Source organism: Anaplasma ovis str. Haibei, assembly GCF_002214625.1.
Lineage (GTDB): Bacteria > Pseudomonadota > Alphaproteobacteria > Rickettsiales > Anaplasmataceae > Anaplasma > Anaplasma ovis.
On record NZ_CP015994.1, the window covers coordinates 1 to 57671 of the forward strand.

Here is a 57671-nt window from a genome sequence, read left to right on the forward strand (position 1 = left end):
ACGCGGCCTTCAGGTGTGTTGGCGCTTTCCAGTCGTGCCCTGTGCACGTATTGCGCTCTTTGTGAAATTCTGGGGATAGGCCGTAAAGTTCGGTGGACAACAGGCGCGTCACGTGTCGTGACACATGACGGCAGCCTGAAGCCATACCCCGAAGAAGCAGCGCGTATGCGCCGCGCTGCTTCCGGGGAAGTGTGGTGCCTACTGCTCTATAGCGGTAGTAGGTTGTGTTCGTGCGCATGGCACTGGGTTCCATCACTGCAATGTGTGTTCCATGCCACACTGTCAATCAGCGCATCGTCGGTGTAATCCCGATTAGGTATGGTGCCACCACGCACTCCCGCGTTGGTGATATGCGGGTCCGTATGAGGCAACGTAGGATCTGACAACATGCCGCTTTCTATCTCGGTATAGTCATCATTGCTGCGTGGAGTACGTTGCACTTTGTTGGTGCCACTACCGCCTGATGCACGCATATTGTCGTGCCTAGCTCTCAGGAAGTCATCCAATGCGTCATCGTGCGCACTGCGTGTACTTACTGTATCGGATTCACTTGATTTCGTGCCATGCACACCGTGATCAACCGCTTCAGTAGGTACTTCTCCCAAACCTGGTGCTTGCTCTTTTCTTGTGCCAAGCGCAACCTTTCCGACTAGCAGATTAGGATGCTTGGACAGCACACCGACCTCGTTTCCGTGCTTATCAAATAGATGCACAAGTTCGGAGTAGCCATCCCCAGTTGCACCTATGCCGTCGTAAGATATGTTTCCGTTGTCACGAATCTCCAGAAGCGTACCATCCGCGTACTTGTTCAAGTTGGCCAGGAGTACATTTGTTACTGGGATCCTCGACATGTGGTCAGTCACTGCATTCTCATGAACGAGAACAGAGCTGATGTACCTGTGCTCACCCAAATCCTGAGGCATGCCCTTAGGGTTCTCCAGCCCGCTCGAAGTTGAAGGGACCAAATGTTTTTGCCCATTGTGAGTTACCACCTTTAGGTGTGTAATAGCCTTTGGTAGCTGGAAATAACTCCCGTCATTAATGTCGGCAATGAAAAAGACGTGCTCGTGCACTTTTTGTCCGTTTACCACCCTATCGCTAGCAAGCAAATATAGCATTGAACCGCGTAGCTGCTGCAGATCATGCTCACTCGCATCAACTTTGAGCACCTTTGTAGCATCTATGGCACCCTGATCTGCTGGGGTATTTTCCACTATGCCAGCACGCTTATGTATTTCCTGCACCAACTCTGGGCTATCACCCCATTGACGTTGCATGAAAGAATAGTAGTCGCTGAACCCACTGTCGGTGCCTAAATCCCCTTTACCAGTTAGTGAAACGCGTTTTGTACCGTTGCCACCGTCTTGTAGCTCGACTTCTTGTTCGTGCAAGGAGGAAACAAAGTCACTGTGGCTGTAGTTAGGGTCAAACGCAAGGAAAATATCCCCCTGGAAGAAGCTAGGGGCGTTAGAAAGCTCACCAATCTTCACATTTTCTGGCTCATAAATAAGCTCCGCCCTAGCAAAGTGTGATTGGTCGTGCACCCTGATTATTTCACCTTGTTCAGTTTTAGGTATCTGCGGATCATCCGCGTTCCACCGCAGTTTGAACAATGTACCATCAGCGTATCTTGTGAAATCTATAAGGTCCAACTTTGCGTGCTTGGCAATCCAGTCTGCTTCGATTCTTTGATACGCGAAAATTGGGTCAATGTACGTATAACCCTTTGTATTGTATGGCATGCCGGGCGGGTTTGTGTTCCCATCTTTTGTGCATGGTACAAGCCTAGTGGTGCCATTTTCCGTCCTTACAAGCTTGAGGTGTGTTATACTGTCAGGAAACTGCAACACTCTGCTTGCGGCTACATCCCTGATGAAAAAAGCTGGATTATCAACTACGTTACCGTCCTCATCCCTTCTCTCCTCACGCATGTAAAACTGAAGGCGAGACAACCGTTGTATGACCATTTCGTTGTTCGAGTATACAGCAGCGTCGTACGTATCGTCGCTTGTTCTGTCAGTACCCCTATCATCAACGACCTCACCCTTCCTAGCTACTGTGCCAGGACCAATCTCTGGAGCGTTGGTAGCAGGCTCTATTGTGACCCCTTCAGACACTGTAATACTGTCATCTCCACTGTGCCCTATGACTTTAGGATCTGAGAATTTATTCAAACCAACTACGACGCTTGTCCCATTGTCTACTGTGCCGCGCACAAATTGAGAAATCTTGTTGCCACGTTCATCCAACGTTACCACCGCAACTGGAGCTTCAGAGTATGTGGTGTATACAGACTTGAGACCGTCAGATGTAACAAAGTTTCTGAATCCCGCTTGCCCGTTTTCGAACACTACAAAAGCCTCGCTATCACTCGGCAGTTCAGCTATCTTTTTGCCTCCTGGGAGAAACACGGACACACCGCTCACATCTCCTTTACCGGTAGCTTCAAGAGATAAAATGCCTTGCTGACGCCACAGTTCCTTCAGTGCAGACTGATCATCCCCCCTCATCCTTATAGGATCAATATACAAAAGGTGCTTCAGAGCCTTGCAAATCATCAGTGATTCCGCTGAATTCACATGACCTAACATCAGTGCATATGCATGTCTGGTAACATATTCTGCATACGCTGCTCCCAGCATTTTTACCTGCACGTTTAGCCCAATGCTCCGGTTTTCATACTCTGTGCCAGCAATTGTTGCGAAGTCCATGTGAGGTACGCTTTCAGGAATATTGTTCAGCCCTCCGCTTAACATAACGGATGCATGCTCTATAGCCTTGCGGAGAGCATGTTCCGAGTGTGCATTTTGTGTTTGTAGGTACTGGTCGTATGCTTTTTCCGCTTTAACGAGGGATTCGCGTATTTTGGCAGTCTCGTGATCATACTTGGTCATGATTTTGGAGATGCTGTTGACATTCTTGTAGTACTTGCCCAACAAATACTCCTCACCACTTGCGTTGCAGTATGTATATTGGCGTACCCCATCCACAATTACAGGTTTCAGAAAGTGATATTCATACGGTATGTCGAACACGTCCCCGGAATACGGGTTGAGCGCACATATCTTATCGTATATCCCAATGTGCCCTACTGGGGAAAGCACTCTTACCATTCCTCCAGCGCTGTTTTCGAGGTGCGCATCAAAGACCTTGACCTCCTTAACCTCGCCATCAATTATCTTATCTTCAAACCCAATTAGTGAGTGTGTGCGCACAAACAATGCGTTGTGTCGCTTGACAAATTGCTCTGTGGCGTTTTCATTCAACCACTTTTCGAACTCTGCTGGTACGTTCATCACGGGGTTGAATGGATCTAAAGTTACCAGTGTGGACGCACGCTGCCCGCTATACACGCTATGTGGATCGTAGGGTGCAGTCGAGGAGTTCTTGAAGCTTTCACGCAACAAGGAAGGGTTGTGTGTCTGTAGATAGTGGACAAGTGTCGCACCCAAATCGTACTTTAAAGCTATGTACTTAGGAGCTTGCGGGTCTTGCTGGCCTTTCTCGTTTAGCTTCGTGTGCTCATCGATAATGGCCATGATGCCATCCAGATTTTTGGTGCTGTTAAGTTGCGGGTCATCCTTAAACATCTGCAATACATGATCCGCCCTTCTCATGAGGTCTAAGTCTACCCTGTGGCCGTGTTCCACAATGTGCTGTATATACTCACCCACACCCTCATTCAAGATGTCCACTCCTTTGTGGAATCCGTAGCGGCTGGAAATAGCGTAGTCGAACAGAAGGTGGCTCAGCTCATGGGGCAGGTTTGCTACCCTATTTTTCCCTTCCTTATATACGTAAATCCTATTGTCAGAAGGCCACGCTATACCACCGATATTCTTTTTATGTATGCCTACAGCCTCTAGTGCAGCATCAAATTCCCGTTTATGCTCAAATACATATACATTAAGCTCTTGTGGAGTGTTATGAGGCTCCAACGCGAAGTTTGTATTGAACACCTCAAGTGTGGTCTTGAGTGTGCGGTCCACATACTGCTTTGTTGCATCTGCAAGTGGGTCCGTACTGTGCACGGTAAGCTTGATCTGCAACTGCTCCAGAAGCTCAGACTGTATATCAAACTTATTGTGAAAATTCCCCTCTACCTTAGCAAACTGCAGGCCCATCTCATTACCACCACCCGCACCACCCGCAGCAGCGACGGGGCAACTCGGCTTACATGTTCTGATGACCTGCGGAGGCTGGGGAGAGCCTCTCAAAGGGCATCGCTCTGACGTTCTCATAAAAACCCCTGCAAATAAAAAAGGAGGGGAGTAGAGCATAATTTCTTGGGAGAGTCAAGAGAAAATAGCTTCTTAACCTATGTGATATGGGGACTGTAGCGGATTTTTCTGCAGTAACGTATAGAAACTGCGGTGCTCGACATACTAACTGCGGCAGTAATCGCCGAAAGATGCCAACGCTTCATCTTTTGTCTAGGTTTTTTGGTAGTATCACAGCTGCGCTTCATTCATTTTTAATGCGGGTTCTCTATCAATCTCCGGCTTTTGGTTCTTACCCTTATTGAGGATAGCATGACAATCATCGGGCGACGAGACACAGATCGAGAAATTCGCATAACACCTGGAGGGTTAATATCTTCCAGAAATGGAGCAGAGTTGTACTCTGTAGCTGCAGTAGATGATGGACACCAGGTCTCGTTTCCTACATCACGGTATTACTACCTGGGTGAGCACAACATAATATACGAAAATCATGGTTATGCGCTGTCAATCCCGCCCCGGTACCAATTTTTAAAAGTGGTGCAAGACGCAGGAAAACAAGTGCTGCACTTTTGTGATAGAAACGGAAAATTGCTCACTGTTGAGGATTTTAACTCCCTCGACGCCAAAGATATGCGCGATCCGTCTAGTGTATTAAGCGCGCTAGAGCGTGCAAGTGTTCCAACTGTGAGCAATATCGAGAGGCTTACTGCGGATGACAGCGCGCTTGGTAATGTAGAATATGTTGCCCAAGATTTAAAGAGCCTAGTGAAGCTGAATGGGAACCAACCTTCATTCGCGCTTGGCTCACTTGGTGGCAACACATCTGCGGTGCATATGTTTCCCCTGAAACCATTTGAAGCATTGCCCACAATGATTCCGGAAGCCTCTGTGGGGATGCTAAACAGCGAGTACGCGCTGCTGGTACTGGATCGTGGTAGTGGCTCTGCGACTTTCTCGTACTTTTCGCCATCGCTACAACACCCAGCGCACGTACAGATAGAGCCCGCAAAACATCGGCAGGAAGCTATAAATGCGGTAAAATCGGCGCTGCTCGAGCATCCGCTGTATCTTATAATTGAAGGAAGGGCGTTTAGCGTATCAGAAAGCACGGAAGGTGCAATGGTGGTGCGGAATGCCCAGCAGGCAATGAGCCTTCTGCAGCAGGTAAAACTTATTCCAGATGACGAGCGAGAAGATGAGCTAGAATTTGATGTGCTTGGGGGAAAGCATGCTCTGAAGATAACTGTGGGTAATGCTCTGCCGTATCCAGAGGGTGTGCAACACAAGTTTGAGGTTTTGCCGGGGGTACTCAGCAATGTTGCAGTATCGGTTCCTGGGGCTGAAATACCGATAGCTGCACACACGCATGGCGGACACTCGCTACTATTCCGTGATTTCACGTTCGAGCACACCGTCACAGGGGAGACCGGCAGTAGCGTGCTGGGGTTTAAAAAGGATCTTACTCAGCATGCATTTGAGGCGCTAGTCAGAAACAACTTTGCGCTCCACATTCCTGCAACAGATAGTGGGGAGTTTCCCCACATAAATTTCAATGGGAAGCCTGTTGCAGATGGTATACACCCTCTACAGGCTCTGGCACGCAGCGCGGAGTATACAGCTGGTGGAGAAAATGTGCCCGAGAGTGTAGTGGGACCGAAAAATAGCGCACCCAAAGATGTACCACAGGTTCCACAACCTGACACAATGGAGCCCGCTGGCGATGATCCGAGTGCATACCTACAAGATGGGTGGGAATCGAGCGTAAAAGGTGCTATCGTTCCGGGGGAAATACTGTTTGATGTGCAAGCAGGAATGCGAAAACACCAGGCGGTGCTTAGGCTTCATAGTGGCGATGATCATGTGCTGCCCACGTGCAGCTACCGTTTCGGGCAGGATGAGCAGTTGATTGCTCGTGACATTTGGGGGCACAAAGTAGTTATTCCAGAGGAGTACCGCTACCTGAAGGTTGTGCTGCACAATATTGGCGGACAACCGCTATACAAACTGTCGTTCTGTGACGAATCAGGTAAAGTGCCGGATGCTTGGGACATAGCGCGTCACTATCGGGATAGCAACTCCCTACCAGATGATCTCCGAGCGTTGCTGGATCGGGGTATAGTGCCGGATATTATTGCAAACCCACAATTTGTTGCTAATGACCTGCAGCAAATGTCACTTAAAGACTTGTACGATGAGCAGGGTCACGGCCCCGCAATTGCGTTGGCAAAGCGTCAGGGCATTAGGTCAGTTTTGGGTAGTAAATTTGCAGATAGTGAACACGTAATCGTGGGCAAGCTTGCCTCAAGCCTTGCGTATTTCGATTTTGCTGCTCACCCATACTATACCAACCTGTTTTTTTATGATGACAACAAAGTGGAAATACCCCCAACAAATTCCAAGGCTGTGCCGGATGCTGCAGCAGCAGCCTCTAGGAATATGTTGCTGGTACTGGGGCATGAAGGCTTAGCTTATATGTCTAACCAGGACCCGCGTGTAGGCGGCGTGCAATTGGCACACTCTTCGGACGAATACGAACACTTTTTAACCCAGGCAGCTTTAGCACTGAATGGACAACCAACAGGGCTCTCTCGACCTATTGCTCTGCGATTTAAGGTAGACAGTGCAATAATAGATTCTCACAACACTTTGGGTGCGTTGTATCCGGTGTACGCCCTTGTAGGCGACAGAGAGTACCCGTTCATGCTGAATGGCGACCATGTGCATTTTTCTAGGAATATGCTAGAGCTTGTCTACATTCCGAAAGAAGCATCTCCTGCACTATTGTGTGTGGATGGCGCACTTGGGAAGGAAGTCATACAAAAAGTGCTGTATGAACCCATTTTACTGAAAGAGGGCGAGGCAGACCATGACCCACGTTTGCGAACTTTTATGGTGGTACATGGAGATAAAGTTATAGTGCGCAACGCTGTGGACGCGCTGCTTAAGGCGTTGCCACAGGGCGTAGAAGCCACCACACACCGTGAGGTCGACCCCGTCGGTGGCGCACATAGTCCGGCTGAGTCAGACGATTTGCAATCACAACACACGGCCGGAAATGATACAAATAAGCCCGTAGGGCCGTCAGGTAGTGGAGAGCCCAGTACTGACGGACCAATTGCCCCCTACGGCGAATCTTCCCATGGAACTGGCTCAACAGGTGGTATTGGACAGGTGCCGGAAATACTTTCTCTTCCCCTGACGCTGGGAGCAAGAATTGAAGACGGTGATGAACGTGTTGAGAAATTCCAGGTTGTGTTGCGGGTACGAGAAGGCGCAACTGGGGAGCAAAACCCTGCCTTGCCCACGTCAGGATATATATCTAAATATGGAAAGATAATTCACGTCAACAGGCCGTTAGGCTACACCCTTGTTCTGGCACCGGAGCACCAATTTTTGAAGGTAGTTGAGGTATTTGAAAATGGAGCAACACAATATAAATTGGCCCTATGTGACGCAACAGGGCTGCAGCTGACCCACCAGGATTTCATCAATCAGAGCGCCACAAGCTTAACAGACCGTGACCCGTCAGTAAGTCTCTCACATGTTTCGGGGAATTACGCAAACTTCTTACGGGACTCCCGCGCAATATACAACACCGGGAGAGTAATAGCTGCTGGCGCCAACGGTGACGAAGTGGCGGTGGATTTGGAGGATGTTTATAGAACCCAGGGATACTTGCCATACTTTAGGCTTGAAGCATCGGAGTCGGGACGTGCTATAGTGAGTTATAACACACGCGATGGCAACACCCAGGACCGCCCCATGTTTTTGAATGGAGAATACGCGCTGTTTGAGTTTGACCCAGCGTTGCGTGCCTGTACGCTATCGTTGAGCAATGAATACACGGCATTCAATGGTGCAGACGGTAATCCGGATGTCACTTTTCATGATACTAAACTCACATTTACGTCCGCTGACCAGCAGTATTCTAGTGGAATGGCAAGGGCCCGTATTAAGGCTTTGGAGCGCAAACCACTATATGCAACCGTTGATGGCGCGTCTCTGAAATTTACTACAGTGCCTATGGCTCAGGTAGTTGAAGATCCTGAAATAGCGAGGCAATTCATTCAACGCATTATAGACCCAGACTATCATGACAACCAGCGCTATTCCGTAAGGATTGTTGCCATGGATAAATACGAAATGGGATTGCAAGGTATGGGAGTTAAAGTTGGGTCACAGGTAATAGAGATTCCTATATCACGTGAAGACAGCGGCAGGATAGGCTTTTTTATTGATACCCCGCTCGAGATTGTACGTACGACTAATCGTGGCAAAAAATCCACACAGAGCGTACCAAATCTGCAGCACGATGTTCTAAGTGAATTTTTGGCACAACAGGTCTCGCTAACAATCGATCCTAGCGGGCGTGAGTATATTACAACGCCAAGTAGCATACTTGCTCCCGGCAGTAGGAAAAATGCCCAAGGTGGGGCGTTTTTGTCTTCGCTCATGGCACACAATGCGAGCGAGACTGTAGGTGACAGTGTCGGCGAGTTTGTGGAAAGGGCCAGAAAAGCGCGCCACGCTGGTGCCGGCGAGGAACCCGGTACGGACGACTTACTGCCGCCGATACAGCATACACCTGGCGCTCATGCATCTGATACTGATGGTGTGTATCCACATAGTGCGCCTATAGCGCCCGTAGTAGACACTCTGCGGTTACATTTTGATCTCGACCGTAATGCGCAACACGCCCCAACATCATTAGGAGTTGCTGCACACCATGATGGAGGCTCACGCGTTGCACCGAAGGTGTCGTATTATTTCACACAGCAAGGAGAGTTAATTGCCTACATGGGCCCGTCTCTCTTCAAGGTCCTTGATGCAAAGTACGCGAAAGTTGTTCAGCTGCAAGATGATGAGTACGTTCTTAGGTTATGTGATGCCGAAGGTCGAGATCTTGACGAGGCGTATAGCGATGTTGATAAACCTGCTGTAATACTAAACAATTTAGATTGGGAGTGGGACGAAATATACGAAAGCACTGAAGACAAGCCCGCTTTCACGCTGCATATGGGGAATGCCGGGCCTTCTGGACACGCGCCAGTGGTCCTAGTGCCTACACCCGATAACTACCTGAGTGAAGACTATAACAACATGCCCGTTGCACATCTGAACGCTGGTCTAATGGTATTTATTATCGGTCGAGACCAGGTTACGCTCCTGAATCACTCAGTGGTGGATAGCAAGCGGCCGAGTGTGCTAGTTTGGGATTTACAGGATGAAGCAAGCACAACGCACAACGCTCTGCTGCAGCGCGCATCGGATACACATCCCCTGTATTTAGTAATACGGGAAGCTGAGGTTGCCTGGACGCTGGACAAGGATGCTACAGATCTGGAATTTCTGTACAATCCGCGCATTGTCGAGTGGTTGCGGAACACATGGCTGGGAGATTCCACCCAGGTTACATTACGACTCACTATTGAAAACAGCGAGGAGGACTCAGACTTCTTGAGAGTACGCGCACTTGTTCTCGGTGATACACCGAAAGTACTTGAACAGCCAGAAGGCGAGGGGCTGTATTTTGATAAGACAACATATAGCATACGCGTGCGGGAGAGGGGTACTGCGCACGAAGTGCGCACGGATACGCCGGTAGACATCTGGCGTGTGCAGATGCTGGCTGCAGTGGTGCCCGAGGTGTTTTCTCTTGAGGCTCGGGGTAATGCTGGGGCTGACGTCGCGTATTATGTTGTAAGTAATGCAGACGAGCGCGAGGTTAGCTACGTTGCGCAAGATCTTTCCCCAGAAAATTGGCATGCGGGCCGACCTTCGCTGCTGCAGGCAATCCAAGAACATGACGCGCTGTTATCACAACCAGAACATCCACAAGCGGGTGAACGCGAACCCGATGCTGCACCTGTTGACGGGGAGAGTGATTCTGGAAGCGGCGCCACCGGAGCGCGCGGAATGCCTGTGTTTGATGCTGAGCAATGGGGCCACAGTGCCCAGCGCTTAATTTTTGTAGAGGGATCTGCTGCACAGGATCATAAAGGCAACTACACGTTGTGGATAAATGCTGAGTATGAAAATATGATGCGCTTTCACACAAATGTGAACGCTAGGTACCGCACTGGGGAGTACACGTATGAGGAGGCAATAGAGCTGTACAACTCCATTACCACAGAAATGTGCAGACACCAGGGCTATACTTTCCCCGTCATTGGCGGAAGTGTGGACCCGCATGGGCAGGTCACCGTAGGTGGATACAGCTTCGGCGGTATAGAAGCCCTGCACAAGATGTTTGAGCTCACATAGCAAGCAGCGAAGCTACGATCGACCCCGCGTGGAGGCAAGCGGGGTCGAACCGCTGACCTTCTGTGTGCAAAACAGATGCTCTACCAACTGAGCTATGCCCCCAAAATCAGCGTAGAGGCTAGCATAAGAGCACCTCCAATTCAAGAGAATTCTCCGGAGAACTTGCCCCAACTAGACAACCTCCTGTACGCGCTCTACTATTCCGCTAAAGTCGTTTATATCGCTAAAGTTCATATACACAGAAGCGAACCTGATGTATGAAACTTTATCTAGCGCAAACAGGCTCTCCATCACCATACCTCCTATGACCCCGCTGGGGACGACACTCCCCTTGATTGCCTCCAACTTGTAGAACATGTTGCTGACTACCATATCGATCTGGTCGCGGGTAACAGGACGCTTTTTCGTGGCCAAGATGATGGACGTTAGTAGCTTTTGTCTGTCAAAGGCTTCCACGCTACCATCCTTCTTTAAAACCTTTACTGGCTTGAGTAAAAGCTCTTCCACAGTGGTGAATCTGGAATTACAACTGTCGCAGTACCGGCGCCTTCTCACAGACATCTTGCAATCTGAAGGTCTGGAGTTTTTCACGCTGGTGTCGACGCTATTACAAAACGGACATCTCATAAAGACTCAACTTTTTCCTAAGAAACCCTTGCCAACTGTCGAAAACCCAAGTTAGCGATTGTTTTTCATACCACAGACCTTATAATTAGGCAATGCGGAAGGGGTAGAATTCTGTGACCAGCGGCGTGTTGTGCTCTCTAGGATTGGGCTTTTTGACCAAGCGGTGCGTGCATGTTGACAGTTTCGGGAATCGTTATTATTCAGCCACAGTTAGAGGCAAAGAGCGCAGGTGGGTTGTTTACGGGGGGAAGGTAGATCCCTCCACTGTAACGGCAAGGTGCCACTTGTGGTTGCACTATACAACTGACGATCTTCCGCCTGCAAAGGGTAATAGGCAGCATATCCCGAACCTAACCGGCACTGCATGCGCCTACCATCCGCACCGTGGGCCACACAACAAGGAGTCCCGGGGTGTGCACTCATAGCTTAAAATGCACCTGGCACCCGGGTTGTGGGTGGCCTGGTTTAGCTATGGCTGAGCGTACTTGGTGTTTTTCCGTGTAACAGAGTCTTGTGAATGAGTGGTTGGTATGTCACATTATAGCATTACAGAAGTTGTGGTGGGCGTTCTCGTTTCTGCTGCGGTAGTCGCGTTGGGAGCGCACGTTACCAACAGATTGTCGCACGAGATGCAGTTCTACAAAGGCTGTCACACAATTCATGCATACTTCACAGACGTTGATGGGCTCAGAGTAGGCAGTGAAGTGAGAGTATCCGGAGTGAATGTCGGGTCAGTTACTGCGCTGCACTTAGACCAGAACAACATGCCCGTCGTCAAGATGTGCGTACAGAAGGGGGTGAGTCTTCCGGTTGACAGCTCAGCTACGGTTACCTACGCGGATTTACTCGGCAAGAAATACGTGGACATTATGCCGGGATCTGATGAGGCAGTCATAGCTGAAGGTGGTCTCCTGCGGCACACAAGCACTGCTGCAACCCTGCGTATGATATTGGAGGGGGTGGTGAATTCGGTGCTGAACAAGTAAGGTGGTACTACGTTAACGATGCGTGCGCACAAAGAGCGACCAGATGTGTGTGCCATTTGGCCGGCCAGCCTGAAGCTTTACTTCTCGGATGGGTACGGTTACCAGTCCTTCAAAAGTGCAACTCATTTTAAGACCTTTTTAACAGTTGTATAGCACTGTCGTGCAGTGAGGGGCGTTTAGCCTCCTGTTGGTTGTCGGTGTTATTGGGTGTGTCATGAAGCCCGTAGTGTGTATAGCTGCTGTATTGTGTGCGTTTAGTTATCTAGTTCCAGCAAATTCCAATGGGATGAGCGGTCGCGGGGATTTTTACGTGAGCCTTGGGTATGGGCCCGCAATAGGAACAATAAGTGGGTTTAGGCTTAATGCTGCGAAAGAGACCGTAGCAATACTGCCTTACATTGGGAAGTTGGGTTCCGGCGAGCTTTCTTCTGCCAACTACGATTGGGCAGCAGAATCTACGGAGAGTCCGGTTATAAGGTTCGAAAACAGCAGCCTATTGGGTCTTAAGGGAAGCGCAGGTTGCGTGGTGCGTGGCACTAGGCTCGAGGTAGAACTCGGACATGAGCGATATGATTTTAAATCACAGAAGTACGCCTTGCTGAGCGGGGGGAGCGCAACTTTTGCTCTAGTGAAAAGAATATCTGCCAGTGCAACGCGTGACGTTGAGGGTTTTCGGGCTGCGCTGCAGAAAGAGTTGTCCAAGCCGGCTCTGGAATCCATAAAGAAGCGCTTGGAAGACATTAGAGACCATGACGAAGCGCGGGAAAGTAGAGCGCTTGCCACCAAAATTGTGGAGAAGTTTACCCCCCTCATATCCGGGGAGGGGGCTGGCACTGCAGGTGCCACAACTACTACCGGTACTGGTGGTACCGAGGTCTCTGCCCAGGGTGCGCGAGATAAAGCTATTGCAGATATTGTTACTCTTCCACTTCGTACAAGGGGGGTGATTGGCCGGGCGATTGCCACAAGTACGGAGGGTATGGAGATTGTAGAGATAAGTGGAGTTAGGGCAATTTCAGCAATCCTGAATGCATGCTACGATTTTCCACAAGTAGGACTACTAGTTGGCTGGAGAATGTCTCCCTATGCCTGTGCTGGGCTAGGTGCGAGCTTTATAGGATTGACTGACCGACAATTTCAACCGCAACTTACCTGCAAGGTCAAGGCTGGTATAAATTACAGTATTACACACAGCCTGGCAGCGTTTATTGGTGGCACTTTCAGCAAGGTACTAGGCACAAGCTACGACAACACTTCTGCTCACCGAGCGGTTGACGATGCCAGTCCATTAGGAAAGACGAAGGAGAAGATATCAGCATCTTTTGGACTACGTAACGTAGGAGTAGAACTAGGTATCAGGTTTGGATTCTGAATACACCTAATCCCCTAACCTCAGTAGCCTCTCTTCCAGCCTTGCTCACCCAATGTGGCACCACCACCCAGCCTGGCATCACCACACTTGAAGTTCTGCACTACCTACTAACCTCAGGAACCTCCAGCACCACCAAGGCTGGCATTACCATCCTTACACTCAAAACTACTGACCATAGTCGCTAACCTCAGCCTCTAACTTCTACTTGGTGGTGCCAAGTAGAAGTTAGTAGGTGCCTGGGTGTAGAATAAGTGCAACTGTGTCTATGGTGATAATACCACACTGTGTAGTTGTGATGTTACCTCTTTGCACCGAGATACCTGGCTACAGCAGTGGTAGCCTTGATATGGTTATTCATCACTGCAGGTTCTACTTATGCTGATACTGCTGGGCTAGGTAGTGAGATTGGTAATGCCAAGAACTTTGAGTGTAAGGGTGGAGGTGCGACCAAGACTAGCTAATTGAGAGGTTTTGGGAGAGTGGAAGTGCCTTAGGACACAAAGTGGGTAGAAGGATGTAAGTAAGTATGTGGAGCGACCACACTGGGTAGGTAGGGTTAGAGACTGAGGTGTGGGTGGAGGGCACGTAGGCAGGGAGCTGCGGGTGTGCTGGGGATGAAAGCGTTGGGTAGGCAGAGTTAGGAACAACGCCAATACCATCGGTCAGGAGGTCATAGCAAGCATTGAGCATCACCGAAGTAGAACCAATAGCCCTAACCTCAATAACCTCAGCCCCCTCAACAGCACGAGCGAAGGCCCCTGCAACCATGGCTCTTTCATCTACATCCAAGTTATTTATATCCCTAGCCCATGCTCTAATTTTCTCAGCAGCGATTAGTTCTCTTACAGCATCAGTTACCTTACTTGAATCTAGACTGTTTAAATAATCAGTCCAACCCCTATTCTTAGTAGTCTCCATAGCATTAGCCAATGCAGCCTTGAGTGTAGTAGCAACTCCACGTTTTTCAGCTATCTCTGTAAGTTCCTCTAGTGCCTTGATCTCTTTTACCAGCTTCCCTAGTGTTTTTTCCTCCGCTCCCACCCAGAACGCACCTCTGTTCTTTAATTTTGCTACTAACGCTAGCTTCTTCTCCTTCAGCTTTTCCCACTCGCTGCTTCTCTCCAATGCTTTTAGCGCCTTGACCTCAGTCAATTCCCCAAGCTTCTGCATCGATTCCAGTCCGAGCATCTCTTTAACCTCAGCTAGTGTTCTCAGCTGCTCTTCTGGTATTAGCTCATCTAACTGTCCTAGCTTCCTTAGTACCCTTATCATTTCTAGCATACTTGCTGCTTTCTTTACAGCTTGTGGTTCATTCTCTGGGCGTATTCTTTGCCGCTGTGTCAGTTCCTGTATCTCCTCCAGCTTTTGTGCTTCTGACCACACTAGCCTTCTCTCCAATCCTCTAATTCTCTCTGTAAGTTCCTCTTGAATCTCTAATCCTCTATCCTTCCTACTTTCAACTAATGCCTTGACTTCTTTCACCTCAGCTAATGTTCTCAACTGCTCTTCCAGCTCCGTTCCCTTAAGTTCCCTTATCGCTGCTAGTTCTTCTACTGTTCCTCCTAGTTTCTTCACCTTCTCTGCCCCTGCACTGAACACTCCTAATGCCTTCAGTTCCCTTATCGCTGCTAGTTCTTCTAGTTTTGTCTGCAACTCTCCAAGTTTCTTTTTCTTTTCCGGCAGTGCTGGGCTACTCTCCAACTTTGTCTCCAACTTCTTGAGCTTTTGTGCCAGCTCTAGTTCTTTGCCTGCTTCTATTCCCTCCAGCTTTATTTCATCTTCCAGTCCAAGCGCCTCCAGCTCTTTCAACCCTACTTTTGTCACAACTGCACTCTTCGCCTCTTTCAACTCCTCCAGCTTTTTCTCCTCCAGCCATGCCAGACCCAAGTCACCTCCAAGTTCCCTGAGTTTCTGTATCTCCTCTGCACTCTGCAACTTTCCTATCTCTTCAAGCTTCTTCCCCAACCATTCCAGCGCTTTTATCTTCTCTTCCTCTTGCTTCTTCAGCTCTTCAGCATTTGCCTCCTCTACGTTCTTTATCCCCAGCTTCTCCAGCTCCTCCTTGAGCTTCTTCACCTCAGTCTGCTGTCCATTCTCCACCAGCTCCCTAAGCTTTTCCCTGATGCTTGCCGCCTTCCGTTTCAGTTCCTGAACTCTTACTACCAGTTCTTCAGTCTCTATGGCTTCTAGTCTTTCCAACCACTTGAGTTCTCCAAGTTCTGCTAACTTACTTACTTGCTTTGCTAGTTCATGTTGTAACTTCTCTAACTCTTCTGGTCTGCTCAACTCTTGTATAACTAGTCCATCATCAACTCCTGCCATCTCTCCAGCAAGTAATGTATCTCCATCAGGGATCTGTCTACTAAACATTGCCCTTACAGGACTTGCTGCACCTTCACTATCTACTACTTCCCTCTTGAGTCTCCATAGCATTAGCCAATGCAGCCTTGAGTGTAGTAGCAACTCCACGTTTCTCAGCTATCTCTGTAAGTTCCTCTAGTGCCTTTATCCTGGCTAGTTTGTTCTTAAGATTCTTCAGCTCTTCCAATGTCTCCAACTTATGCACCGCATCTAACTTTCCCTTGATTGCTATCTCCAGCCCTCCTAGGTCTTTTATCCCCCTGCCCAGCACCAGCTCCTTCAATCCTTCCAGCTTATTCTCCCACTCCCGCTTTATCATCTCCAGTGTCTTGCCTTCAACTCCGAATTTGTGTAACAGCCACTTAGTCAGATGTTCTCCCAGCTCTGCGCCTTTTAACTTCTTCTCGGACTCTATCTTCTCCAGCACCTTCCTATTCTCCAGCTTTTGTGCTTCCAGTTGTGCTATAGTGTCTTTCACCTCAGCTAGTGTTCTCAGCTGCTCTTCTGGTATTAGCTCATCTAACTGTCTTAGCTCCCTTAGCACACTTATCTCTTCTAGCATACTTGCTGCTTTCCTTATAGATTGCGGATTGCTCTCCGGACGTGTCTTTCGTGCTTCTAGCAGCGTAAGTTCCTTTATCTCCTCCAGCTTTTGTGCTGCTAGCCGTACTAGCCTACCATTTAGTTTCCCCATTCTCTCTGTGAGCTGAAGTCCCTCTTGAATCTCTAGTTCTCTATCCTTCCTACTTTCAACTAATGCCTTGACTTCTTTCACCTCAGCTAATGTTCTCAACTGCTCTTCCAGACTTAGTGCACCTAGTCTTAGCTCGGCCAGCTCTGGATTTGTCTTAAGTTCCCTTATCGCTGCTAGTTCTTCTAGTTTGTTCTTGAGATTCTTAACCAGCCCTACCTGGCCCGCATTAACTCCACTCTTCTCTGCCAGTTCCTTTAGCTCCTTTATCAGCCCCCCAGCTCCCCCAGCTTTCTTAAGTTCCTCCTTCAGCTCCCTAAGCTTCTTTTGCAGCTCTGTCCCCAGGATGGGTGCCGTCACTTGCCTTACCGTCTTCAACTCCTCCAGCTTTTTCTCCTCTAGCAGTCCCAAAATACTCAGTTCCCTGAGTTCCTTTATCTCCTCTGCACTCTGCAACTTTCCTATCTCTTCAAGCTTCTCCCCCAACCATTCCAGCGCTTTTATCTTCTCTTCCTCTTGCTTCTTGAGCTTATTGATTTCCGCTGCCCGTCCGTTCTTTTCCTTTTCCGCCAGCGTCCTAAGCTCTTGCTCAGCTCTTCTTGCCTTAAGTCTCAACCTCTCCTTCATCTCCTGGAGTTCTTCAGTCTCTATGGCTTCTAGTCTTTCCAACCACTTGAGTTCTCCAAGTTCTGCTAACTTACTTACTTGCTTTGCTAGTTCATGTTGTAACTTCTCTAACTCTTCTGGTCTGCTCAACTCTTGTATAACTAGTCCATCATCAACTCCTGCCATCTCTCCAGCAAGTAATGTATCTCCATCAGGGATCTGTCTACTAAACATTGCCCTTACAGGACTTGCTGCACCTTCACTATCTACTACTTCCCTCTTGAGTCTCCATAGCATTAGCCAATGCAGCCTTGAGTGTAGTAGCAACTCCACGTTTCTCAGCTATCTCTGTAAGTTCCTCTAGTGCCTTGATCTTGGCTAGTTCATCTTTTTCCCTACCAGATCTCTTGAGTAACCAGTGCTTTTCCAACTCTTTCTTTCCTTCTGAGCCCTCCAGACGTTTTTGTAGCTTCTTGACCAAAGCTCCTATCGATGTCTCCTCCACCTTAAATATCTTCAACACCTCCGTCAGCTTTTGTGCTTCCAGTTGTGCTATAGTGTCTTTCACCTCAGCTAATGTCCTCAACTGCTCTTCTGGTATTAGCTCATCTAACTGTCCTAGCTCCCTTAGCACACTTATCTCTTCTAGCATACTTGCTGCTTTCCTTATAGATTGCGGATTAGTCTCCTTACGTATTCTTTGCCGCTGTGTCAGTTCCTTTATCTCCTCCAGCTTTTGTGCTGCTAGCCGTACTAGCCTACCATTTAGTTTCCCCATTCTCTCTGTGAGCTGAAGTCCCTCTTGAATCTCTAATCCTCCAGCTTTCTGCTTCTCAGCTAATGCCTTGACTTCCTTAACCTCAGCTAATGTTCTCAACTGCTCTTCCAGCTCCGTTCCCTTAAGTTCCCTTATCGCTGCTAGTTCTTCTACTGTTCCTCCTAGTTTCTTCACCACCTCTGGCTTCCCTAGCTCTTTCAACAGCCAGGTCTTTTCCAGTCCTAATGCCTTAAGTTCCCTTATCGCTGCTAGTTCTTCTAGCTTATTACTGAGCTCCCTTAGCACCTTTTCTTTACTAGCACTCTCAACTGCCTCCTCCAGCTTCTCCAGCTGCTGTCCATTCTTCTCCACCAACTTCTCCAGCACACTTATCGCTCCTAACAGTCCCAGCGCTCCTCCAGCACTCTCCTTCTTGAGTTCCTCCAGCTTTTTCCCAGCCGCCTCTTTCAACTCCTCCAGCTTTTTCTCCTCTAGCAGTCCCAAGAAACTCAGTTCCCTGAGTTTCTGTATCTCCTCTGCACTCTGCAACTTTCCTATCTCTTCAAGCTTCTTCCCCAACCATTCCAGCGCTTTTATCTTCTCTTCCTCCAGCTTCTTCTCTTCCTCTTGCTTCTCCTGCAACTTCTCCAATTCTGCCAGTTCCCTCCTAAGTTCCCTTATCGCTGCTAGTTTGTTCTTGAGATCCTTTATCCCCTTAACCTTCCCTAGCTCTTTCAACTCCTCCAGCTTCTTCACCTCCTCTTGCTTCTTCAGCCCTTCAGCATCCAGCTTTTCCGCCAGCGTCCTAAGCTCTTGCTCAGCTCTTCTTGCCTTAAGTCTCAACCTCTCCTTCATCCCCTGGAGCTCTTCAGTCTCTATGGCTTCTAGTCTCTCTAACCACTTGAGTTCTCCAAGTTCTGCTAACTTACTTACTTGCTTTGCTAGTTCATGTTGTAACTTCTCTAACTCTTCTGGTCTGCTCAATTCTTGTATAACTAGTCCATCATCAACTCCTGCCATCTCTCCAGCAAGTAATGTATCTCCATCAGGGATCTGTCTACTAAACATTGCCCTTACAGGACTTGCTATACCTTCACTATCTACTACTTCCCTCTTGAGTCTATGCACATCACTCATGGACATCCTACCCAGAGCACTGGATAGTAATTGACCCCTCGCTGTATCTAGTGCAAGTCCCTTACCTAGGAGAAATGCTGTATCATCTCCTCCCTTGATGACAAACCTCTCATGTCCTATTCCTACTTCGATCCTGGTAAGTGGTACAGATGTGGTTGAGAGATGAGCCACATTGGATAGACAGGGGTTAGAGTTGGGAGATGAGGTTCCTGGGTGAAGCTAGTAAGCACAACTGTGTCTATGGCGATAATACCACACCATGTAGTTGTGATGTTACCTCTTTGCACCGAGACATCTGGCTACAGCAGTGGTAGCCTTGATATGGTTATTCATCACTGCAGGTTCTACTTATGCTGATACTACCAGTAACGCTACTGCTGCTGATGATACAGCTACTAAGGTTATATGTAATGTCATTGTCTTCGTGCAGAAGCTTGGGCTTCCTATCATGACTGGAGTGATATTGGGTTCCAGTATTATGGCCATCTTCGGCAGACTCGCATGGCCTGCCATTGTTATGTTGGTTGTATTTACTGCCATATTCTTTGGTGCTGGTAAGCTCATGGCTAAGTTCGCTGCTGGGCTAGGTAGTGAGATTGGTGATGCCAGTAAGTTTGAGTGTAAGGGTGGAGGGCAGACTGGGACGACTAGCTAATTGAGAGGTTTTGGGAGAGTGGTGATGTTGCTTAGATTCTTACTGATTGCTGGAGTGTTAGCATGGGGTATCTTCCATGGTGTACCTGCAGGGGCTAGTACTACTCCTGCTGCTGACGATACAGCTACTAAGGTTATATGTAATGTTATAGGGTTTGTGCAGAAACTTGGATTACCCATCATGACTGGAGTAATACTAGGTTCTAGTATCATGGCTATATTCGGTAAACTCGCATGGCCTGCCATTGTTATGTTGGTTGTATTTACTGCCATATTCTTTGGTGCTGGTAAGCTTATGGCTAAGTTCGCTGCTGGGCTGAATGATACAGGTGTAGGTAGTGCAGAGAACTTCAAGTGTGAGGATGGCGGACGGGCCACATTGAGCAAGTAGAAGTTAGAGGCTGAGGTTAGCGACTATGGTCAGTAGTTTTGAGTGTAAGGATGGTAATGCCAGACTTGGTGGTACAAGTTAGAGATAGGTGCTTTAGTGATGTTTTGGGAGAGTGGTGATGTTGCTTAGATTCTTACTAGTTGCTGGAGTATCAACATGGAGTGTATTCCACAGTGTACCTGTGGGGGCTGCTGAGAAAAGTAAATCTCATCCACAAAGATTGGCGAATAGACCCGCAGGGAATGCTGGTAAAAACTTCTACATAGGCCTTGACTACAACCCCACCTTCAATGGCGTCAAGAATTTGAAAATCATAGAAGAAGTGGAGGGAGCTAGGGGCCTGTTCCCTCTCAGCAAGAATGCTAGCGATACCAGTGAGTTCAACTCATACCACTTCGACTGGAGTACCCCTATGTGTGGTATAGAGTTCGGGAACAGTACCCTAGCTGTTCATCATCTCAAAAAAGTCGTTGTTATCCTTGGCTATGCTGAGCTTGTCTCGCAGAAACTCCATGGCTTCAACTGGCCCCATTGCTGATAGTAACCTTCTAAGTAGCCATACCTTCTTCAAAAACGCACTCTCAATCAGCATGTCTTCCTTCCGGGTTCCAGACTTGGAAATGTCAATCGCAGGGTAAATCCTCTTATCCGCTATCTTCCTGTCTAGAATTATCTCACAGTTACCCGTACCCTTGAACTCCTCAAAAATCACTTCATCCATCTTTGAACCCGTTTCAATCAATGCTGTGGCAATGATGGTCAGTGAACCCCCATTCTCAATGTTCCTTGCGGCCCCAAAAAACCTCTTGGGCCTCTGTAGCGCGTTGGAGTCTACCCCACCTGTGAGTACCTTACCGGATGATGGCATAACCTCATTGTATGCACGGGCCAATCTCGTGATTGAGTCTAGTAGTATCACAACCTCCTTCTTGTGCTCTACCATCCTCTTAGCTCGCTCAATTACTATCTCAGCCAATTGTACGTGCCTGTATGCTGGCTCATCAAATGTGGAGCTCACTACCTCCCCCTTCACTGACCTCAGCATGTCTGTAACTTCTTCCGGCCTCTCTCCTATTAGTAGAACAATCAACTCCATGTTGGGGTGATTCATGGCAATGGAGTGTGCAATCTGCTGCAAAATCACCGTCTTGCCCACTCTGGGTGGTGCCACAATCAGTGCACGCTGGCCCTTGCCTAGTGGGGCTATGATGTCTATCGCGCGCATGCTGATGTCTTTCTTCTCTCCCCCAAAACCTTCCTTGCACTCTAGCAAAATCCTCTCCTCGGGGTATAGTGGTATCAGATCATCAAAGTGTACATACCTCTGTAGCTTCCCTATCTCCGTGTAGTTTATGCTATATGCCTTCACCAGCGTGAAGTATCTCTCCTTCTCCCCAGGTGCTCTGATCTCGCCACTTACTATGTCTCCCGTCCTTAAATTGAACTTCTTGATCTGACCCGCAGATATGTAGATATCATCACTACTTGCTGCATAGTTAGCCTCGGCTGACCTCAGAAACCCAAACCCATCAGGTAGTGTCTCTACCACACCGCCGCCTACTGCTATCCCTCCTTCGCTGATAACTCGTTTCATTAGCTGGAAAATTATCTCCTGCTTCAGCATCCTACCGTTGCTGACTACTCCCAGCTCCTCCGCCGTCACTAGCAGCTCCTCCGTGCTCTTCTGCTTTAGTTCACACAGGTCCAGTACCCTCCCCTCTTTGGGGAGAGTGTAGTTCTCCGCATTCCTTTCGGCTACTGACCTGGAGGAAGAGGCCCTGGACCTTCTCTTATTTTTGTTGAACACAAGGCTGACCTAAACACACGTACAATTGAAGGTACACACCCGCAGCCCCGAAAACCTGCTGGGCAGGGGGAATGCGATGTTAAAACGCAATAAAGAGGAAAACAGCACCTATGCCTTTTGGTCCTGAATCTCCTCGTTCATATTCCTGACTCTTCTCTCCCTCTCAGCCACCATCTGAGCCTTCATAATAGCCTCGTCAAGATCTGCCTGCGTGCACAGACCAAGCAAAACCGGGTCCCTAGGCTTGATGTTGCTCGAATTCCAGTGCTCCTTGTTACGCACCGCAGCAATAGTCGCCTTAGTAGTTCCTATAAGCTTTGCTATTTGTGAGTCGTGCATTTCAGCGCAGTACTTTAATATCCAGCAAACCGCATCCGGTTTGTCTCTACGCCTAGCCACGGGAGTATACCTGGCACCCCTTCTCCTTGACAGCTTGCCAGTGGCCACCCCTCTGTGGGCCACCAACTTCGGGATCCTAGTGGGGTCCTTCTGGCAGGCTTCTATCTCCTCCTTGGTAACCTGCCCCATGGCGACTGGATTACAGCCCACAACGCCTTTGGCAACCTCGCCATCAGCAATACCCTTAACTTCAAGCAGATGCAGCCCGCAAAACTCGGCTATCTGCTCAAAAGTGAGGGCCGTATTGTCCACCAACCACACAGCAACGGCCCTGGGCATCAACGGAGTACCCTCATTGCTTGACGACATAATCCAAAGAATCTCCAAACTAACGAAACCGCACAGACCCCAACACTAGACCACAACCTCTAAGAATTGGTTAACCCCACAACATACGAGCACGGTCCGATTCAGGCGCGACCATGGTACCACACGCACCCTCTGTGTCAAGGACTTTCAGCCATCTTAGGACATTTTAAGTTGTGTCCCGTGCTGCAAATGCACGTTTTGTTATTTGATTTCGGGCGTGTAATACACCAAAAAGTTTTCGCGCATTAAGTGTGCGCATGGGCGCTGCAACTTGGGAGTGTACACAAAATTATGAACGTCTCCGTTATTGCGATGCTCCAAATGTGTGTGAATATCCAGGTGGGGTACCCGCTTGACACCGCACATACAAGGATGTAGTCTGGGTGGTTGTTGAATCAGGCATGGGGTTTTATGCCAAAGTTAAAGACCAAGTCCTCGGCTAAGAAGAGGTTCAAGGTCACGGCAAGCGGTAGGGTAATGTCTGCCCAGTCCACCAAGCGCCACGGCATGACTAAGAGGAGTAAGAGGAGCCTTAGAACCCGCAGGGGCATCGCGCAGATGAGCGCGCCAGATGCACGCATTGTTGCGTCTTTCATGCCATATAGTCTTTAAAGGTGATTAGGTTGTAGGACGGGGGTTTTATGGCTAGGGTTAAACGCGGTGTTACCGCCAGGGCTAGGCACAAAAAGGTTATCGCGCTTGCCAAAGGTTATAGGGGGCGCTCTAAAAACTGCTACAGGGCTGCGCTGCAGCGGCTGGAGAAGGCCTTGGCGTATGCGTATAGAGATAGGCGTAATCGCAAGCGCGACTTCAGGCGTCTGTGGATTACGCGCATCAACGCAGCGGCGAGGCAGTGGGGTATTAAGTACTCTCAGCTGATGAGGGGTATGGCTTTATGTGGGATAGAGCTGAACCGGAAGATGCTGGCTGAAATGGCTGTGAATGACAAGGCTGCTTTTAAGGAAGTGGTAGGCACTGTTGCGGGCACCTGTGGGTATGCTTGTGCTGTTGATCCGCAAGATAAATGATCTGAGTGAAGAGGCTAAGGCCTGTGTTGCCACCTGCGGTTCTGCGGAAGAACTGGAGGCAGCTAGGGCTCGTTATGTTGGGCGGTCAGGCACCCTGACAGCTCTGCTGCGCCAGATTTCCACAATACAAGATATAGATGAGCGCAAGGCGGTTGGGTCTGCAGCGAATGCCGCTTGTGCTGCATTGAGGCTGGCAATTCAAGATAGAGAATCACAACTTGCAAGGGAGCGGCTACACTCGCGGTTGGCCGGCGAGCGTATTGATGTGACTTTACCTGCAAGGCCCAGGGCTTATGGTAAGATACACCCGATTTCTGGGGTCATTAGGGAAATCAGCGGCATACTCAGTGAACTGGGCTTTGTTGTGGTGCATGGTCCGGAATTGGAGGACGAATTTCATGTGTTTGATGCGTTAAACACGCCGGAACATCATCCGGCTCGCGCAGAGAATGACACCTTTTACATGACGAAAAGGCTCAACGGCCGGCGCGTGGTTTTGCGCACCCATACGTCGTCAATGCAAATACGTGCCATGGAGAGCAATCCCAATCCTCCAATCAAAATTATATCCCCGGGTAGGGTGTATAGAAATGACTGGGACGCCACGCATAGCCCAGTATTCCACCAAGTGGAGGGGCTGTTTGTCGACGAACACGTGAGCATGGGCCACCTGAAATATTGCATCAACTACTTTCTCAACAGGTTCTTCGCGCGCAAAGTGGAGACCAGGATGAGGGCTAGCTTCTTCCCGTTCACCGAACCGTCTGCTGAGATAGATGTGAAAGACAAGCACCAAAAATGGGTTGAGGTGTTGGGATGCGGAATGGTACACCCAGCTGTGCTGAAAAACGTCAATATAGATCCGGAGAAATACCGCGGCTTTGCTTTTGGTATGGGTGTTGAGCGGATGGCCATGCTAAAGTATGGTATTGCGGATCTTCGGAATTTTTACAGCAATAGGCTGGAGTGGCTGAACCACTACGGTTTTTGTTTCACTGACATATTAGGTTGCACTTCTCGCGCATAACTACAGTAAACACTGATGCACAACGTTTGATTTTTGTTGACGGATAACAAGGCAGGTCGCAAACTTACGTGGTGCTAGGCATTGGTAGCTCTACGCTGTTGTCTCATTCGTTGTTCTGTAAGTATCTTGGGTATAGTGCACAAGAGGGGCGTGATCATCACTGGAGCCGCGCGTAGAGTTGGGCGGGCCGTTGCTGTATTTCTTGCAGCCAGGCATGGTTATGATGTAGTAGTACACTACAACCGGTCCCACAGTGAGGCGCTGGACCTGCAACGGGTGATCCAAGAAGATTATGGCAAGCGGTGCCTGCTTTTTCAGTCTGACTTGCGCGATTTTGCGGCGCTTGGCCGCCTAGTTGCGTATGCTTTCGAAGAGATCCCACACTGTGACACGCTAATAAACAACGCCTCGGTTTTCTACGCGAGTACTATAGGGCAGTTGCGCGAGGGGGAACTCGAAGAAAATTATAAAATACACGTGAAGGCTCCGATATTTCTCACGCAACATTTCGCACGCATGTGCGCGGCTAAGCGCGGGAATGTTGTAAACATAATCGATACGAATATTACTAGAACCCAGACGAGATATTTTGCATATCTTTTGTCGAAAAAGGCGCTGTCAGATTTTACCGTAATGGCTGCCGAGGAATTTGCAGTGCAGTTGCAAGTCAATGCTATATGCCCACCAAAAATTCCAGACCGCGAGATAGATGGCGTAAAATCGCTCGAGGATATGGAAGCCCCGTGCCTTAAAAACTTTTTGGATGCTGTTGCAACTTTGGTGGACCGCAACAACACACTCAGCGGCAAGCTTATACACACGAATCCTGCAACTATGCCATGACCTCTGCGCTGTACTCGGGCTGGCTACGGCAATAGTCCGGCTAGGTGTATACTTCGTCTGGGATTTTATAGCACAATCCACGATGTATAGCGGTGAAAAAATCCCTAGAAAAAGCTTCGAAATTGATGAATCCTGAGGTTCCAAGTATGAGTTATAAACTGGAAGTTATGGATATCGTGATACTTGCTGCGGGACGTGGCAGCAGAATGTGCTCCACCACGCCGAAGGTTTTGCACAAATTGGGTAACGCTCCAATTGTGGAACATGTACTGCGGCTTGCCAGCGAATTGCACTACCATCACACTGTTATAGTAACAAGTGCTGCGGTGCATGATTCAATAACCGTGCTAGCAAGGAAACACAACCTGCACTTCAGTGTTGTGCCACAGGGTGGAGTTGCAGGTACAGGAGGCGCAGTCAGTTCAGCGTTACAAGCATTAAAAGCCCGCCCAGAAGGGGTTATACTGATACTATATGGGGATACGCCACTTCTTGATAAGGCTACGATATGCCATGTTCTTGACAAACTCTCTAACGGGGCAGAAATAGTTTTTGTGGCTTTCAAATCCTCAGACAACCAGTACGGTAAAATGGTGCTAGACAGTACCGGGAGCGTGCTCAACATTACCTACAGATGCGACACAAATGACCTTGCAGTTTCTGGTGTAGTTGCGGGGTATCGGCAGGTAATTTCTGAATTATTAAGCGGGTTATCATTCCGTGGTGGCGAACTCTACCTAACAGACATTGTGCAATCCGCAGCGGAGAAAAACATAAAAGTCGGCTACGTAGTTGCGGATGAATGCAAAGCCATGGGTATAAACACGAGGGCGGATCTTGCAGCTGCAGAGGCATGCTTCCAGCGTATAAAGAGAGATAATTTTCTGCAATCGGGTGTAACTTTAACATCGCCTGACCAAGTTTTTTTCTCCATTGATACACAAATAACGAAAGACGTAGTGGTGCACCCTTATGTCGTTTTTGGCAAGGGAGTTACTGTAGAGTCGGGTGCGGAGATATTATCCTATTCACACCTGGAATCTTGCCACATAAAGCAGGGCGCCACCATTGGCCCATTTGCCAGGATTAGGGGCAATTCGACTATAGATGGAGGCTGTGTGGTGGGTAATTTTGTGGAGATTAAAGAAAGTAGTTTGGGAAAAATGAGCAAGGTAAAACACCTAAGCTATCTGGGCAACAGCACCATAGGCAAAAATACAAATGTGGGAGCAGGGACTGTTATATGCAACTATGACGGCCGGGATAAGCAGCACTCAGATATAGGGGATCACTGCTTTGTGGGTGCAAACAGCACTATAGTTTCTCCGGTAAGCGTGGGAGAAAGCGCTGTCATAGCTGCTGGCAGTGTGATTACTGAGGATTTACCACCACAAAGCTTGGGAATAGCCAGAAGCAGGCAAACTACCAAACTTGGGTATAAAACTAAAGAGTAAGAGTACCCCTGCGGGAGTCCCACATGCTCTATATCTGACTCAACACGCAACAACCACGCTGCCGGGGCCTACGCAGCACGAGAGCAACAACTGGCACCTCGGTACACTAATACCAGGTGCTAGCGCACAACAACCCCTGCTACGTACCGGCGGGATGCACCTTAACGAAACCCTTTTTTATGAACCAGGACACCCTGTCTGTCGGTTGGGCGCCGACACTCAGCCAGTAGCTGAGCCTATCCGCATCGATCTTGAGAAACCCGGGCTCACCACACTGGACCATGGGATCATAAAAGCCCACATGCTCAATAAACTTGCCGTCCCTCTGGACCCTAGAATCCGAAACTACCACCCTATAGAAGGGCTTTTTCTTTGCGCCAAGCCTCATTAACCTTATCTTTACGGACATGCCTTACCAAGGACTCCTTTCAACTTAAGAGGACTCCATTCTATCACTGCAGAACAGTGCGTCAATTAAATTTGCAGCAACTTAATCGTGACAGTCCTAATTTTGTAGTATACAATGGCGGCCCCGGGGGTGTCCGCAACTTAAGGTTGGTAAGTGCCAGTGGGAAGGGCGGTTGTGTCAGTTTTGTCATAGCGCTGTCGTCGGCTCCGCGTTTTGTGGTGTAGGGCGTAGCCCGGGTTGCTGGGCAAGTCTCTTGTTGTGCCTCATGGTTGGCAATGGCCGGGTAGATGGAGGTTTTATGGGTAGGAGGGTAACAAACGCTGTATTGTCTACTATAGCGTGCAATACACTAGTCTGGTACGATTTCATACTTTTCGGCAGCCTTGCTGGCACGATCGGTGAGCTGTTCTTCCCGCAGGAAGACAGGTATTTATCGCTCCTGAGCAGCTTTTGTGTGGTTGCGGTCGGGTTTGGCATGCGCCCTTTCGGCGCGAGTGTGCTTGGTCACATAGGTGACAGATATGGTAGAAGAGTGGCGCTTGTTCTCTCAATAGCCGGCATATCTATACCGGTGGGGTTCATGGTCGTTATCCCTACGTACGAGAGTGTGGGTGTGCTCGCCCCCGTGCTACTTGTGGTGTGCAGACTCGTGCAGGGCATAGCCTTGGGGGGAGAGGCCGGCAATGCAACGTTCCTTATAGAACACTCCAAGAGAAACAGCACGGGGCTGTTTGGAAGTTTTGAGGTGCTAAGCGCAGTGCTTGGCTCCGTACTTGCTTTGACTGTAAAAATTGTGGTCAGACACTTTACGGGGGATAACTTCGGTGTGTGGGGGTGGCGTATACCCTTTGTCATAGGGTTTGTTACAGGCATCATAAGCATATATGTCAGGGCAAAAACAGGTGAGAGTCCAGCGTATGAAGCGCAAGCTGAGCGTGAACATGTGCTTACCGACGAATCTCCCGTAAGGCACTTGTTTAAGCATTATAAGAGGCCACTATTGCTGGCTATTTGTATAGATAGCGTAGAAAACTGCTCGTTCCATACCCTTATGGTGTTTTTCATCAGCTATGTCAGAGACTTCTCTCCCTTGGTAGTCATCAGCCCACAGGTAAGCGAAGTAATAGAGATGGTCAGCATAATGATCGCAGGTGTGTTGACCGTTGCCTTTGGTGCGCTTTCTGACACGCTTGGGAGGAAAAAGGTCATTGGTGGGGCCTCAGTGATGCTGCTGTTCGTCAGTATGCCCGTGTTCTGGATGTTAAGTCAGGGTAGTGCACTATTTATTGGGCTGGGATACCTGTTGTTCGTCATACCGTTCGCGGCGGCCTTGGGGCCTTCGAGCGCTGCGATGTCTGAACTGTTTCCCACAAAGGTGCGATACACAGGGTTTGGTATAGCGAGGAATGTTTCTTCCGCGATGTGTGGGGGGGTCGCGCCAGCGCTGTGCACTTGGCTTGTTAAGACAACAGGTTTGAGGGTCGCGCCCGCGTTCTGCACAATGTTCTGGGCGTTGGTTGCGCTCTTTGCGCTTACTAGAATCAGAAAAGAGGATGTGTACAGGGACTGGCTGAAATGATATACCCCCCTCATATCCGGGGAGGGGGCTAGTACCGAGAGCACTACAACTGCTACAGCCGGCACTGGTACCGAGGTCTCTGCACAGAGCAAGCGAGATAAAGCTATTGCAGATATTGTTACTCTTCCACTTCGTACAAGGGGGGTGATTGGCCGGGCGATTGCCACAAGTACGGAGGGTATGGAGATTGTAGAGATAAGTGGAGTTAGGGCAATTTCAGCAATCCTGAATGCATGCTACGATTTTCCACAAGTAGGACTACTAGTTGGCTGGAGAATGTCTCCCTATGCCTGTGCTGGGCTAGGTGCGAGCTTTATAGGATTGACTGACCGGCAATTTCAACCGCAACTTACCTGCAAGGTCAAGGCTGGTATAAATTACAGTATTACACACAGCCTGGCAGCGTTTATTGGTGGCACTTTCAGCAAGGTACTAGGCACAAGCTACGACAACACTTCTGCTCACCGAGCGGTTGACGATGCCAGTCCATTAGGAAAGACGAAGGAGAAGATATCAGCATCTTTTGGACTACGTAACGTAGGAGTAGAACTAGGTATCAGGTTTGGATTCTGAATACACCTAATCCCCTAACCTCAGTAGCCTCTCTTCCAGCCTTGCTCACCCAATGTGGCACCACCACCCAGCCTGGCATCACCACACTTGAAGTTCTGCACTACCTACTAACCTCAGGAACCTCCAGCACCACCAAGGCTGGCATTACCATCCTTACACTCAAAACTACTGACCATAGTCGCTAACCTCAGCCTCTAACTTCTACTTGGTGGTGCCAAGTAGAAGTTAGTAGGTGCCTGGGTGAAGCTAGTAAGTGCAACTGTGTCTATGGCGATAATACCACACCATGTAGTTGTGATGTTACCTCAACACTAGTCTAGCCATGATGACATACCTATTGGGTGAGATTGGTGATAGCTATGGTCAGCAGTTTTGAGTGAAGCTAGGAAACTGGGTGCCAAGAGAAGTTAGGAGTTGAGGTGCTAGCTGAACAATATGGTTAGTATTTGAGTGTGAGGACGGTAGTGCCACATTGGGTACCAGTGGAGTTGGGAGACGAGGTTAGTAGGTGGTGCAGGGCTCAACTGTGTCTGTGGTGCATTACCACACTGTGTAGTTGTTATGTTACCTCAACACTGATCTGGCCATGTAGGACAGAACTGCTATGGTGATACCAGTAAGTTTGAGTGTAGGGGCAGAGTGCAGGTGAGGTGCTAGCTGCTATGGTGATGCCAGTAAGTTTGAGTGCAAGGGTGGACTTGGTGTTGGCTGTGCAGGTAATGCCAAGAACTTCAGGTGTGGTTGAGAGATGAGGATTAGATAGGATTAGGGGCTGTGTTGATGGTGGTGGTGCCATGTTGGGTACTAAGTAGAGTTGGAAATAGGGTGCAGAACTTCAAGTGTGTTGATGGTGGTAATGCCAGCCTTGGGTACCAAGGGTTAGGAGATAGGTGCCAGTAGAGTGGGAGATAGGTTCCTGAGTGGTGCAGGCGGCTTTGAGCGCGGTGGTGGCGGTGATTTACGGGGCTCCTTTCCGGAGACAGAGTGTAAAATTCTTGACAGATGCGAGCGTATACGGTTAAGTCGTGACATACTGCAAAGGTTGTTTTTTCTGTTGATGGGGTGTCCATGTCAGGCGGTAAGAAAGATGTTGAATCTGAGAAGCAAAAGGCGTTGGATGCGGCCATAAGCCAGATAGAAAGGGCGTTTGGGCGTGGCGCCATCATGAAGCTGAAACAACATCCCGCAGAGAAGATGGATAGTGTGTCCACCGGTTCTATAGCTCTGGATGCGGCTCTGGGCATTGGAGGGTTGCCGAAAGGCAGGATAGTAGAGATTTTTGGCCCGGAGAGCTCCGGGAAAACCACACTTGCACTTCATGTTATTGCAGAGGCCCAAAAACAGGGGGGTAACTGCGCTTTTATTGATGCGGAACATGCGTTGGACACCGTATATGCCAGAAAGCTGGGTGTGAATGTTGGGGATTTAATAGTCTCGCAGCCTGACACTGGTGAGCAGGCTTTGCACATTGTTGAGTATTTAGTGTGTTCTGGTGCTATAGATGTGATAGTGGTGGATTCTGTTGCCGCGCTCACTCCCAGGGCGGAAATAGAGGGTGACATGGGTGACCAGCACATGGGGTTGCAGGCCAGGTTGCTGAGCCACGCGCTTCGCAAACTGACCTCGGTGGTGTCTAAGGCTAACTGTATACTGGTGTTTATCAACCAGATACGTATAAAAATAGGTGTGATTTATGGCAACCCGGAGGTGACAACGGGTGGTAGCGCGCTCAAGTTCTACACGTCAATACGGCTTGATATCCGTAAGGTAAGCGCAATTAAAGACAAGGACAGCGTTATAGGGAACCAAACCAGGGTGAAGGTGGTCAAAAACAAAGTTGCTCCCCCATTCAAGCAGGCAGAGTTTGACATCGTGTACAATGAGGGCATATCGAAGCTGGGTGAAATAGTCGACATGGGTGTCAAGTTTGGTTTCGTCGAAAAATCCGGCGCGCACTATTCTTACGGTGCGGTAAAGTTGGGACAGGGCAGGGAGAATGCCAAGGGTTATTTGAAAAGCAATCCGAACATCGCACATGAGTTGGAGCAGAAAATTAGGGCATACCTTGCAGAGAGTATGCACAATAGCGATCTGTTTGCTGCAGACGGGCGTGCCGAAGTGTTGGAGGAGGAAGTTTTCTAGCACCTGGCGCATATGCTTGGTGGCCTAGTTACGGTTTCTTCCCCTGGTCTTGCACGCTCAAGCGCCGCGCGGGTATCACTGGTATTGTGAGGTTGAGTAATGAAAGGGAAGGGTATATACACGAGTGATGACGTACTCGACGTGCTGATGGAGAGGTCTGCAATCCTAAAGGGCCACTTCATCTTATCTTCCGGATTGCACAGTGATACGTACATACAGTGTGCAAAGCTCCAGGAGGTGCCCTCTGTGTGTGAGGATATGTGTGCAGCACTTTTGAGACGAAGCAACGACGTGCTCGGTGACCTGAAGGTTGATGTTGTCGCCTCCCCTGCCATGGGAGCGATAGTATTTGGGTATGAAATTGCCAGGCAGCTGGGAGTGAATTTCGTTTTTTTCGAGCGCGTGCAGGGCAACTTCGAGTTACGCAGAGGGTTTGGTATAGATCCTAACAGCCGCGTGCTTATAGTGGAGGATGTTATCACCACCGGTGGGTCATCCTTAGAGGTTTTTGATGCCGTTACTGCCTTTGGAGGGGAAGTTGTAGCTGAGTTAAGTATTATAAATCGCGGTAATTGCGCAAACATGCCATTTCCAGTAGTGAGTCTGCTAGAGATGGATATACAAAACTACGCTGCGGACGACGTACCTGATGAGTTGAAGAGTATACCGGTATCTAAGCCCGGTAGCAGGTCACTAAGCTAGTGCACGCATTGTTTTTTAGCTGATTGTGTTGTTATGTGCGCGTCACGCATTGACTTTCGAGGTAGATACGCAAGACAGGTGTTGGTGCCCGAAATAGGTTACCATGGCCACAACAAGTTGAGACAAAGCAGGGTTCTAATTGTGGGTTGTGGGGGCCTTGGCAGCATGGTAATACCGCTCTTAGCGGCTAGCGGCGTAGGGCGACTTGTTGTGTGTGATGATGACACAGTGAAGGTTTCCAATTTGAACAGGCAGACTATCTACAAGGAACGGGATTTGGGGCGTAGAAAAGTGCGAGCCGCGGCCGAGTTTATAAAACACCTTAATAGTGATGTCGAAGTGTGTGAGGTAGATTCCGCAATAGGGCCGAAAAACTTTGAGACCATACTGCCTGATGTGGACATTATTGTAGATTGTGTTGACAGACTTGCGGTGAAAATGTTTCTGAATGATGCATGTGTGACAATGCATAAAACTCTGGTCCACTGCGCTGCCATAGGTTTTACTGGTGAGGTAATGGTAATCCCACCCGGAGGCAAGCCGTGCTACAGGTGTTTCTTTGAAGGAAAGCAGGTGAGCACTGAGTTAAACTGTGCGAGTGCTGGAGTTGCAAGCCCCACTGTGGGGGTAGTCGGTAGCATGGCTGCTGCTGAGGTTATTAAGTATATAGTTGGTAATCACCAGTCAAGTGTGGGCAAATTGTACAGGGTGGACCTCCGCAGTAATCGCTTTACCTCGTACGAACTTGCCGTGAACAGTTTGTGCAGTTGCTGCGGCGATGCCGCAAGCGTGGACCCGCACGATCTTGAATCCTACGAAGGCAAACTGCGTATAGAGTAGCACACAGCTATCTGATTCAAACAATCTGAAACTGACTTACTTGGAACTCCACAGGCTATTAACCCAGTCTAGGTAAAGAGTTTGCCGCACGATCTACGCTGAGAATTGAACCGGCCTAGCCCGCCGGGACACAACCCACGATCGCGCCATGCAAAGCCCAGAAAGTGCCCAGCCGCAGCTCTCCAACTAAAGCTGGCGCGCACCCAACAAGCGCTTAGCTCGGCAAGGACCCCAAACACCGCCTCCTAGGCAGCCCACCACCCGGCGTTGCGCAACCATCCAGATACCAGAGTGACACAACATGTGGCAAAGACTTTTAGATCTTTACCACATGTGAAAAGCCCATAATTAGTTGAACAGGAATCTTGCTCCAAGGTTAAAACCGTAATCAGCAATATGTGCCTTGACTGAGGCTTTTGCTTCTCCGGGGAACTTTACACTGTTATGTGCGGGTATGTCCTTGTAAGACTCGTCAAAGAGTCCGTGGTAGAACCCACCTACCACCAAAGATATTTCTGGAGTAAACTGGTAGCTGATTCCAACCTTGCCCCTGTAGGCTAGCTTTGTGGTTACTTGCTTAGAAATGTCGACAAAGCTAGCACCTATTCCGGCACACACATATGGGGACACAGGCAAATCTGTGTGCAACACGTCATAGCAGCCATTTAGCATGACTGAAGTGTTTGTGATTTCATCGATTTTGACCACAAAGTAATTGTTCTCAGTAATGACAGCGTCGCGAGTAATTGCAGCCAGGGACTCTGCACCACTTTTTGCGTACTGCCCGTCCGCTAAAGTAGCAAACCTTCTGTAGCTTGCTTCTAGTTCCACTCTAGCTCCTCCCAGAGAATATCCCACAGCGCCGTCGAAAGATGTGAGTAAATTCTTAGAGAAAGCAAAAGTGTAGCCGGATTTGGAAAAGTTTGCTGGCGCACTCACATCAATTGTTGCAACACTCTTGTCATAGCCTCTAACATACGAGGTCTCTCTGCTTGACTCACGCATGTCGAATGAGGTAACAGAGGGAAACGCTGGGCTGTAAGCCGCACTCACATAAAAGCTACCTCCCATGACCCCGCTCCCTTCAGAAGCCACTTCATGACTCATGGGAGACGCCACTACGGCCCCACTAACAAGTAGGGAGCAGGCGCAGACTGTGGCTGCTGACAGGCCCCCTGTAAACAATTCTCTGTAATTCATAGTAATCCTTTTGATAAATCATAAAAACACGCAGCAGTTTAGCATATAAAAGGTTAGGGTGGAAGTATCATAGCAGAAATTATAAAGCGCAACTCACCCACGACGCACACAGCCCTACCACACGCTCCACGCTTTGTTATAGGAACGGTGCTGTAGATTTCTATAAGCACTTGCGGATGAAGTCAAGCCTTCTGTAGTTTATTGTTACTTGTACTGTGAGTGCAGTCTACCTGTATTGTCGCGCGATTTTACGTAAAAGCAAAGTGCAATCCCCTGCAGCAGAGAGTGGTGATGTTGCTTAGATTCTTACTGATTGCTGGAGTGTTAGCATGGGGTATCTTCCATGGTGTACCTGTGGGAGCTGCTGCTCAGACTAATACTACTCCTGCTGCTGATGATACAGCTACTAAGGTTATATGTAATGTTATAGGGTTTGTGCAGAAACTTGGATTACCCATCATGACTGGAGTAATACTAGGTTCTAGTATCATGGCTATATTCGGTAAACTCGCATGGCCTGCCATTGTTATGCTGGTTGTATTTACTGCCATATTCTTTGGTGCTGGTAAGCTCATGGCTAAGTTCGCTGCTGGGATTAATGGTGATGAGGCTAGCAAGTTCAACTGTGTTGATGGTGGTAATGCCACATTGGGTGCCAGTGGAGTTAGGAGATGAGGTTCCTGAGGTTAGTAGGTGGTGCCAAGAGCTTTGGGTGCTGATAATGCCACATTGGGTGCCAAGCAGTGAGATTGGTAATGCCACATTGGGTGCCAGTGGAGTTAGGAGATGAGGTTCCTGAGGTTAGTAGGTAGTGCAGAGTGCGTTGGTGGCAATGCCAGACTTGGTGGTGCTGGAGGTTCCTGAGGTTAGTAGGTAGTGCCAAGAGCTTTGGGTGCTGATGACGCCACATTGGGTGCCAGTGGAGTTAGGAGATGAGGTTCCTGAGGTTAGTAGGTAGTGCAGAGTGCGTTGGTGGTAATGCCAGACTTGGTGGTGCTGGAGGTTCCTGAGGTTAGTAGGTGGCAATGCCAGACTTAGTGCTGAGGTTAGTAGGTGGTGCAGGGCTCAACTGTGTCTATGGTGCATTACCACACTGTGTAGTTGTTATGTTACCTCAACACTAGTCTAGCCATGATGACATACCTACTGGGTGAGATTGGTGATACCAGTAAGTTTGAGTGTAGGGGTGGGTGGGCAGACCGGAACTAGCTAATTGAGGTATTAGAAGAGTGGAAGTGCCTTAGGACACAAAGTGGGTAGAAGGATGTAAGTAAGTATGTGGAGCGACCACACTGGGTAGGTAGGGTGATGACTAATGTTGACCAACTTTGACGGTGGCTAGGGATTTAGGTGACTAATCTCTCTCCTCACGTAATGGCCTTGGTGGGTGTAAGCTAGGGAATTGGTGTGATGACTGATCCAAATATCCTCATCTCCCAACTCTACTTGCATCACCCAAACACCTATCTTCCTATCTCTAAATCTTCAGCCCACAGTTGCAGGTACCACCTGTAACCAGAACACCACAAGATTAGTGCAGTGTTTGGCTATGATGCAACACTGCTCTCTGTTGCAGGTGAAACCATTAGTACGTCAGGGATGGTGGTCATTGGTAGCGTACAGACTCTTTCATCTACATCCAAGTTATTTATATCCCTAGCCCATGCTCTAATTTTCTCAGCAGCGATTAGTTCTCGTACAGCGTTAACTCTCTTACTTGAATCTATACCGTTTAAATAATCAGTCCAACCCCTATTCTTAGTAGTCTCCATAGCATTAGCCAATGCAGCCTTGAGTGTAGTAGCAACTCCACGTTTCTCAGCTATCTCTGTAAGTTCCTCTAGTGCCTTGATCTTGGCTAGTTCTCTGTCCAGTCTTGCTATCTCCTTACCCTTCAGCTCTGCCTGGCCCTGAAGTGGTTGTGCTTCGCGCTTACCAACCAATTCCTTCATCTCCTTTATCAGCTCCTTCTTCTTATGCTCCATCGTCAGCTTTTGTGCTTCCAATTGTGCTATAGTGCCTTTAACCTCAGCTAATGTTCTCAGCTGCTCTTCTGGTATTAGCTCATCTAACTGTCTTAGCTCCCTTAGCACACTTATCTCTTCTAGCATACTTGCTGCTTTCCTTATAGATTGCGGATTAGTCTCTGGACGCATAGATTGCTTATTCCGCGCTCTAAGTTCCTTTATCTCCTCCAGCTTTTGTGCTGCTAGCCGTACTAGCCTACCATTTAGTTTCCCCATTCTCTCTGTGAGCTGAAGTCCCTCTTGAATCTCTAATCCTCCAGCTTTCTGCTTCTCAGCTAATGCCTTGACTTCCTTAACCTCAGCTAATGTTCTCAACTGCTCTTCTAGTCCTAATGCCTTCAGTTCCCTTATCGCTGCTAGTTCTTCTACTGTTCCTCCTAGTTTCTTCACCTCCTCTAGTTTTCCAAGCTTCTTGAACAGCCAGGTCTTTTCCAGTTCTGCTGGCTTTATCTCCTCTATCTTCTCAAACGCACCTCCAAGTTTCCCTACTTTTGTCACAACTGCACTCTTCGCCTCTTTCAACTCCTCCAGCTTCTTCACCTCTAGCGCTCCCATTATATCTGTACCCAGCACTTTAAGCTTCTGTACCAGCTCTGGCTCTTTTCCTTCCTTCTCTAGCTTTTCCCACTCCTTGAACTCTGCACTTAATACTCCCAATTCTGCCAGTTCCCTCCTAAGTTCCCTTATCGCTGCTAGTTCTTCTAGTTTTGTCTTGAGCTCTCCCAGCTCTTCCAATGTCTCCAACTTATGCACCGCATCTAACTTTCCCTTGATTGCTCTCTCCAGCCCTCCTAGGTCTTTCACCTCCTCCAGCTCCTCTGGCTTCTCCTTCAACTTCTCCAGCTCCTCCTTGAGCTTCTTCACCTCCAGCTTCTTCTTCTCCTCCAGCTTTATCATCTCCAGTGTCTTGCCTTCAACTCCGAATTTGTGTAACAGCCACTTAGTCAGATGTTCTCCCAGCCCTGCGCCTTTTAACTTCTTCTCGGACTCTATCTCCTTCAACTCCTTCAGCTTTTTCTCCTCTAGCTTCCCTAGCTCTCCTACTACACCCTTGCCTAGCGCTTCTAGCTTCTCTATCTCCTTCTTGAGTGCCTCCAGCTTACTCAACCTCTCCTTCATCCCCTGGAGTTCTTCAGTCTCTATGGCTTCTAGTCTCTCTAACCACTTGAGTTCTCCAAGTTCTGCTAACTTACTTACTTGCTTTGCTAGTTCATGTTGTAACTTCTCTAACTCTTCTGGTCTGCTCAACTCTTGTATAACTAGTCCATCATCAACTCCTGCCATCTCTCCAGCAAGTAATGTATCTCCATCAGGGATCTGTCTACTAAACATTGCCCTTACAGGACTTGCTATACCTTCACTATCTACTACTTCCCTCTTGAGTCTATGCACATCACTCATGGACATCCTACCCAGAGCACTGGATAGTAATTGACCCCTCGCTGTATCTAGTGCAAGTTCCTTACCTAGGAGAAATGCTGTATCATCTCCTCCCTTGATGACAAACCTCTCATGTCCTATTCCTACTTCTATCCGTGCTCTGCCGGTTCTGTACCCCAGGCTGCCTCCGAAGGCTAGGGTACTTAATGCGTGAGGTAAGAAGTCTAATGAGGATACAGCTTCAGTATTCTTATTAGGAAAGGAGTTAGCATATGATACAGCAAGAGGTCAGGTAGACCGTCTTGCTAATGCTTTAGGTAAGATGACCAAGAGTGAAGCTGAGAAGTGGGGTACTGCAGTAGAGGGTGCTACTGGTGGTGATGATGTAAGCCAGAAAGTGTGTGGTACCGCTGGCAGCAACACCAACAACTGTGGTCAGAACACCGGCACCAATGGCAAGCTCAGTACTGCATTCACTGAAGATACTACAACATTGCTCTCTGCTGCAGATACCACCATCAATACGGCAGGGATGGCGATCCCTGTGTAGTGCGGGCTGGGGAATGTGAGACTAATGTTGATTGTGCCAGCCTTGGTGCCGAGTAGAGTTGGGAGATGGGTGCTGGTAGAAGTTCGGAGATGAGGTTCCTGAGGTTAGTATGTAGTGCATTGGAATTCTGGGCCTCTCCACTTCACGCCGTTTTTGATGCTGTGGCTCTAATACAGAAGTAGGGATATCATGAAGGGAACGTAGAATATCCCCACTAGAGTGCTAATCAGAAGCATAATTGCTGCAACATCTGGCTTGTAATTTGTTGTGTAAGCCAGTATCACCCCAGTGCTCGATATTGGTATAATTGCCAGAAGGATGAGTGCCTGATACACCTGACTGTCATACAGACATGGCCCCTTGCGGTCTAGAAAAATCAACAGTAGTGCAAGGAGCGGCCAGGCAACATATTTGATCAATACTGTGAGCGCCATAAGCTTCCAGTTTATGGCAAAGTCTTTTATATTTGCTACGGATATGCCCAGCAGCATTGTACCGAGTACCATGTATGTGCTTGCAAGGTCTGTGGGTACGCGCAGCAGGAACTCTGGTACACGCATTTCGAAATGATTACAAAGCAAGGCTGCAACTGCTGCGTGGAATGTTGGCAAAGTGATAAGTTGTCTGAAACACTGCCGTGGCGTATACAACCCACGAGTTGCTATGTAAAAACCAAAGCTGTTTTCAAAGAACAGCATACCTACGTAGCACAAAAGGTATATTGAAACCGTGCTCTCGTCGAACAGGGCTATTGCTATTGGCAAGCCAAAGAACCCCATGCTGGAACTTCCGGAAGTGAAAGCCAGCATATTTCTTATATGGTCTCTGAATACCAGTGACGACACGTTGTACACTATCAACGACATTGTGCAGCAGATGACAAACGTGATTACTGGCAGAAGTACAAGTTCTGGTGTGATGTTGATCTTAAGTATGCCAAAGAACACTACGATAGGTCCAACGCAGTAAAACAGAAGTTTTCCTATCGTGGCGCAATCAAGCTTAACTACCCGACCAGCAACGAATCCAAGTAGGATCGTTACGTACGCGGGTAGCACTTTAAGCATTAGGGCAAAGAACATACTAACACTCAAACTACAGGTCCGGTAGGGACCACGCGTGCAGGTACTTTAACATAAGTCAGCACCCCCTAACAACAGATTAGTGCCCTAATGAGGCGAATGAAAGGGCCTACAGTTCCCTGTCCCTCAAAAAATTTTCAGAATAAGATTTAGGTTTTTTCCTAGTAGCTTGGTCTGGTAACACTACGTATAAAATACCGCGGGCCTTCGCGTAGGATATAGCACCTTCCTTATTCGGAAAGCGCAGCCTCACCTGCTGTGCCGTATCCCTAGAGCCCACCCATCCCATGAGAGAATCTCTGTATAGTGAACATGAAGGCTCAAACTCTATGCACCAGAAGCTTCTCCCATAAGCGCCAGATTGCATAACATTCCTAGCAGGCCTATATATTCTTGCTACAGGTACGCGCGAACCGCCAGGCACTTGCAAGCACCGATGAAAAAGCTAAGATTAGCAGCAGTGTAACAGGTATTCAGCAAATGTCTATTAATAGCGGGGGAAAGTTTGAGGAGGCAGTACGGGAGCTGGAGCGCATTGTGGAGGAACTTGAGCGTGGTGACGTATCCCTCGATAGAAGCGTTGAATTGTACAACCGGGGTAGGGAGTTACACAAGTACTGTAATGAAGTTATCAAGGGGTTGACGCTTAAGATCGAATCTTTGGGCGAAGAAGATCTTGAGTAGTGGTAGCTCAATAGCCTATGTATTCCAAGTGCGCATTTGCCAGTACCTGATACACACCTCTCGCATGGGAGCAATGGTGTGGGTGTCTGACGGTTGGTTCAGTAAAGGTTGGGGCGGAGCTCTACACCCAACCCGAGTTTGTATGGTTGTTGCACCTGATGGGTGTGTGGGTTTCGATGCGCACCGCACGTGCACGTGGCACCCCTTTCCGTATATGTGGTTTGGTCATACCGAGGTGCAAAAGACCCGCAAGATGTAGAACAGGTGTCTAAGGTGTTTTAGGGTTGTATGTAAAGTCTCAACCTTGGGCTGCGGCGTTACGATAAGAATAATGCACAATTAAAATACATTTTGGTGACGTTGCTTAAGTGAAAATGCGGGCTAAGCGACCCCGCAACGGGCGGTAAGCTTTGGCTAGCCCCGCCGGTCCAGGCACGCTGCATGAAACCCTACAGATACGCGCAACCCCAATGGCAGCAGCCGCAACCAAGGATTGACGCGTTGAACTTACTGTGAGCTACCCGAGCCCGGCCCTCCGCCGAGCGCAAAATACAGTACGGCCCGCATGAGGGTGCTATCCCTACTGCGCAGCACCCCCAACAGCGCTATCTATTGCGCCTATGATCTGCTGCAGATTTGCACCAACGACCCTAGACAGCTCTTTCCCATCGGAGAAAATTACCAAAGTGGGCACTGCGCTTACCCCATACGTAACGGGAGTGTCCTGGTTGTCCTGAACGTTAAGCTTGTAGATCTTGAGCCTGCCCTCGTATTTCTGAGCCAGCTTTTCCAGTTGAGGAGTAAGGGCCACGCAAGGCCCGCACCAGGGAGCCCAAAAGTCCACGAGTACCAAGCCGCTTCCGGTGCAGACCCTCTTGGCAAAATCAGAATCACCCACTTCAGCAATGTCAGACATAAACACCCCCAACGGGAAACCTATCCACGCCCCCTCCTGGATGCAGAAGCTGCGCGGTACATCTTCTCATTAAACACGCAGGCAGTACTGGAGCCATACCGCAACGTAAAAGCCGGGGATACACGCTCCACTACCACATAGTCACCCACGATCCTAAAGTTCACGAGAGACTCATACCCTTCAGCATCAACGTTGAAGATAGATGGCAGATCCCCGTTAACGTTGGAAAACTGCATATAGGTGAACCTACGATCATCAAACACCCTGAGAGGGACGATATTCGCAGAACCTGCAGCGTGGGACACGGAATAGTCGAAGTTCAAGCCTTTTTTGGCAACTTCGGGATCACTTAAGTCAGGCACGTCATTCTGGTATGTGGGAAAAGACACCCCACCACCCAAGTCAGACGACGACTCCGCATCAACACTGCTTGCAGCGGGATATACGAATCTGACCTCGTACGCCAACCTGGGATCATCCAAACCGCTGGCCTCCTCAGCATGCAACTCAAAGTAATACACACGCCTGTTCGTAATGATAGTGACGTTGGTATCTGCGTTGTCTCCCACGGGCTTTATGAACAACCTGTTCCCTTTCGGTACTAACTGCCACCCGGTTGAGTCTCCCATAGAAACTGTATCTATAACCTCGCCAGCCTCAAACAGTATGCTAGACTGGTACCCATAAAACCCCGTGTACCTGTGTATGGACTGAGGGTTAAAGTTCATAACCTTTATGTGGTCATCAGCGGCTATAGAGCGCGGCTCCTGCTTACCAAAAGCGGTGGAGCTACACAACAGCGCTACAGCACAAACCATGCAAGCCTTTCTCATAAGCTACGGTATAAACAAACACCTGCCCTAAGTCTAGCACTAATGTGTCAATCTGCAACCAATCAATAGGAAAATTGTGGTTATTTGCCGTGTGCGTTATTGTACAGTCAACCCCGTGGGTGTTATGCTAATCAACAATCCTCCCAAGCCAGTAGCCACCCGCCTGCGCCAGGTAACGGCTCTGTATGATCACCCAACTTATGGATTTACCCATGGGCGGTGTGTTTCTCTACTTGTACACATCAGTATACAGCTCATCCACATCGGGCTCAGGACTGTTCTGTGCAAACTCCACGGCCTCATTAACCGTCTCGCGGACCTGCTTCTCGAAGCCTTCAAGGACGCTTTCAGGCGCAATTTTGTGCTCCAGTATATACCCCTTCAATCGGCATAACGGGTCTTTACTATCTCGCACCTCATCAACTTCTTGCCTCGTTCTGTACTTTGCCGGGTCTGACATTGAATGTCCTCTAAAGCGGTAAGTTTTCATCTCCAGCAAAATAGGGCCGTTGCCATTCCTACAAAGTTTTGCCGCATCATCCGCCGCTCCGACTACAGCAAAAACGTCCATGCCATCCACCTGGCGGCCCGGCACGCCGCACCCCTCTCCACGCTTGCACAGCTCAACAACAGATGAAGACCTCGGAACCGAGGTGCCCATAGCATACTCGTTATTCTCTACCACATACACTACTGGGAGCTTCCACAACGATGCCATATTGAAAGACTCATAAACCTGTCCCTGATTCATCGCACCGTCTCCTAGACAGGTGAAAACCACCCCCTTGCTTTTCTTGTACTGCTCAGCAAAGGCAATGCCCGTCCCTATAGGTACTTGCGCGCCCACAATTCCGTGTCCGCCGAAAAAATTCTTTGCTGTATTGAACATATGCATAGAACCGCCTTTGCCCTTGGAACACCCGGTCCTTTTTCCCATAAGTTCCGCCAGTATAGTTTTTGCGCTTTCTCCTGAGGTGAGCATGAAGCCATGTTCTCTGTAGCTGGTGACTATGGAATCTTTGCTGCTTAGCACATTTTGTAAACCTATCGCTATTGCCTCTTGCCCTATATACAGGTGGCAAAACCCCCGTATGAGGCCCATACCGTACAGCTGGCCCACTTTCTCTTCGAACCTACGCATGAGTAGCATATCATGGTAAGACTTGACCACCTGCTCGTCGGAAATGGCTGAACAACGCCTGCTCTTATTCACAAATCTACCTAACACACCCCAACAGGGTTCGTTACTACCTCGTAAAGCGGCGGCGTTCAAGGTATTTATAGTGCTGCTGGCACCACTACGCAGTGTCCAGTGTTGGTCAGTCTTCCCTAATGAATTGCTTCACGTCCCTTATCCGGCCTTCCACCAGAAGGGAGGGTGGATGTCCCACACCCGGGTATTCTATGTGGCTAATATTGCGTTTTGACCCCAGCATTTTCCGCAAAGTTTCCGATGTTAAATAGGCTGAATGCTCGCCCTTCAGCACCAAAATCTTGCCACATTGCATCTTATTCCACGCGTCCCAGATATCCCAATCGCTGGTCTGCTGGATGTCATGAGCAAGCTGGGCGCCAATGCCCGGGTCTAAGGTTAACACGTAGCCGCCGCCCTTCTCCATAATTCTGTGCTGCACCAGGTGATCCCAATGCTCCTCTTTCTCAGTGCCGGAGTGGCACAGCGCGGCCTTGAGGTACTGTTTTGCTTGCTCCTGATCTTCAAACGTAGGTAGCTCCGTCATCACCTTGACGAGCGCACGCAGCGGCTTTGCCGGAGTGTACGGCCCTATATCGTTTATGATCAGTTTCTCTATTGCCAGCACATTGTGGAAATGCGCTGCCAGAAACATCGCAATAATCCCTCCCATCGAGATGCCCAGATAGTTGCATTTCTTGATTTTCAAGTGTTTTGCAAGATGCAGTATGTCTGCGCAGTAGGTGCTATAGTTATAGAGGGAGTAGTCCTTGAGCCATGAGCTCCTACCGCGCCCTACGACATCTACAGACACCACTGGAAAATCAGGCACCGCGCGACCTAGGTAATCGAAACAAGCTGAATTTCCAGCCATGCCGTGTACACATATTAGCGGCGTTTTCTCCCCCAGAACTTCTGGATTGTACACCTTATAGTACATGTAGTGATCCTCCTTAGACGGAATGAGGACCCTATCCTCCAGCACGGCAACCACTGCTAACACCCCATTGGTACGGAACCATTGAAGTGTACCAACATTGTGGTACATTGCCAAGCGCTAAATCATGCATAGCTTGCCGGCAGCCGCAGTTGTGCAAGGCGCTATGACGGCATGCCCACAGTGGTATACAGATATGTTCAGAACTGAGTGAGGAAAGTTGAAGTAATTTGTTGACACTGGTCGCGTTCTTGATTAAGAATGGTAGCTCTATGGAGCGCCGGCCCTTGTGGTCTGTTGCTCGATGGTTGACAAGTTAGTGGAAAGATCAATGGTAGGGGTTGTTCTCGTTTTGAGGACGATCTCGATTCGATTAGCTGATAAAGTATAGATAGTGTAGTCTTGATACTGCACGTATCGCTATGAATGAATAAACAAGAAAGAGCACTTGATGGATGCCTTGGCGCTAAGAGGTGATGAAGGACGTGGTAGGCTGCGATAAGCTGCGGGGAATTGTCAACAAGTTTTGATCCGCAGATGTCCGAATGGGGAAACCCGGCCAATTCGTTGGCCATTGCATGCTGAATACATAGGTATGCAAGACGAACCCGGTGAACTGAAATATCTAAGTAGCCGGAGGAAAGGAAATCAAATGAGACTCCGTTAGTAGTGACGAGCGAACGCGGACCAGGTCTGTGGTCTGTAATTAGAAACTGGAATGCCTTGGAAAAGGCAACCGTAGGGGGTGATAGTCCCGTACAGGTAAGAAGGTTGCAGATCCTTGAGTAGGGCGGGGCACGTGGAACCCTGTCTGAATTTAGGGGGACCATCCTCTAAACCTAAGTACTCCTTAGCGACCGATAGTGAACAAGTACCGTGAGGGAAAGGTGAAAAGAACCCCGGTGAGGGGAGTGAAATAGAACCTGAAATCGGGTGCTTACAATCAGTTGGAGCTTGTGCAGGTTTTGCAGCTTGCTGTAATTTCTGCATGGGTGACAGCGTACCTTTTGCATAATGGGTCAGCGAGTTAATCTGTTGAGCGAGCTTAAGCCGTTAGGTGTAGGCGTAGCGAAAGCGAGTCTGAATAGGGCGTTTTAGTTTAACGGATTAGACCCGAAACCAAGTGATCTAGCCATGGCCAGGTTGAAGGTGTAGTAAAGTACATTGGAGGACCGAACCTGTTACTGTTGCAATAGTATTGGATGAGCTGTGGCTAGGGGTGAAAGGCCAATCAAACTTGGAAATAGCTGGTTCTCCGCGAAATCTATTTAGGTAGAGCGTTGTACTATAAGTTGCCGGGGGTAGAGCACTGAATGGACTAGGGAGACTCATCCTCTTACCAAATCCAATCAAACTCCGAATACCGGTCAACTGTTCTACAGCAGACACACTGCGGGTGCTAAGTCCGTGGTGGAAAGGGAAAGAGCCCAGATCGCCGTCTAAGGTCCCAAAGTTATGGCTAAGTGTGGAAGGAGGTGAGAAGACCAATACAGCTAGTAGGTTGGCTTAGAAGCAGCCATCCTTTAAAGAAAGCGTAACAGCTCACTTGTCTAGATTTAAGTCTTCTTGCGCCGAAGATGTAACGGGGCTAAAGCCATACACCGAAGACGCGAGTGCCCGGCTTGCCGGGTGCGGTAGCGGAGCGTTTCGTAGGCCTGTGAAGGTGGCCCGTGAGGGCTGCTGGAGGTATCGAAAGTGAGAATGCTGACATGAGTAGCGTAAAGGAGTGTGAAAACCACTCCCGCCGAAAACCTAAGGTTTCCTGTGTTAAGTCAATCTGCGCAGGGTTAGTCGGACCCTAAGGCGAGGCCGTAAAGGAGTAGTCGATGGGAATCAGGTTAATATTCCTGAACCTTTTAAGCGTGACGGATCTCGTGCAGTGCGTGTCTTATTGGATTGACGCGTGCTTTAAAGAGGTTCCAGGAAATAGCGCTTAAGTTAATAAGTCCGTACCGCAAACCGACACTGGTAGGTAGGTAGAGTATACTAAGGCGATTGAGAGAACGATGCTGAAGGAACTCGGCAAATTGCACCTGTAACTTAGGGAGAAGGGTGACCTGTGGGTGGGCAACCATCTGCGGGTGGCACAGAGCAGGGGGTAGCGACTGTTTACTAAAAACACAGGGCTCTGCAAACACGTAAGTGGAAGTATAGGGCCTGACGCCTGCCCGGTGCTGGAAGGTTAATATGAGGGGTGAGAGCTCCGAGTTGAAGCCCCAGTAAACGGCGGCCGTAAAACTGACGGTCCTAAGGTAGCGAAATTCCTTGTCGGGTAAGTTCCGACCCGCACGAATGGCGTAACGATTTCCCCGCTGTCTCCAGCATCGACTCAGCGAAATTGAATTCCCCGTGCTGATGCGGGGTACCCGCGGTTAGACGAAGAGACCCCGTGCACCTTTACTATAGCTTTACATTGGTGTTAGGGATGCGATGTGCAGGATAGGTGGGAGACTTTGAAGCCCGGGCGCCAGCCTGGGTGGAGTCGTCCTTGAGATACCACCCTTTGTGTTCTTGGCATCTAACTACGCTCCATTTTTCTGGAGCTAGGACATTGTATGGTGGGTAGTTTGACTGGGGCGGTCGCCTCCTAAAGAGTAACGGAGGCGTGCGATGGTAGGCTAGGGCTGGTCGGAAATCAGCTTTTATAGTACAATGGCAAAAGCCTGCCTGACTGCGAGGCCGACGGGCCGAGCAGAGACGAAAGTCGGTCATAGTGATCCGGTGATTCCGTATGGAAGGGTCATCGCTCAACGGATAAAAGGTACGCCGGGGATAACAGGCTTATGGTGCCCAAGAGTTCATATCGACGGCACCGTTTGGCACCTCGATGTCGACTCATCACATCCTGGGGCTGGAGCAGGTCCCAAGGGTTCGGCTGTTCGCCGATTAAAGTGATACGTGAGTTGGGTTTAGAACGTCGTGAGACAGTTCGGTTTCTATCTTCCGTGGGCGTTGGAAATTTGAGAGGATCTGACTCTAGTACGAGAGGACCGAGTTGGACATACCTCTGGTGTACCAGTTGTCGTGCCAACGGCATAGCTGGGTAGCTACGTATGGACGGGATAATTGCTGAAAGCATCTAAGCGAGAAACCCCCCTCAAGATTAGATTTCCCCATTAGGGCCGTGAGAGACTATCACGTTGATAGGCCGGGTGTGTAAGTGCGGTAACGTATTTAGCTGACCGGTACTAATAGCCCGATTGGTTTATTTATTTATCGATATGTGCAGTACGAGATTGCACTATCTTTACTTTATCTGTATCTTTCCACTAGCTTGGTTGTATGGCCGTTTGGCTGGTGGTTATGGCGGGAGTGGAACACCCGGTAACATCCCGAACCCGGAAGTTAAGCCTCCCAGCGCCTGTGGTACTTTGTCTTAAGACACGGGAGAGAGGGTCGCTGCCAGCCTTTGGTCGCCTTTCACTGCAGCGAGCTCTCGCTGCTGTCCTTTTTGTTGTAGCCGGTTCTTAGTTTGCAGTAGGTGCCCAGGCTGGGTGTGTGGTCAGGTTTTGCTGGGGTTTTCTCCGCCTTTTGATATGTCCTGCGCGGGATTATTTGTTCTGCAAGCCAGTTGTCCTCATTTATACCGTTGGCCCTTTGCCGCTGGGTGCATAACCAGGTTTGTAGAGGCTTCGCACCAGCGATTTGCCCAGGCACGTTGTAGTGCAGAGATGGCTTGTGTAACCTGATAATCGTAAAAGGTAATAGGGTAGGGCAATTTAATCATGCCCCAAATTCTTGTTAAGAACAAAAGGCCATACCAGGGGTGGTGTTACAATACTGATGGCTGGTGACCGGGGCCTAGTCCTTGTGGGATTGATAATACGGGTGATAATTTGGAGTTTCACGAGTAATTGCCACGCCGTGCACGTGGCTTTCTTGCAGCCCGGCGGCGGTGATTACGGTAAACTTGCAGTTTGCTTTCATGGACTCTATATCCTTGTTTCCAGTGTATCCCATGGATGACCTAAGCCCCCCCACAAGTTGGTATATGACCTCAGATGCTGCACCCTTAAAAGGTACGCGGCCCTCAACACCTTCTGGTATGAATTTTCCCCCACCTTCCTGGAAATACCTGCTGCTACTGCCACTTTTCATTGCTACAACAGACCCCATGCCCCTGTAGCATTTATACGCCCGGCCGTTGTATATCATGGTGTCTCCCGGACTTTCGTCTGTGCCGGCAAAAATGGAACCTATCATTACCACATCAGCTCCTGCTGCGATGGATTTTGCTATGTCACCAGAATATTTTATGCCCCCATCCGCTATCACCCTGACTCCCGTGCCCTTGCACGCTTCCGCAACATTTTTGATGGCAGAAAATTGTGGTACTCCAACTCCGGTGACGATTCTTGTTGTGCATATAGACCCGGGGCCCATTCCAACTTTGACTGCATCAACTCCTGCCTCAATCAGGGCAAGCGCTCCGGCTGCTGTTGCCACGTTTCCACCCACAATTTGCGCATCGGGATATAAAGTTTTGATTTCTTTTATTGTTTGGATCACCCTTGCAGAGTGACCGTGTGCTGTGTCTACCACTATTACGTCGGCTTCTGCCTGTATGAGGGCCTCAGCGCGCTCAACACCCTCTTTGTTACCTGTGCCAACGGCCGCGGCCACCCTTAACCTTGCCTTTTTGTCTTTGCAGGAATTTGGGAAACGATTAAATCGCTCGATATCTTTTACGGTAATTAGACCGATACAGCAGCCGTGCTCGTCAGTCACAATTAGCCTTTCTATTTTGTGTTTGTGTAGAAGCCTAGTTGCCTCAGACTGACTGATACCATCGCGTACAGTGACTAAATTGGTGCTCGTCATTATGTCGCTGACTTTGCAATTCTTGTTCTCAACAAAGCGGACATCCCTGTTTGTTAGTATTCCCACGAGCTTATTCTGCTGTGTGGTAACCACGGGTATTCCAGAGTAACTATGCCTCTTCATGACGGACAAAGCCGTACTCAGCGTGGCGTCAGGGGGAACTGTAACCGGATTACTAACTATCCAGCTTTCGTGCTTTTTGACCTTTTGTACCTCAGCAACCTGACGCTCTATGGATAAATTTTTGTGAATGCACCCCATTCCCCCATGCTGTGCCACAGATATGGCAAGCCTGGACTCCGTCACCGTGTCCATTGCAGCTGACATTATAGGGATGCGAAGCTGTACGCTGTCTGTAACATAAGTTGTGACGTCCGTATCAGCTGGGAGCACATTGGAGTCTGCTGGAATTATCAGAACATCATCAAAAGAATAGGAAACTTCCACAAGCGTCTCAGCCAACCCTCATCGCTGATTATAAAATTTTTAGCACAGACACGCAACAGTGTCACTCATATGCTAGGCAAGAAACTGTTCTGCTATGGTTCTCTCTTCCAGCCCATGTTCTGGGTCAAACATAAGCACAATCTTTGTGCTACTGTCTTGCTTTATCTTTATGCTGCTTATGTTGCGGAACTCTGTATAGTCTGCCACCGCGCTGACACAACGGGTTTCAGGGGCCAGTACCTCAACCTCCACTAGTGAATCGTTCGGTAACAACGCTCCGCGCCACCTACGAGGCCTGAAAGAATTGATTGCAGTTAGACACACTATGTTAGAGTTGAAAGGCAGTATAGGCCCGCCTGCGGAGAAGTTATAAGCCGTGCTACCTGCAGGACTGGACACTATGACGCCGTCAGATACCAGCTCTCCCATAGCCACTTTCCCATTGATTTTGATCCTAAGCTTGGCTGCCTGATGTGTGCCGCGAAACAGCGAAACTTCATTGACCGCTATTGCACTGTGCGTGCAACCATACACATCCTTTGCCTCCATGCGCAGCAGGGGCAGCTCAGTTGCAACCGCATTTTCTAGCTTGTGCGGAAGGCTGCCATCTACACAGTGATTTAGTAAGAACCCAACACTACCATGCTTCACCCCGTACACCGGCACGCTCCTACCGGGACCAACTACATAGTTATGCAGGCTGTGCAACATGAACCCGTCACCCCCAACGACCACGAGCAAATCTACCGCAGAATCTGGAGCGTCAGCCAGGCTTACCACACCGTAAAAACTATGCAAACAACTAACCCGATCCCTCTCCGCAGGACCGGCTGCTACGTAACCAACGGTTTGGTACTTACATCCGGATCTGACAGGCAAGACAGCGCTCTGCACGCTCACAAATCGCCAAACTTGCTTAAGAACCTAGCAGCCCGACTGTTCTTCTTGCTGCTCATCCTAAGCCCCGGGTTCCAAGCTGGGTGATTGAACCTGTCACTCTCAAGGTGTACCTTGACCATTTCGTCAGGTTTCCCATACGTGGAAAGCATTTCACGCTGCTCACCATTTGTAAAAATAACCGTGATGGGGTGAACCTCAGGATGTATACCCTTCTTCATAACCACGGACCTCCTAACAAAACTGGAACAAAGGCGAACATAGCTACGGATGGTAACAGGGAAGAGGGTGAATGTCAATTGTATGAGTTATAGGCGCAGCTGCAGGCACTCACACGTGACTGGTTTGTAAAACAATGCTTGCAGCTCAGCGGTTGTGCCCGTTGGGGCAATTGTCGCAGCAGCCGTGACCGCACATATGTGTTGCTGAAACAAGTACCATGAGCTGCACCAAATTGAGCAAGGCAACGTCATCACTGACTTATAGTCTGCAAAAATAGCCTTGACTACCACAGTCACGTGAGCAACAATTGCCCGTGTACCATGGGGAGTCCTGAGGGTGCTGTGTCTGTTGTGTTTATGTTTCCCGGTCAGGGTTCACAGTTTGTTGGAATGGGCAGAGAGGTTTACGATAGCTCGCCTGCGGCACGTCGCGTGTTTCATGAGGTAGACGAAACGCTGGGTAGGCACCTCTCCCGGATAATTTTCCAAGGGCCTGAGGAGGCTCTCACTTCGACCTGTAATGCGCAGCTCGCGTTGATGACCGTGTCGGTTGCGTTGGTTCGCGCGCTAGAAGAAAATCTAGGTGGCCCCATTAAAGATGCTGTGAAGTACGTTTTGGGGCACTCCGTTGGCGAGCACACAGCTTTGCACGTCTCTGGGGTAATTGGGCTGCCCGACATCGCCAAGTTGCTAGACATTAGGGGGAAGGCAATGCATAGGGCTTCTTCCCTGTGTTGTGGGGGCATGGCAGCTCTGATAGGGGGTAGCCTGGGTGAGGTTGAAGCCATAGCGGCACGCGCATCTGAATATGGCATATGCGAAGTTGCAAATGATAACTGCACTGGTCAAGTGGTAGTCAGCGGTGCCGAGAGTGCCCTTCAGCAATTGCCGAAGCTCATTGAAGGTACCGGGGTCAAGAAGGTGATAAAACTGCGTGTTAGCGGGCCATTTCACTCTTCTTTCATGCGGTTAGCCTGTAGCGAGATTAGTGACTTTATCGATCAGCTAGAGATGAACCGACCGGCAGTCGAGATGGTTTTCAACGTATCTGCCTCTACGCACTCCGACTGCGGTGAAATAAGAGACCTAATGGTGCGGCAGGTTGTCAGCAGAGTTAGGTGGAGAGAGAGCATAGAGTACCTAGTTGGGTGTGGGTGTTCAGAGTTTATAGAAGTGGGGCCTGGCCAAGTGCTTGTGGGGCTGCTGAGGCGAATAGATAATTCCGTACGGGGGCTTAGCGTTGACTCCATGGAATCCATACGCACAAATTGCTCTGGTGTCCTAAGATCGGAGAAATTGGCCGCTAGTAATTCCGGGTAGTATGCTTGTAACTTTTGAGGGAATAGATGGATGTGGGAAGACCACGCAGGCTGCCCTTCTTGCGAAATACTTGTCGGATTTGTATGGCGAACACAGGGTGGTGCTCACTCGGGAACCTGGGGGCACCCCGTTCAATGAACTCGTAAGAGAGACCTTGTTGGGGCTTACTGATTATAAGCTGGACGGAATAACAGAACTAATGCTTTTCATGGCGATGCGCAGGGAAAGCTTTGTTAGGGTAGTGTCGCCGGGCTTGCTTGCAGACAAAATAGTGATAAGTGACAGATTCACAGACTCCACAGTGGCCTATCAGGGCTATGGATGCGGGGTGAACCTTACGCTAGTCAGCACGCTAAACTCTCTGGTGGCTAATGTTGTGCCTGACATTACATTTGTCATGGACGTTAGTACAGAGCTTGCTCTTGCGAGGACCAGCCTTAATGGATGCGAAAGCCGCAGCCCGGAGTTTTACGACAGAGTTAGAGAGGGGTTTAAAGCCATAGTCGCCGATAACCCACATAGGTGCCACATGATAGACTGTACAGAGGATTCTGCAGAGGACGTGTATTCAACGCACGACAAGATTGTTGCACTGTTTAATGAAATGGCCAGGAATAAGCTCGAGGTAGCGAAATAGCCACCTCACAGTTGTGGTGGGAGAATATTTGCTGTACTCTGCCGGTTTTCTTGTTACCATTTAGTCTAGAGTTACGTTAGTGCGGGGGGTTGCGCTGTGTGGTCGATAGAGAGGGGATTCTTCGCTTGGTTTTCTGTAGCGGTGTTTTTCGCGCTCCAGTACGTACTACGCGTTATACCCAACACCCTTTCCGGGGAAATTATGGAGCGTTTTGGCGTAGGGGCAATTGCCTTTGGGCAGTTTTCTGCGCTCTACTACGCGGGATATACGATAGCGCACATTCCGTTAGGGGTGCTAATCGACAAATATGGGCCCAAAAAGGTGGTACCGGCCTGCATGGCCTTGACCTTCCTCGGTGCGACACCTATGCTGTTTGATTCATGGAAACTTGTGCAGATTGGTAGAGTATTGACCGGCATAGGTTCGGTTGCTGCTGCCGTGTCTATTTTCAAAGTTTCGAAGATGTACTTTGCTGGTACAAAAGTTGCCAGAATGGTTTCTATCGCGGTGGTAATAGGGCTTCTTGGTGCAATGTATGGCGGCATGCCTATGCTGTCGTTGGTAGAGGATTTTGGCTGGAGTAGGGTATTTCTGACGTTCATAGTGGGAGGGTGTGCCTTGGCGGCACTTGCATATTTTCTGTTTGATGGTGCGGGTGCTACTGGAAGTGTTGGCGTGTATGAGCAGGTAAGGAGTGTAATATCCAACAAGCGACTGGTTATAATAAACCTTCTTGGGGGGTGCATGATGGGCCCATTGGGGGGCTTTGCTGACGGCTGGGCAACCCCGGTTTTGTCGGAGGTGTGCGGAGTCAGTTATAGGGCCTCAACGACTTTGCCATCTGCGGTTTTCGTTGGAGGCTGTATAGGCTCGCTGACGATTGGCTACATGCTTGAGAAATCTTGTAACGGATGGAATATAAAAATCTGCTGTGGTCTACTTACCATTGCTGCGTTCGCAGCCATGTTGACCGGAAATTGCAGCAACGGGGTAAGCGCATTTATTTTACTTTTGACTATAGGCATCTGCTCTGCGTACCAAATAGTAACAACGTTTAAGTCCATAGAATATGTAGGTAGCAACTCTGTGGCCATGGCTGCGGCGGTTTCAAACATGGTCATGATGTTTTTCGCGTACTTCTTCCACACGGTGATCTCGCTGGTGATCAATGCGTACTGGGACGGCGAAGTCGTCTCCGGCCAGGCCGTGTACGGCAGTGGGGCTCTGGTTAAAGCTATGCTGGTTATCCCTATAGGTGTTTTGATCGGTACTGTTGGGACCTTCATTATGAAACGCTACAGCGAGGCCCGCGGAGACTGAGTGCCGCCGGAAACGTCCACCGACCGAAAAGCTCCTGCTACGCGCTAGTGGAGGTCAAATACCACCGCCTGCCCGCAGTGGTGATGTCTCTTTCGAATTTCCAGGTGTCCTCTATAACATTCACCTTTGAGGTGCTGCCATGCACAACCTGCCCCTCTGCATCCCGGACGACGTTTATTTGTTCAGTGATAAACTGCACGGTTATGGCAGCAGAGCTTTCCCTCAGCTCTGCACCGGTCACTTTCTGTGATACTATGGAAACCACAACGTCTTCATGGGTGTGCCCAGCGCTCCGGCGCCGCTCCATTTCTCTGACGAACGAGTCGTACATGTCTTTGCTAAGCAGAGACGACAAAAACTCAGCATTGCCCTGATTGAGCGCCTTCACTATTGACTCAAAAGCTGCTGCCGACCCCTCGATGAAGTGCTTGACAGAAAAACCTTTGTTGCGTTCTTTTATGGCCTCAAACACACTCGAAATCTGTTCAACAGATGCACAGTCTGCCACCACGGAACTTACGGGAATGTCTTGAGGGTTGACCGAGCCATCGGAAGCTGCCTGGTCGCCACCAGTCTGCTCGGGATAGATGGCACTTGGCTGAAAATTGACGCTAGATGCCTTGCCTAGGGAACCGTACAAACGGAAGAAAATAAAGGCCGCGACGAATGCGTATATAGCCAGCTCAACCATGCCCCATCCAAATTTTTCACAAAGGCTATGTACAAAAGTACTTAACCATATTATAGTTTGCCCAGTGTTAATCAACAATTAATTGCGGTATTTCCGTCTAGGAGTGTCCAGTATGCGTCCGAAACTCAAGGTAAGGGGACAGTACATTAAGGATTTATCCTTTGAAAATCCCAACTCACCCAAGGTTTTTCTGATGATTAGCAAATCTCCTCCGGAGATTAACATATCGGTTAATGTATCCTCGGCTTCCCTGCCCGTGAAACCTGCTGAGGGTGAGCAGACTGCTACTGATCTCTATGAGGTCACTTTGCAGGTGAATATAGAATCTGTTGTGGAAAAGGTGCCTGCGTTTCTGTGTGAGCTCAAATATTGTGGAGTCTTCTCTCTTGAAGAAAAAGCTGAGGAAAAGGCGATGAAAGAGGCTCTGCTCATTACTGCTCCGGGCATTTTGTTCCCCTTTGTTAGGGAGGTTATCGCTAAGATGACTGCCAGCGCCGGGTTTCCTCCGCTGATGTTGGATGTTATAGATTTTGAGGCCATGTACGCCAGCCAGCTTGGTGGGGATGACAGTAAGAGTAAACAAACAAGCAAAAGTGGGGGTGCAGCCTGAGTTTTTGTGGTCGTGTGTTATGGTGGGATTATGGGGTTCTTGCGATGTTGTGCAGGCGTTTCCGTCGTGGCGTGCCTGTATTTCGTGTTACTGAGCTTTTCTGTTGCTGCTGATGCAAAAAGGGTAGACCCTCCCTCTGATCATGGGGCAAACACGGCTGATGCAGCGGACATTACGGCTGAGAAGTTGTTGGGCTTGATTCCCGGCGATAGATTTTTGGGCAACACGAGCGCTCCTGTGGTTATGGTGGAGTATGCGTCCTTCTCGTGTTCTCACTGTGCGGATTTTGCAACCAAGGCGTTACCAAGGCTCAAGAGTGAGTACATAGACAAGGGCAAGCTCCTGTATATCTTAAGAGATTTTCCCCTTGATAAGCTCTCGCTCTCTGCGGCCATGCTTGGTACTTGTTACAAGGATAACAAGACGTTTTTTGCCTATGCTAAGGCGGTGTTTAACTCGTTTGATGCCTTGATTGCCACTCACAAAGATCTTGGGCTCCTGGCAAATATCGCCAAAATTAGTAACATCTCTGATGAGGAATTCAAGAGGTGTACAACCGATGAAACCTTGATGGACCGTGTGGTGCAGCAGAAGTTTTTGGCCGTGAACAAACTTGATGTAAATGCCACGCCCGCGTTCTTCTTGAACGGGCAGAGGTATGAGGGCAGTCACGACTTTGCCAGTGTTTCCGCGGAGATTGAAAAGTTGATTTTGTTAAGCCCCAACTATTCCGCATTAGATGGAAAAGCGACCAAGCTGAAACGCGACTAGGCCCACACCTCTGGTAGCCGGTGTTATGTCGCCCTTCCCTTGGGGGCTTTGCAGTTGTGTCCTGGCGCCACAGGCTGTAGTCAAGTTGCCCGGTGGTGCGGTGGTGTCCAGCCGGCGCTGCGCTAGTTATGCGCGCAACCTGCAATGAGCTACCTGGACAATGGCCTGCTGTTGGGAAGTACCGCTCATTGATGGCTTGCACATTTTGCACCCCTACATGGTTTGTGTGCACAAGAAACTGCTGTAATGTTCAGCGTTCACACCTCTGGTAGCCGGTGTTATGTCGCCCTTCCCTTGGGGGCTTTGCAGTTGTGTCCTGGCGCCACAGGCTGTAGTCAAGTTGCCCGGTGGTGTCCAGCCGGCGCTGCGCTAGTTATGCGCGCAACCTGCAATGAGCTACCTGGACAATGGCCTGCTGTTGGGAAGTACCGCTCATTGATGGCTTGCACATTTTGCACCCCTACATGGTTTGTGTGCACAAGAAACTGCTGTAATGTTCAGCGACCTAGGCAAGCATGTTCGATATTGTTTCCAAGCTGGGTAGTGGCCCAACCTTACCTATCGCCGCTACCGTTAGTTTGTCACGACTTTGTAGCAGGAGATCTGCCGCGCTTATTACATCCCTAAGGTTCACCGCGCGTATTTTGCTGATCATCTCTTCCTTAGTGACGTACTTGTTGTAGTGTGAATAGCAGTAACCGAGTGCTTCGGATTTTCCTACGGTACTCTCCCTAGACATCAAAACTTCGGACTCCAGCTTGCTTTTTGCTCTCAGCAATTCCCCTTCTTTTACGGTTTCGGGCAGCTTTTTCATCTCTGCGGCTATGGTTTTGAGTAGCTCTTGAAGGTTGCCTTCGTCAGTTGCAGCATGTACGGAAAAAAGCCCACTGTCAGAGTAGCTAGAATTGAAAGAGGAAATACTATAGACCAGTCCGCGCTTTTCTCTTATCTCTTGAAACAGCCTTGAAGACATACTGCTGCCCAATATCACGTCCAAGACCTGCATTGTGTAGTATCTCTCGTCTAAGTACGATACTCCAGGAAACCCAATCACTATATTAACCTGGTCAAGATCCCTAGCCTCCACGTACTGCCCTCCTGTGTATACTGGGGGAACAACAGGTTGTGGGCTCCGGTCCTCAATCTGAGCAAACCCCTGGGACATGCGTACAACGTCCTCGTGTGCTATATCTCCGGCTACAGAGAGAATCATATTATTCCCGTAATAGTTTGCGCTCATGTACTGCACAAGGTCAGCCCTTGATAGGCCCAACACTGACTGTTCCGATCCCAAAATTGGTGCACCGAAGATCTGATCTTTGTACGCAACTTCCATGTACTTATCGAAAATAATACTGCCCGGGGAGTCATTCGTTTGGTATATTTCCTGCAGCACGACATTCTTCTCCCGCTCAATTTCAACTTCCGGAAACGCTGATCTCAGCACGATGTCCTCCAGAATTTCTAGAGCGATATGGGCGTCTCTCTTCATAACTTTGACGTGATACACAGTGTGCTCTTTGTCTGTGTATGCATTGAAGTTTCCACCTATGCAGTCAAAAGCCATTGCGATGTCCAGCGCGGATTTTGTGTCAGTACCCTTAAATGCCATGTGCTCAAGAAAATGTGCTAGGCCTATTTTCTCCCTCTCCTCATGCCTGCTACCTGTCTTGACCCATATGCTAATCCCAACGGAGTTTACCCCGCCTACCTTTTCAGAGACTATGGAAAAGTTGTTTTTTAACCTTGTAATTGAGGTTGTGTCATTCATAAATGCTTCGCGAGTGGTACCTGAAACTTTTGATGGTATAGCATTGCTGTGTCGAGTAAAAGCCAAATATTCTGGCGGAATCCACAGGGTGTGTTGCGTATCCGCGTCCAAAGCAGCAGGGTTTTAGTGCTTGTTCACCAGAATTTTATGATGTATGAAATGCGTCTGGTCCGAGTGCAGAGG

The 57671-nt window shown here is 49.1% G+C and carries 47 protein-coding genes, 1 tRNA gene, 2 rRNA genes and 1 pseudogene (1 of these 51 running past the window's edge); 29 read left to right on the top strand and 22 right to left on the bottom strand.

All coding sequences use genetic code 11. The features are described 5' to 3' along the window. Positions 1-206: 206 nt before the first annotated feature. Positions 207-4217 carry a hypothetical protein gene (locus AOV_RS00005; RefSeq protein WP_233497163.1) on the bottom strand — a complete coding sequence of 1337 codons (4011 nt, stop codon included), beginning with the start codon at positions 4215-4217 and terminating at the stop codon, positions 207-209. Positions 4218-4532: 315 nt separating this feature from the next. Here AOV_RS00005 and AOV_RS00010 point away from each other — a divergent pair, with 315 nt between their 5' ends. Then, on the top strand, positions 4533-10487 hold the full coding sequence (locus tag AOV_RS00010; RefSeq protein ID WP_199463064.1) for a hypothetical protein: 5955 nt from the start codon (positions 4533-4535) through the stop codon (positions 10485-10487). Between the two features lie 29 nt (positions 10488-10516). Here the strand turns inward: AOV_RS00010 and AOV_RS00015 are convergent. Continuing rightward, positions 10517-10589 (bottom strand) — tRNA-Ala (locus AOV_RS00015). Between the two features lie 69 nt (positions 10590-10658). Further along, positions 10659-11114 (bottom strand): transcriptional regulator NrdR, encoded by a 456-nt coding sequence (nrdR, locus tag AOV_RS00020; protein WP_075139228.1) that lies wholly within the window; start codon positions 11112-11114, stop codon positions 10659-10661. Positions 11115-11281: 167 nt separating this feature from the next. Between nrdR and AOV_RS00025 the strand changes: the two genes are divergently transcribed. From AOV_RS00025 to AOV_RS00035, 3 genes are all read left to right on the top strand, one after another. Continuing rightward, positions 11282-11539 carry an NADH-ubiquinone oxidoreductase subunit NDUFA12 family protein gene (locus tag AOV_RS00025; protein WP_233497251.1) on the top strand — a complete coding sequence of 86 codons (258 nt, stop codon included), beginning with the start codon at positions 11282-11284 and terminating at the stop codon, positions 11537-11539. Positions 11540-11644: 105 nt separating this feature from the next. Further along, positions 11645-12100 carry an outer membrane lipid asymmetry maintenance protein MlaD gene (gene mlaD, locus AOV_RS00030; RefSeq protein ID WP_075139527.1) on the top strand — a complete coding sequence of 152 codons (456 nt, stop codon included), beginning with the start codon at positions 11645-11647 and terminating at the stop codon, positions 12098-12100. Positions 12101-12314: 214 nt separating this feature from the next. Then, the gene (locus AOV_RS00035; protein ID WP_075139226.1) at positions 12315-13472 is read left to right on the top strand and encodes a P44/Msp2 family outer membrane protein; all 1158 of its coding nucleotides are present in this window, start codon (positions 12315-12317) and stop codon (positions 13470-13472) included. Between the two features lie 639 nt (positions 13473-14111). Here the strand turns inward: AOV_RS00035 and AOV_RS00040 are convergent. From AOV_RS00040 to AOV_RS05520, 3 genes and pseudogenes are all read right to left on the bottom strand, one after another. Further along, positions 14112-14279, bottom strand: a pseudogene (locus AOV_RS00040) (P44/Msp2 family outer membrane protein); the annotation flags it as partial. A gap of 1591 nt (positions 14280-15870) precedes the next feature. Continuing rightward, positions 15871-17427 carry a hypothetical protein gene (locus tag AOV_RS00045; protein ID WP_117374354.1) on the bottom strand — a complete coding sequence of 519 codons (1557 nt, stop codon included), beginning with the start codon at positions 17425-17427 and terminating at the stop codon, positions 15871-15873. Continuing rightward, a complete protein-coding gene (locus AOV_RS05520; RefSeq protein WP_275542899.1) occupies positions 17393-19195 on the bottom strand; it encodes a hypothetical protein in 1803 nt (600 codons plus the stop codon). Before AOV_RS05520 ends, AOV_RS00045 begins: the two co-directional genes overlap by 35 nt. A gap of 124 nt (positions 19196-19319) precedes the next feature. On the opposite strand from AOV_RS05520, the gene AOV_RS00055 reads away from it, so the two are divergent. From AOV_RS00055 to AOV_RS00065, 3 genes are all read left to right on the top strand, one after another. After that, complete coding sequence (locus AOV_RS00055) at positions 19320-19679, top strand: TrbC/VirB2 family protein (protein WP_075139222.1); 360 nt, start codon at positions 19320-19322, stop codon at positions 19677-19679. A gap of 18 nt (positions 19680-19697) precedes the next feature. Next, positions 19698-20069, top strand: coding sequence for a TrbC/VirB2 family protein (locus AOV_RS00060; protein WP_117374355.1), 372 nt, complete (start codon positions 19698-19700; stop codon positions 20067-20069). A gap of 118 nt (positions 20070-20187) precedes the next feature. Then, entirely contained in the window at positions 20188-20607 is a 420-nt protein-coding gene (locus AOV_RS00065; protein WP_117374356.1) for a P44/Msp2 family outer membrane protein, read from the top strand. On the opposite strand, the gene rho is transcribed toward AOV_RS00065, so the two are convergent. Next, the gene (rho, locus tag AOV_RS00070) at positions 20512-21876 is read right to left on the bottom strand and encodes a transcription termination factor Rho (protein WP_117374357.1); all 1365 of its coding nucleotides are present in this window, start codon (positions 21874-21876) and stop codon (positions 20512-20514) included. The genes AOV_RS00065 and rho overlap by 96 nt on opposite strands. A gap of 108 nt (positions 21877-21984) precedes the next feature. Further along, positions 21985-22554, bottom strand: a complete 570-nt coding sequence (locus AOV_RS00075) for a cell cycle transcriptional regulator TrcR (protein ID WP_199463089.1) — start codon at positions 22552-22554, stop codon at positions 21985-21987. A gap of 441 nt (positions 22555-22995) precedes the next feature. Here AOV_RS00075 and rpmI point away from each other — a divergent pair, with 441 nt between their 5' ends. The 5 genes from rpmI (at position 22996) to glmU (ending at position 26936) form a co-directional block, all read left to right on the top strand. Continuing rightward, positions 22996-23196: a 50S ribosomal protein L35 gene (rpmI, locus tag AOV_RS00080; RefSeq protein ID WP_010262434.1), complete on the top strand. Its 201-nt coding sequence runs from the start codon at positions 22996-22998 to the stop codon at positions 23194-23196. Between the two features lie 29 nt (positions 23197-23225). Beyond that, positions 23226-23612: a 50S ribosomal protein L20 gene (gene rplT, locus AOV_RS00085; RefSeq protein ID WP_117374359.1), complete on the top strand. Its 387-nt coding sequence runs from the start codon at positions 23226-23228 to the stop codon at positions 23610-23612. Beyond that, on the top strand, positions 23581-24639 hold the full coding sequence (gene pheS / locus AOV_RS00090; protein WP_117374360.1) for a phenylalanine--tRNA ligase subunit alpha: 1059 nt from the start codon (positions 23581-23583) through the stop codon (positions 24637-24639). Before rplT ends, pheS begins: the two co-directional genes overlap by 32 nt. A gap of 135 nt (positions 24640-24774) precedes the next feature. Beyond that, positions 24775-25482 carry an SDR family NAD(P)-dependent oxidoreductase gene (locus AOV_RS00095; protein ID WP_117374361.1) on the top strand — a complete coding sequence of 236 codons (708 nt, stop codon included), beginning with the start codon at positions 24775-24777 and terminating at the stop codon, positions 25480-25482. 146 nt (positions 25483-25628) lie between these two features. After that, positions 25629-26936: a bifunctional UDP-N-acetylglucosamine diphosphorylase/glucosamine-1-phosphate N-acetyltransferase GlmU gene (gene glmU, locus AOV_RS00100; RefSeq protein WP_233497165.1), complete on the top strand. Its 1308-nt coding sequence runs from the start codon at positions 25629-25631 to the stop codon at positions 26934-26936. Positions 26937-27075: 139 nt separating this feature from the next. Here glmU and rpsP read toward each other — a convergent pair whose 3' ends face one another. Beyond that, positions 27076-27345 (bottom strand): 30S ribosomal protein S16, encoded by a 270-nt coding sequence (rpsP, locus tag AOV_RS00105; protein ID WP_117374362.1) that lies wholly within the window; start codon positions 27343-27345, stop codon positions 27076-27078. 298 nt (positions 27346-27643) lie between these two features. Here rpsP and AOV_RS00110 point away from each other — a divergent pair, with 298 nt between their 5' ends. The 5 genes from AOV_RS00110 (at position 27644) to AOV_RS00130 (ending at position 33181) form a co-directional block, all read left to right on the top strand. Continuing rightward, a complete protein-coding gene (locus AOV_RS00110) occupies positions 27644-28924 on the top strand; it encodes an MFS transporter (RefSeq protein WP_117374501.1) in 1281 nt (426 codons plus the stop codon). A gap of 144 nt (positions 28925-29068) precedes the next feature. Then, positions 29069-29497 carry a P44/Msp2 family outer membrane protein gene (locus AOV_RS00115; protein WP_267896378.1) on the top strand — a complete coding sequence of 143 codons (429 nt, stop codon included), beginning with the start codon at positions 29069-29071 and terminating at the stop codon, positions 29495-29497. Positions 29498-30565: 1068 nt separating this feature from the next. Beyond that, complete coding sequence (gene recA / locus AOV_RS00120; RefSeq protein ID WP_117374364.1) at positions 30566-31639, top strand: recombinase RecA; 1074 nt, start codon at positions 30566-30568, stop codon at positions 31637-31639. Positions 31640-31738: 99 nt separating this feature from the next. Then, positions 31739-32341 carry an orotate phosphoribosyltransferase gene (gene pyrE, locus AOV_RS00125; protein WP_117374365.1) on the top strand — a complete coding sequence of 201 codons (603 nt, stop codon included), beginning with the start codon at positions 31739-31741 and terminating at the stop codon, positions 32339-32341. A gap of 33 nt (positions 32342-32374) precedes the next feature. Further along, the gene (locus AOV_RS00130; RefSeq protein ID WP_117374366.1) at positions 32375-33181 is read left to right on the top strand and encodes a HesA/MoeB/ThiF family protein; all 807 of its coding nucleotides are present in this window, start codon (positions 32375-32377) and stop codon (positions 33179-33181) included. A gap of 348 nt (positions 33182-33529) precedes the next feature. Here AOV_RS00130 and AOV_RS00135 read toward each other — a convergent pair whose 3' ends face one another. Further along, a complete protein-coding gene (locus tag AOV_RS00135) occupies positions 33530-34381 on the bottom strand; it encodes a P44/Msp2 family outer membrane protein (RefSeq protein ID WP_117374367.1) in 852 nt (283 codons plus the stop codon). Positions 34382-34666: 285 nt separating this feature from the next. Between AOV_RS00135 and AOV_RS00140 the strand changes: the two genes are divergently transcribed. Beyond that, on the top strand, positions 34667-35056 hold the full coding sequence (locus AOV_RS00140; protein WP_117374502.1) for a TrbC/VirB2 family protein: 390 nt from the start codon (positions 34667-34669) through the stop codon (positions 35054-35056). Next, on the top strand, positions 35040-35171 hold the full coding sequence (locus tag AOV_RS05485; protein WP_267896379.1) for a hypothetical protein: 132 nt from the start codon (positions 35040-35042) through the stop codon (positions 35169-35171). The genes AOV_RS00140 and AOV_RS05485 overlap by 17 nt, the downstream gene beginning before the upstream one ends. A 757-nt stretch (positions 35172-35928) precedes the next feature. On the opposite strand, the gene AOV_RS05355 is transcribed toward AOV_RS05485, so the two are convergent. Further along, positions 35929-37815 carry a hypothetical protein gene (locus tag AOV_RS05355; protein ID WP_199463066.1) on the bottom strand — a complete coding sequence of 629 codons (1887 nt, stop codon included), beginning with the start codon at positions 37813-37815 and terminating at the stop codon, positions 35929-35931. A gap of 295 nt (positions 37816-38110) precedes the next feature. Here AOV_RS05355 and AOV_RS00150 point away from each other — a divergent pair, with 295 nt between their 5' ends. Continuing rightward, positions 38111-38338: a hypothetical protein gene (locus AOV_RS00150; RefSeq protein ID WP_075139419.1), complete on the top strand. Its 228-nt coding sequence runs from the start codon at positions 38111-38113 to the stop codon at positions 38336-38338. A 167-nt stretch (positions 38339-38505) separates the two neighbouring features. On the opposite strand, the gene AOV_RS00155 is transcribed toward AOV_RS00150, so the two are convergent. Further along, positions 38506-39420, bottom strand: a complete 915-nt coding sequence (locus tag AOV_RS00155) for an AEC family transporter (protein WP_075138647.1) — start codon at positions 39418-39420, stop codon at positions 38506-38508. Positions 39421-39529: 109 nt separating this feature from the next. Beyond that, positions 39530-39850, bottom strand: coding sequence for an ETC complex I subunit (locus tag AOV_RS00160; RefSeq protein ID WP_075138648.1), 321 nt, complete (start codon positions 39848-39850; stop codon positions 39530-39532). 50 nt (positions 39851-39900) lie between these two features. Here AOV_RS00160 and xseB point away from each other — a divergent pair, with 50 nt between their 5' ends. Beyond that, a complete protein-coding gene (xseB, locus tag AOV_RS00165) occupies positions 39901-40104 on the top strand; it encodes an exodeoxyribonuclease VII small subunit (protein WP_075138649.1) in 204 nt (67 codons plus the stop codon). Positions 40105-40684: 580 nt separating this feature from the next. On the opposite strand, the gene trxA is transcribed toward xseB, so the two are convergent. From trxA to AOV_RS00185, 4 genes are all read right to left on the bottom strand, one after another. Beyond that, positions 40685-41020 carry a thioredoxin gene (gene trxA / locus AOV_RS00170; RefSeq protein ID WP_075138651.1) on the bottom strand — a complete coding sequence of 112 codons (336 nt, stop codon included), beginning with the start codon at positions 41018-41020 and terminating at the stop codon, positions 40685-40687. Between the two features lie 20 nt (positions 41021-41040). Then, a complete protein-coding gene (gene virB9, locus AOV_RS00175) occupies positions 41041-41853 on the bottom strand; it encodes a P-type conjugative transfer protein VirB9 (protein WP_075138652.1) in 813 nt (270 codons plus the stop codon). Between the two features lie 229 nt (positions 41854-42082). Beyond that, the gene (pdhA, locus tag AOV_RS00180; RefSeq protein ID WP_267896381.1) at positions 42083-43066 is read right to left on the bottom strand and encodes a pyruvate dehydrogenase (acetyl-transferring) E1 component subunit alpha; all 984 of its coding nucleotides are present in this window, start codon (positions 43064-43066) and stop codon (positions 42083-42085) included. A gap of 106 nt (positions 43067-43172) precedes the next feature. Beyond that, a complete protein-coding gene (locus AOV_RS00185; protein ID WP_233497169.1) occupies positions 43173-44039 on the bottom strand; it encodes an alpha/beta fold hydrolase in 867 nt (288 codons plus the stop codon). Between the two features lie 371 nt (positions 44040-44410). On the opposite strand from AOV_RS00185, the gene AOV_RS00190 reads away from it, so the two are divergent. Together AOV_RS00190 and rrf are read left to right on the top strand one after the other, a co-directional pair. After that, a 23S ribosomal RNA gene (locus AOV_RS00190) occupies positions 44411-47195 on the top strand. An 80-nt stretch (positions 47196-47275) separates the two neighbouring features. Beyond that, positions 47276-47390 (top strand): 5S ribosomal RNA (rrf, locus tag AOV_RS00195). Between the two features lie 393 nt (positions 47391-47783). Here rrf and guaB read toward each other — a convergent pair. From guaB to rpmE, 3 genes are all read right to left on the bottom strand, one after another. Then, positions 47784-49250 carry an IMP dehydrogenase gene (guaB, locus tag AOV_RS00205; RefSeq protein WP_199463067.1) on the bottom strand — a complete coding sequence of 489 codons (1467 nt, stop codon included), beginning with the start codon at positions 49248-49250 and terminating at the stop codon, positions 47784-47786. A 72-nt stretch (positions 49251-49322) separates the two neighbouring features. Then, positions 49323-50150 (bottom strand): NAD kinase, encoded by an 828-nt coding sequence (locus tag AOV_RS00210; protein WP_075138657.1) that lies wholly within the window; start codon positions 50148-50150, stop codon positions 49323-49325. Beyond that, complete coding sequence (gene rpmE, locus AOV_RS00215) at positions 50147-50368, bottom strand: 50S ribosomal protein L31 (protein WP_012881047.1); 222 nt, start codon at positions 50366-50368, stop codon at positions 50147-50149. The genes AOV_RS00210 and rpmE overlap by 4 nt, the downstream gene beginning before the upstream one ends. 342 nt (positions 50369-50710) lie before the next feature. Between rpmE and fabD the strand changes: the two genes are divergently transcribed. The 3 genes from fabD to AOV_RS00235 all read left to right on the top strand — a co-directional run bounded on the left by fabD (position 50711) and on the right by AOV_RS00235 (position 53645). After that, the gene (gene fabD, locus AOV_RS00225; protein WP_117374503.1) at positions 50711-51688 is read left to right on the top strand and encodes an ACP S-malonyltransferase; all 978 of its coding nucleotides are present in this window, start codon (positions 50711-50713) and stop codon (positions 51686-51688) included. Position 51689: 1 nt separating this feature from the next. After that, positions 51690-52325, top strand: a complete 636-nt coding sequence (gene tmk / locus AOV_RS00230) for a dTMP kinase (RefSeq protein WP_075138659.1) — start codon at positions 51690-51692, stop codon at positions 52323-52325. A 96-nt stretch (positions 52326-52421) separates the two neighbouring features. After that, on the top strand, positions 52422-53645 hold the full coding sequence (locus AOV_RS00235; RefSeq protein ID WP_117374368.1) for an MFS transporter: 1224 nt from the start codon (positions 52422-52424) through the stop codon (positions 53643-53645). A gap of 37 nt (positions 53646-53682) precedes the next feature. Here AOV_RS00235 and AOV_RS00240 read toward each other — a convergent pair whose 3' ends face one another. Then, on the bottom strand, positions 53683-54336 hold the full coding sequence (locus AOV_RS00240; protein WP_075138660.1) for a Tim44/TimA family putative adaptor protein: 654 nt from the start codon (positions 54334-54336) through the stop codon (positions 53683-53685). Between the two features lie 112 nt (positions 54337-54448). On the opposite strand from AOV_RS00240, the gene secB reads away from it, so the two are divergent. Continuing rightward, on the top strand, positions 54449-54946 hold the full coding sequence (secB, locus tag AOV_RS00245) for a protein-export chaperone SecB (protein WP_075138661.1): 498 nt from the start codon (positions 54449-54451) through the stop codon (positions 54944-54946). Between the two features lie 30 nt (positions 54947-54976). Beyond that, a complete protein-coding gene (locus AOV_RS00250; RefSeq protein WP_075138662.1) occupies positions 54977-55717 on the top strand; it encodes a DsbA family protein in 741 nt (246 codons plus the stop codon). A 505-nt stretch (positions 55718-56222) separates the two neighbouring features. On the opposite strand, the gene AOV_RS00255 is transcribed toward AOV_RS00250, so the two are convergent. Further along, the gene (locus AOV_RS00255; protein WP_075138663.1) at positions 56223-57488 is read right to left on the bottom strand and encodes a M16 family metallopeptidase; all 1266 of its coding nucleotides are present in this window, start codon (positions 57486-57488) and stop codon (positions 56223-56225) included. Positions 57489-57642: 154 nt separating this feature from the next. Here AOV_RS00255 and AOV_RS00260 point away from each other — a divergent pair, with 154 nt between their 5' ends. Next, positions 57643-57671, top strand: the 5' end (the start) of a protein-coding gene (locus AOV_RS00260; protein ID WP_233497171.1) for a M23 family metallopeptidase. It continues 1231 nt past the right edge of the window; the window shows 29 of its 1260 coding nt (coding positions 1-29); it begins with the start codon at positions 57643-57645; its stop codon lies off the right edge, out of view.

Excerpts from the sequence above, each read along its gene's own strand:
- AOV_RS00010 (WP_199463064.1), top strand. The coding sequence starts at position 4,533 with ATGACAATCATCGGGCGACGAGACACAGATCGAGAAATTCGCATAACA.
- nrdR (WP_075139228.1), bottom strand. The coding sequence starts at position 11,114 with ATGAGATGTCCGTTTTGTAATAGCGTCGACACCAGCGTGAAAAACTCC.
- mlaD (WP_075139527.1), top strand. The coding sequence starts at position 11,645 with ATGTCACATTATAGCATTACAGAAGTTGTGGTGGGCGTTCTCGTTTCT.
- AOV_RS00035 (WP_075139226.1), top strand. The coding sequence starts at position 12,315 with ATGAAGCCCGTAGTGTGTATAGCTGCTGTATTGTGTGCGTTTAGTTAT.
- AOV_RS00045 (WP_117374354.1), bottom strand. The coding sequence starts at position 17,427 with ATGCTATGGAGACTCAAGAGGGAAGTAGTAGATAGTGAAGGTGCAGCA.
- AOV_RS00065 (WP_117374356.1), top strand. The coding sequence starts at position 20,188 with ATGTTGCTTAGATTCTTACTAGTTGCTGGAGTATCAACATGGAGTGTA.
- AOV_RS00075 (WP_199463089.1), bottom strand. The coding sequence starts at position 22,554 with ATGCCCAGGGCCGTTGCTGTGTGGTTGGTGGACAATACGGCCCTCACT.
- rpmI (WP_010262434.1), top strand. The coding sequence starts at position 22,996 with ATGCCAAAGTTAAAGACCAAGTCCTCGGCTAAGAAGAGGTTCAAGGTC.
- rplT (WP_117374359.1), top strand. The coding sequence starts at position 23,226 with ATGGCTAGGGTTAAACGCGGTGTTACCGCCAGGGCTAGGCACAAAAAG.
- pheS (WP_117374360.1), top strand. The coding sequence starts at position 23,581 with ATGCTTGTGCTGTTGATCCGCAAGATAAATGATCTGAGTGAAGAGGCT.
- glmU (WP_233497165.1), top strand. The coding sequence starts at position 25,629 with ATGAGTTATAAACTGGAAGTTATGGATATCGTGATACTTGCTGCGGGA.
- rpsP (WP_117374362.1), bottom strand. The coding sequence starts at position 27,345 with ATGTCCGTAAAGATAAGGTTAATGAGGCTTGGCGCAAAGAAAAAGCCC.
- AOV_RS00110 (WP_117374501.1), top strand. The coding sequence starts at position 27,644 with ATGGGTAGGAGGGTAACAAACGCTGTATTGTCTACTATAGCGTGCAAT.
- recA (WP_117374364.1), top strand. The coding sequence starts at position 30,566 with ATGTCAGGCGGTAAGAAAGATGTTGAATCTGAGAAGCAAAAGGCGTTG.
- pyrE (WP_117374365.1), top strand. The coding sequence starts at position 31,739 with ATGAAAGGGAAGGGTATATACACGAGTGATGACGTACTCGACGTGCTG.
- AOV_RS00130 (WP_117374366.1), top strand. The coding sequence starts at position 32,375 with ATGTGCGCGTCACGCATTGACTTTCGAGGTAGATACGCAAGACAGGTG.
- AOV_RS00135 (WP_117374367.1), bottom strand. The coding sequence starts at position 34,381 with ATGAATTACAGAGAATTGTTTACAGGGGGCCTGTCAGCAGCCACAGTC.
- AOV_RS05355 (WP_199463066.1), bottom strand. The coding sequence starts at position 37,815 with ATGTCCATGAGTGATGTGCATAGACTCAAGAGGGAAGTAGTAGATAGT.
- AOV_RS00150 (WP_075139419.1), top strand. The coding sequence starts at position 38,111 with ATGACCAAGAGTGAAGCTGAGAAGTGGGGTACTGCAGTAGAGGGTGCT.
- AOV_RS00155 (WP_075138647.1), bottom strand. The coding sequence starts at position 39,420 with ATGTTCTTTGCCCTAATGCTTAAAGTGCTACCCGCGTACGTAACGATC.
- xseB (WP_075138649.1), top strand. The coding sequence starts at position 39,901 with ATGTCTATTAATAGCGGGGGAAAGTTTGAGGAGGCAGTACGGGAGCTG.
- trxA (WP_075138651.1), bottom strand. The coding sequence starts at position 41,020 with ATGTCTGACATTGCTGAAGTGGGTGATTCTGATTTTGCCAAGAGGGTC.
- virB9 (WP_075138652.1), bottom strand. The coding sequence starts at position 41,853 with ATGAGAAAGGCTTGCATGGTTTGTGCTGTAGCGCTGTTGTGTAGCTCC.
- rpmE (WP_012881047.1), bottom strand. The coding sequence starts at position 50,368 with ATGAAGAAGGGTATACATCCTGAGGTTCACCCCATCACGGTTATTTTT.
- tmk (WP_075138659.1), top strand. The coding sequence starts at position 51,690 with ATGCTTGTAACTTTTGAGGGAATAGATGGATGTGGGAAGACCACGCAG.
- AOV_RS00240 (WP_075138660.1), bottom strand. The coding sequence starts at position 54,336 with ATGGTTGAGCTGGCTATATACGCATTCGTCGCGGCCTTTATTTTCTTC.
- secB (WP_075138661.1), top strand. The coding sequence starts at position 54,449 with ATGCGTCCGAAACTCAAGGTAAGGGGACAGTACATTAAGGATTTATCC.
- AOV_RS00250 (WP_075138662.1), top strand. The coding sequence starts at position 54,977 with ATGGGGTTCTTGCGATGTTGTGCAGGCGTTTCCGTCGTGGCGTGCCTG.
- AOV_RS00255 (WP_075138663.1), bottom strand. The coding sequence starts at position 57,488 with ATGAATGACACAACCTCAATTACAAGGTTAAAAAACAACTTTTCCATA.